53 protein-coding genes (2 of these 53 only partly in view) are annotated in these 56,747 nt (G+C 72.0%); 20 read left to right on the top strand and 33 right to left on the bottom strand.

What is annotated here, in order from left to right; translation table 11 throughout:
• The 5 genes from ASD16_RS14030 to ASD16_RS14050 all read right to left on the bottom strand — a co-directional run.
• Positions 1-76: the 5' portion of an alpha-N-arabinofuranosidase gene (locus ASD16_RS14030; protein WP_055918624.1), read on the bottom strand. The gene continues 1,460 nt to the left of window position 1, outside the view; 76 of the gene's 1,536 nt are visible here — the first part of the coding sequence; it begins with the start codon at positions 74-76; its stop codon lies off the left edge, out of view.
• A complete protein-coding gene (locus ASD16_RS14035; protein WP_082570885.1) occupies positions 76-1,005 on the bottom strand; it encodes a carbohydrate ABC transporter permease in 930 nt (309 codons plus the stop codon). The genes ASD16_RS14030 and ASD16_RS14035 overlap by 1 nt, the downstream gene beginning before the upstream one ends.
• On the bottom strand, positions 1,005-1,940 hold the full coding sequence (locus ASD16_RS14040; RefSeq protein ID WP_200942960.1) for a carbohydrate ABC transporter permease: 936 nt from the start codon (positions 1,938-1,940) through the stop codon (positions 1,005-1,007). Before ASD16_RS14040 ends, ASD16_RS14035 begins: the two co-directional genes overlap by 1 nt.
• A gap of 16 nt (positions 1,941-1,956) precedes the next feature.
• The gene (locus ASD16_RS14045; protein ID WP_082570887.1) at positions 1,957-3,324 is read right to left on the bottom strand and encodes an extracellular solute-binding protein; all 1,368 of its coding nucleotides are present in this window, start codon (positions 3,322-3,324) and stop codon (positions 1,957-1,959) included.
• Positions 3,325-3,478: 154 nt separating this feature from the next.
• Positions 3,479-4,483, bottom strand: a complete 1,005-nt coding sequence (locus ASD16_RS14050; RefSeq protein ID WP_055920463.1) for a LacI family DNA-binding transcriptional regulator — start codon at positions 4,481-4,483, stop codon at positions 3,479-3,481.
• 95 nt (positions 4,484-4,578) lie between these two features.
• Between ASD16_RS14050 and ASD16_RS14055 the strand changes: the two genes are divergently transcribed.
• Both ASD16_RS14055 and ASD16_RS14060 read left to right on the top strand, forming a co-directional pair.
• Positions 4,579-5,346 (top strand): VTT domain-containing protein, encoded by a 768-nt coding sequence (locus ASD16_RS14055; RefSeq protein ID WP_055918627.1) that lies wholly within the window; start codon positions 4,579-4,581, stop codon positions 5,344-5,346.
• A 41-nt stretch (positions 5,347-5,387) separates the two neighbouring features.
• The gene (locus ASD16_RS14060; RefSeq protein ID WP_055920466.1) at positions 5,388-6,128 is read left to right on the top strand and encodes an HAD-IIA family hydrolase; all 741 of its coding nucleotides are present in this window, start codon (positions 5,388-5,390) and stop codon (positions 6,126-6,128) included.
• Here the strand turns inward: ASD16_RS14060 and ASD16_RS14065 are convergent.
• The 6 genes from ASD16_RS14065 to ASD16_RS14090 all read right to left on the bottom strand — a co-directional run bounded on the left by ASD16_RS14065 (position 6,125) and on the right by ASD16_RS14090 (position 10,218).
• Complete coding sequence (locus ASD16_RS14065) at positions 6,125-6,616, bottom strand: PH domain-containing protein (protein ID WP_055918629.1); 492 nt, start codon at positions 6,614-6,616, stop codon at positions 6,125-6,127. The genes ASD16_RS14060 and ASD16_RS14065 overlap by 4 nt on opposite strands.
• A gap of 79 nt (positions 6,617-6,695) precedes the next feature.
• Positions 6,696-7,265 (bottom strand): LemA family protein, encoded by a 570-nt coding sequence (locus tag ASD16_RS14070; RefSeq protein WP_055918632.1) that lies wholly within the window; start codon positions 7,263-7,265, stop codon positions 6,696-6,698.
• Between the two features lie 57 nt (positions 7,266-7,322).
• Positions 7,323-8,033: a DUF3137 domain-containing protein gene (locus ASD16_RS14075; protein WP_055918635.1), complete on the bottom strand. Its 711-nt coding sequence runs from the start codon at positions 8,031-8,033 to the stop codon at positions 7,323-7,325.
• 8 nt (positions 8,034-8,041) lie between these two features.
• Positions 8,042-8,617, bottom strand: a complete 576-nt coding sequence (gene pyrE / locus ASD16_RS14080) for an orotate phosphoribosyltransferase (protein ID WP_055918638.1) — start codon at positions 8,615-8,617, stop codon at positions 8,042-8,044.
• A gap of 5 nt (positions 8,618-8,622) precedes the next feature.
• Complete coding sequence (locus ASD16_RS14085) at positions 8,623-9,369, bottom strand: DUF3137 domain-containing protein (RefSeq protein WP_157453950.1); 747 nt, start codon at positions 9,367-9,369, stop codon at positions 8,623-8,625.
• 54 nt (positions 9,370-9,423) lie between these two features.
• Positions 9,424-10,218: an SDR family oxidoreductase gene (locus ASD16_RS14090; RefSeq protein WP_055920469.1), complete on the bottom strand. Its 795-nt coding sequence runs from the start codon at positions 10,216-10,218 to the stop codon at positions 9,424-9,426.
• Positions 10,219-10,399: 181 nt separating this feature from the next.
• Between ASD16_RS14090 and recQ the strand changes: the two genes are divergently transcribed.
• On the top strand, positions 10,400-12,460 hold the full coding sequence (gene recQ, locus ASD16_RS14095) for a DNA helicase RecQ (protein ID WP_082570888.1): 2,061 nt from the start codon (positions 10,400-10,402) through the stop codon (positions 12,458-12,460).
• Between the two features lie 175 nt (positions 12,461-12,635).
• Here recQ and ASD16_RS14100 read toward each other — a convergent pair whose 3' ends face one another.
• From ASD16_RS14100 to ASD16_RS14110, 3 genes are read right to left on the bottom strand one after another with little or no spacing between them, the layout of a single operon-like run.
• On the bottom strand, positions 12,636-13,118 hold the full coding sequence (locus ASD16_RS14100; protein WP_055918644.1) for a nucleoside deaminase: 483 nt from the start codon (positions 13,116-13,118) through the stop codon (positions 12,636-12,638).
• Entirely contained in the window at positions 13,115-14,104 is a 990-nt protein-coding gene (locus ASD16_RS14105; protein ID WP_055918647.1) for a phosphotransferase enzyme family protein, read from the bottom strand. Before ASD16_RS14105 ends, ASD16_RS14100 begins: the two co-directional genes overlap by 4 nt.
• Before the next feature lie 50 nt (positions 14,105-14,154).
• Positions 14,155-15,159: a LacI family DNA-binding transcriptional regulator gene (locus ASD16_RS14110; RefSeq protein WP_055918650.1), complete on the bottom strand. Its 1,005-nt coding sequence runs from the start codon at positions 15,157-15,159 to the stop codon at positions 14,155-14,157.
• A gap of 204 nt (positions 15,160-15,363) precedes the next feature.
• Here ASD16_RS14110 and manD point away from each other — a divergent pair, with 204 nt between their 5' ends.
• Together manD and ASD16_RS14120 are read left to right on the top strand one after the other, a co-directional pair.
• On the top strand, positions 15,364-16,647 hold the full coding sequence (gene manD, locus ASD16_RS14115) for a D-mannonate dehydratase ManD (RefSeq protein ID WP_082570889.1): 1,284 nt from the start codon (positions 15,364-15,366) through the stop codon (positions 16,645-16,647).
• A complete protein-coding gene (locus ASD16_RS14120; protein WP_369817985.1) occupies positions 16,644-18,785 on the top strand; it encodes an alpha-glucuronidase in 2,142 nt (713 codons plus the stop codon). The genes manD and ASD16_RS14120 overlap by 4 nt, the downstream gene beginning before the upstream one ends.
• On the opposite strand, the gene ASD16_RS14125 is transcribed toward ASD16_RS14120, so the two are convergent.
• A complete protein-coding gene (locus ASD16_RS14125; RefSeq protein ID WP_055918654.1) occupies positions 18,779-19,297 on the bottom strand; it encodes a DUF3592 domain-containing protein in 519 nt (172 codons plus the stop codon). The two genes, ASD16_RS14120 and ASD16_RS14125, sit on opposite strands and share 7 nt — an antisense overlap.
• A gap of 57 nt (positions 19,298-19,354) precedes the next feature.
• Between ASD16_RS14125 and ASD16_RS14130 the strand changes: the two genes are divergently transcribed.
• A complete protein-coding gene (locus ASD16_RS14130) occupies positions 19,355-20,377 on the top strand; it encodes an NADP-dependent oxidoreductase (protein ID WP_055918656.1) in 1,023 nt (340 codons plus the stop codon).
• A gap of 30 nt (positions 20,378-20,407) precedes the next feature.
• On the opposite strand, the gene ASD16_RS14135 is transcribed toward ASD16_RS14130, so the two are convergent.
• The 8 genes from ASD16_RS14135 to ASD16_RS14170 all read right to left on the bottom strand — a co-directional run bounded on the left by ASD16_RS14135 (position 20,408) and on the right by ASD16_RS14170 (position 31,218).
• Positions 20,408-20,932, bottom strand: a complete 525-nt coding sequence (locus ASD16_RS14135) for a GNAT family N-acetyltransferase (RefSeq protein ID WP_055918659.1) — start codon at positions 20,930-20,932, stop codon at positions 20,408-20,410.
• 64 nt (positions 20,933-20,996) lie between these two features.
• Positions 20,997-21,683, bottom strand: a complete 687-nt coding sequence (locus tag ASD16_RS14140) for a DUF624 domain-containing protein (RefSeq protein ID WP_157453951.1) — start codon at positions 21,681-21,683, stop codon at positions 20,997-20,999.
• Positions 21,680-23,191 carry a xylan 1,4-beta-xylosidase gene (locus ASD16_RS14145; protein ID WP_055918662.1) on the bottom strand — a complete coding sequence of 504 codons (1,512 nt, stop codon included), beginning with the start codon at positions 23,189-23,191 and terminating at the stop codon, positions 21,680-21,682. The genes ASD16_RS14140 and ASD16_RS14145 overlap by 4 nt, the downstream gene beginning before the upstream one ends.
• A complete protein-coding gene (locus ASD16_RS14150; protein ID WP_055918664.1) occupies positions 23,188-25,200 on the bottom strand; it encodes a beta-galactosidase in 2,013 nt (670 codons plus the stop codon). Before ASD16_RS14150 ends, ASD16_RS14145 begins: the two co-directional genes overlap by 4 nt.
• A 64-nt stretch (positions 25,201-25,264) precedes the next feature.
• A complete protein-coding gene (locus tag ASD16_RS14155; RefSeq protein WP_055918666.1) occupies positions 25,265-26,932 on the bottom strand; it encodes an extracellular solute-binding protein in 1,668 nt (555 codons plus the stop codon).
• Between the two features lie 37 nt (positions 26,933-26,969).
• Positions 26,970-27,878 carry a carbohydrate ABC transporter permease gene (locus tag ASD16_RS14160; protein WP_200942961.1) on the bottom strand — a complete coding sequence of 303 codons (909 nt, stop codon included), beginning with the start codon at positions 27,876-27,878 and terminating at the stop codon, positions 26,970-26,972.
• The gene (locus ASD16_RS14165; RefSeq protein WP_082570891.1) at positions 27,872-28,912 is read right to left on the bottom strand and encodes a sugar ABC transporter permease; all 1,041 of its coding nucleotides are present in this window, start codon (positions 28,910-28,912) and stop codon (positions 27,872-27,874) included. The genes ASD16_RS14160 and ASD16_RS14165 overlap by 7 nt, the downstream gene beginning before the upstream one ends.
• A complete protein-coding gene (locus tag ASD16_RS14170) occupies positions 28,909-31,218 on the bottom strand; it encodes a glycoside hydrolase family 3 N-terminal domain-containing protein (protein WP_055918668.1) in 2,310 nt (769 codons plus the stop codon). Before ASD16_RS14170 ends, ASD16_RS14165 begins: the two co-directional genes overlap by 4 nt.
• A gap of 251 nt (positions 31,219-31,469) precedes the next feature.
• Here ASD16_RS14170 and ASD16_RS14175 point away from each other — a divergent pair, with 251 nt between their 5' ends.
• Together ASD16_RS14175 and ASD16_RS14180 are read left to right on the top strand one after the other, a co-directional pair.
• Entirely contained in the window at positions 31,470-32,549 is a 1,080-nt protein-coding gene (locus ASD16_RS14175; RefSeq protein ID WP_055918670.1) for a LacI family DNA-binding transcriptional regulator, read from the top strand.
• 2 nt (positions 32,550-32,551) lie between these two features.
• Entirely contained in the window at positions 32,552-33,520 is a 969-nt protein-coding gene (locus ASD16_RS14180) for an acetylxylan esterase (RefSeq protein ID WP_055918673.1), read from the top strand.
• Positions 33,521-33,540: 20 nt separating this feature from the next.
• On the opposite strand, the gene mgrA is transcribed toward ASD16_RS14180, so the two are convergent.
• Positions 33,541-34,566 carry an L-glyceraldehyde 3-phosphate reductase gene (gene mgrA, locus ASD16_RS14185; protein ID WP_055918676.1) on the bottom strand — a complete coding sequence of 342 codons (1,026 nt, stop codon included), beginning with the start codon at positions 34,564-34,566 and terminating at the stop codon, positions 33,541-33,543.
• Between the two features lie 28 nt (positions 34,567-34,594).
• Here mgrA and ASD16_RS14190 point away from each other — a divergent pair, with 28 nt between their 5' ends.
• Positions 34,595-35,056, top strand: a complete 462-nt coding sequence (locus ASD16_RS14190; protein ID WP_055918679.1) for a tRNA (cytidine(34)-2'-O)-methyltransferase — start codon at positions 34,595-34,597, stop codon at positions 35,054-35,056.
• Positions 35,057-35,065: 9 nt separating this feature from the next.
• On the opposite strand, the gene ASD16_RS14195 is transcribed toward ASD16_RS14190, so the two are convergent.
• Entirely contained in the window at positions 35,066-36,664 is a 1,599-nt protein-coding gene (locus ASD16_RS14195; RefSeq protein WP_055918683.1) for a beta-1,3-glucanase family protein, read from the bottom strand.
• 186 nt (positions 36,665-36,850) lie between these two features.
• Here ASD16_RS14195 and ASD16_RS14200 point away from each other — a divergent pair, with 186 nt between their 5' ends.
• The 3 genes from ASD16_RS14200 to ASD16_RS14210 all read left to right on the top strand — a co-directional run bounded on the left by ASD16_RS14200 (position 36,851) and on the right by ASD16_RS14210 (position 40,265).
• Positions 36,851-38,578, top strand: a complete 1,728-nt coding sequence (locus ASD16_RS14200) for a gamma-glutamyltransferase family protein (protein ID WP_200942985.1) — start codon at positions 36,851-36,853, stop codon at positions 38,576-38,578.
• Positions 38,579-38,675: 97 nt separating this feature from the next.
• A complete protein-coding gene (locus ASD16_RS14205; protein WP_055918689.1) occupies positions 38,676-39,545 on the top strand; it encodes an amidohydrolase in 870 nt (289 codons plus the stop codon).
• A gap of 24 nt (positions 39,546-39,569) precedes the next feature.
• On the top strand, positions 39,570-40,265 hold the full coding sequence (locus ASD16_RS14210; RefSeq protein WP_055918691.1) for a FadR/GntR family transcriptional regulator: 696 nt from the start codon (positions 39,570-39,572) through the stop codon (positions 40,263-40,265).
• Here ASD16_RS14210 and ASD16_RS14215 read toward each other — a convergent pair.
• A complete protein-coding gene (locus tag ASD16_RS14215) occupies positions 40,262-41,284 on the bottom strand; it encodes a LacI family DNA-binding transcriptional regulator (RefSeq protein ID WP_055918694.1) in 1,023 nt (340 codons plus the stop codon). The two genes, ASD16_RS14210 and ASD16_RS14215, sit on opposite strands and share 4 nt — an antisense overlap.
• A gap of 90 nt (positions 41,285-41,374) precedes the next feature.
• Here ASD16_RS14215 and ASD16_RS14220 point away from each other — a divergent pair, with 90 nt between their 5' ends.
• Complete coding sequence (locus tag ASD16_RS14220; RefSeq protein ID WP_235523315.1) at positions 41,375-42,904, top strand: UxaA family hydrolase; 1,530 nt, start codon at positions 41,375-41,377, stop codon at positions 42,902-42,904.
• Between the two features lie 27 nt (positions 42,905-42,931).
• Here the strand turns inward: ASD16_RS14220 and ASD16_RS14225 are convergent, their stop codons facing one another.
• The 4 genes from ASD16_RS14225 to uxaC form a co-directional block, all read right to left on the bottom strand.
• The gene (locus ASD16_RS14225) at positions 42,932-43,213 is read right to left on the bottom strand and encodes a hypothetical protein (protein WP_055918696.1); all 282 of its coding nucleotides are present in this window, start codon (positions 43,211-43,213) and stop codon (positions 42,932-42,934) included.
• A gap of 186 nt (positions 43,214-43,399) precedes the next feature.
• On the bottom strand, positions 43,400-44,503 hold the full coding sequence (locus tag ASD16_RS14230; RefSeq protein ID WP_055918699.1) for a sugar kinase: 1,104 nt from the start codon (positions 44,501-44,503) through the stop codon (positions 43,400-43,402).
• Between the two features lie 46 nt (positions 44,504-44,549).
• Positions 44,550-45,179: a bifunctional 4-hydroxy-2-oxoglutarate aldolase/2-dehydro-3-deoxy-phosphogluconate aldolase gene (gene eda / locus ASD16_RS14235; protein WP_055918702.1), complete on the bottom strand. Its 630-nt coding sequence runs from the start codon at positions 45,177-45,179 to the stop codon at positions 44,550-44,552.
• Positions 45,176-46,660 carry a glucuronate isomerase gene (gene uxaC, locus ASD16_RS14240; protein ID WP_055918705.1) on the bottom strand — a complete coding sequence of 495 codons (1,485 nt, stop codon included), beginning with the start codon at positions 46,658-46,660 and terminating at the stop codon, positions 45,176-45,178. The genes eda and uxaC overlap by 4 nt, the downstream gene beginning before the upstream one ends.
• Positions 46,661-46,882: 222 nt before the next feature.
• Between uxaC and ASD16_RS14245 the strand changes: the two genes are divergently transcribed.
• The 5 genes from ASD16_RS14245 to ASD16_RS14265 all read left to right on the top strand — a co-directional run bounded on the left by ASD16_RS14245 (position 46,883) and on the right by ASD16_RS14265 (position 52,102).
• Positions 46,883-47,998 (top strand): LacI family DNA-binding transcriptional regulator, encoded by a 1,116-nt coding sequence (locus ASD16_RS14245; RefSeq protein ID WP_055918708.1) that lies wholly within the window; start codon positions 46,883-46,885, stop codon positions 47,996-47,998.
• The gene (locus tag ASD16_RS14250) at positions 47,995-49,509 is read left to right on the top strand and encodes a mannitol dehydrogenase family protein (RefSeq protein WP_055918712.1); all 1,515 of its coding nucleotides are present in this window, start codon (positions 47,995-47,997) and stop codon (positions 49,507-49,509) included. Before ASD16_RS14245 ends, ASD16_RS14250 begins: the two co-directional genes overlap by 4 nt.
• Before the next feature lie 142 nt (positions 49,510-49,651).
• Positions 49,652-50,815: a Gfo/Idh/MocA family protein gene (locus tag ASD16_RS14255; protein ID WP_055918715.1), complete on the top strand. Its 1,164-nt coding sequence runs from the start codon at positions 49,652-49,654 to the stop codon at positions 50,813-50,815.
• Positions 50,812-51,690 (top strand): sugar phosphate isomerase/epimerase, encoded by an 879-nt coding sequence (locus ASD16_RS14260; protein WP_055918718.1) that lies wholly within the window; start codon positions 50,812-50,814, stop codon positions 51,688-51,690. Before ASD16_RS14255 ends, ASD16_RS14260 begins: the two co-directional genes overlap by 4 nt.
• Before the next feature lie 79 nt (positions 51,691-51,769).
• Positions 51,770-52,102, top strand: a complete 333-nt coding sequence (locus ASD16_RS14265) for a hypothetical protein (protein ID WP_055918720.1) — start codon at positions 51,770-51,772, stop codon at positions 52,100-52,102.
• Between the two features lie 24 nt (positions 52,103-52,126).
• Here the strand turns inward: ASD16_RS14265 and ASD16_RS14270 are convergent, their stop codons facing one another.
• Genes ASD16_RS14270 through ASD16_RS14280 form a run of 3 tightly spaced genes read right to left on the bottom strand, consistent with a single transcriptional unit; the run spans position 52,127 to position 56,033 of the window.
• Positions 52,127-53,257 (bottom strand): SGNH/GDSL hydrolase family protein, encoded by a 1,131-nt coding sequence (locus ASD16_RS14270; protein WP_055918722.1) that lies wholly within the window; start codon positions 53,255-53,257, stop codon positions 52,127-52,129.
• The gene (locus ASD16_RS14275; RefSeq protein WP_055918729.1) at positions 53,257-55,275 is read right to left on the bottom strand and encodes an FAD-binding protein; all 2,019 of its coding nucleotides are present in this window, start codon (positions 55,273-55,275) and stop codon (positions 53,257-53,259) included. The genes ASD16_RS14270 and ASD16_RS14275 overlap by 1 nt, the downstream gene beginning before the upstream one ends.
• Complete coding sequence (locus tag ASD16_RS14280; protein WP_055918732.1) at positions 55,275-56,033, bottom strand: 3-ketoacyl-ACP reductase; 759 nt, start codon at positions 56,031-56,033, stop codon at positions 55,275-55,277. Before ASD16_RS14280 ends, ASD16_RS14275 begins: the two co-directional genes overlap by 1 nt.
• A 119-nt stretch (positions 56,034-56,152) precedes the next feature.
• Between ASD16_RS14280 and ASD16_RS21785 the strand changes: the two genes are divergently transcribed.
• Together ASD16_RS21785 and ASD16_RS14285 are read left to right on the top strand one after the other, a co-directional pair.
• Positions 56,153-56,299 carry a hypothetical protein gene (locus ASD16_RS21785; protein ID WP_157453953.1) on the top strand — a complete coding sequence of 49 codons (147 nt, stop codon included), beginning with the start codon at positions 56,153-56,155 and terminating at the stop codon, positions 56,297-56,299.
• A gap of 23 nt (positions 56,300-56,322) precedes the next feature.
• Positions 56,323-56,747: the 5' portion of a hypothetical protein gene (locus ASD16_RS14285; protein WP_055918735.1), read on the top strand. 34 nt of this gene lie beyond the right edge of the window; only the first 425 of its 459 coding nucleotides appear in the window; the start codon lies at positions 56,323-56,325; its stop codon lies off the right edge, out of view.

Raw genomic sequence — 56,747 nt, forward strand, 5'->3', positions numbered from 1 at the left:
CGAACGACCCGAAGATCCGGCGGGGAACCTCCCCGACGACGAAGTCGCGGTCGAGCGTGACGCGTGCGCGAGTCATCACTGACCACCGAACCCGGTCGTCGCGAATCCCTTGATGATCTGGCGCTGGAAGAACAGGAACACGACCACCAGCGGGAGCGCGGCGAGCACGGCCGAGGCCATGACCTGCGCGTACTGCAGGCCGTACGCGCTCTTCACGGTCTGCAGACCGACCGGCAGCGTCATCAGCGACGCGTCGCTCGTCGCGATGAACGGCCACAGGAAGTTGTTCCACGCGAAGACGAACACGAACATCGACACGGCCGCCAGGATCGGACGGGACAGCGGCAGCACGATCGACCAGAACACCCGCAGGCGGCCGGCGCCGTCGATGCGGGCCGCGTCCTCGAGCTCGACGGGCACCTGGTCGAAGAACTTCTTGAGGATGAACACCATGGCGGGGTGGACCACCTGCGGCAGGATGACGGCCCAGTAGGTGTCGACGAGGTTCAGCGTGAGCATCTCGTAGAACAGCGGGACGATGAGCACCTGCGGCGGGATGATGATCGCCGCGATGATCGCCCAGAACAGCCACCGGCGGCCGGTGAAGTCGAGCCGGGAGAAGGCATAGGCGGCCAGCGACGTCACCACGAGGGTGATCAGCGTGATCGCCGTCGCGGTGATCAGGCTGTTCCACGTCCAGAGCGGGATGTTGCCCTCACGCAGCACGTTCGCGTACGCGTCGGTGGTGAACCCGTCCTCCGGGAACCACGTCACGGGCGTCGCCGCCGCGGCGGTCTCGGACTTGAACGACGTCACGACCGCCCAGAAGAACGGCAGCAGCCAGAACACCGCGAGGACGACCAGGGCGACGACCGCGCCGATGCGGCCGGGGCTGGCGAACCGCTCGCCGATGCGCAGACCGGCCTTCTGGGCGAGCCAGCTCTGCTGCCGGACGCCCGCGCCCGCTCCGGGAGCGTTGGGCTGGGGAGCGACGGTGGTGGCCATCAGGCACCCCTCCTCGTGGTCAGGCGCATCTGGCCGATCGAGATGATGACGATGATCGCGAAGAAGATGTAGGCGATCGCCGAGGCGTACCCGAACCGGTAGCCGGTGAAGCCCACCTCGAAGACGTACTGGACGACCGGGCGGGTCACGCCCCCGGGGCCGCCCTGCGTCATGATGTAGATCTGGTCGAAGACCTTCAGCGAGGCCAGGACCTGCAGGATCACGATGAGCACGGTGGTCGGGCCGAGCTGCGGCACGGTGATCGACCGCAGCTGCCGCCACCGGCCTGCGCCGTCGAGCGCGGAGGCCTCGTACTGCTGCTCCGGGATGTTCTGCAGGGCCGTCAGGTAGAGCAGGAAGTTGAAGCCGACGGTCCACCAGAGCGTCATGACGACGACCGCGAGCATCGCCCACTGAGGATCCTGCAGCCAGGCGATCTGCTCGACGCCCACCGCCCCGAGCACGTAGTTCACGAGGCCGAGCTGGGGGTTGTACATCCAGATCCAGAACTGCGCCGCGACGGTCGAGGCCAGCAGGAACGGCATGAAGAACGAGAGCCGCCAGAGCCACTGCCCGGGCAGCCCCTGGTGCACCAGCAGCGCCAGGATCAGCGCCACGATGACCAGCGGGACGGTCGAGAGGACGGTGAACCACAGGGTGTTCAGCAGGGAGCGCCACATGATCGGGTCACGCAGCGCCTCGGCATAGTTGTCGAAGCCGATGAGCTGCCCACCCGCTCCGGTGATGCTCTCCCCCGTGAAGCTGAGGTAGAAGCCGTGCACCAGCGGCCAGACGAGGAACATCACGAAGACGATCACGAACGGTGCCACGAACGCCCAGCCGATGCGGTTGTCGCGGGCGCGGCGTTCGCTCTCGCCGCGCCGGATCTGCTCGGCCGACGTGGTGCGTGGTGGGGCGACGGTTGTAGACGACACGGTCAGCTCCTTCGGGTCACACCGGGTTCGGCTTGGCCAGCTGGACGTTCACCCGGCGGACGAAGGCGGCGAAGCCCTCGGCGGGGTCGGAGCCGTCCAGGTACACGCCCTGCACGGTCTCCAGGAAGTAGTTCTGGAAGTCGCTGCCGGACCCGGTGAACCACGCCTCCGGGTCGTAGTTGAGGATCTCCGCGGCGGCCGCGTAGTGCGCCTGCGGCATGAGCGCCTGGTAGTCGGCGCTCTGCACCACCGGCTGGAACCCGGGGATGTGCCCGGCCTCGGCCCACCCGAGCGAGTTCTGCAGGAGGTCGGCGACGAACTGGTAGCTCGCCCGCCGCTGCTCCGGGTCGGGGCTCGACTGGTGCGGCAGCGTGAACGCGTGCGAGTCGGCGTACGCGGCCGGCGTGCCGAAGAGCGTCGGGATCGGCTGCGCGTCGAACGCCAGCCCCGAGCTCTTGGCGGTCGGCAGCTCCCACACCCCGGTGAAGAACATGCCGCTCTCGCCGGACATGAACTCCGAGACCGCCGTGCCGTAGTCGCCGCTGGGCGTGCAGATGGTGCCGTCGAGGAGCTGCTGGATGAACTCCAGCGACTCCACCGCGGCGTCGTCGTCGACCTTCGCCGTCAGGCCGGACAGGTCGAAGTCGGCGTCGTGCTGCTTGTAGAGCGTGTAGAAGAGCCGCCACATCTGGGCCCCGTCGCCCAGGTACCCGTACGAGAGCCCGTGCTTGCCCGTCACCGCCTGCATCGCCCGGGCGACCTCGAGGAACTGGTCCGGGCTGTCGATCGGTGCGAGCTGGCCGTCCGGACCCAGGACCCCGGCCTGCTCGGCCACGTCGAGGTTGTACATCATGATGAACGGGTGCGAGTCGAGGGCGATCGAGTACTGCTTGCCGTCCAGACCGCCCTTGGCCCAGACGCGTTCGAGGAAGTCGGACTCCTCGACGCCGAACTCGGCCAGCAGGTCCAGGTCCCACGGGTCCAGCAGCCCGCCCGGGGCGTACCCGGCCACCCGTGACGCGTGCATGATCGCGACGTCGGGCGACCGCCCGCCGACGCTCGCCATGGCCAGCTTGGTGTAGTACGGCGCCCCCCAGGCCAGCACGGTCTGGGTCGCCTCGTACCCGTGGTCGAGGGCGTTCACCTTGTCGACCAGCCCCGCCATGGTGATGCCGTCGCCGCCGCTGAGCAGGTGCCAGTAGGCGAGCTCGTGCAGGCCGCTCGCCGACGCCGACGGGGCGCAGCCCGCGAGCGCCGAGGCCGCGGCGACACCTCCGACGGCCGCGAGGGAGCCGACCAGCATCTGGCGTCTGGTGATTCCCGGACCTGGTGGGAGGACCAGGTCGCCGGCGGTGCGCCGGTGCGCGAAGTGGTGCAGTGCCATGCCCTCACTCCTTCGTGAGACGCGCCCGACGTCGTTGTCGGTCACCCGGTGCGGCTTTGCTCGCCGTGTCCGGTTCGCATCATTACATCGTTAGAACGGCCAGGCAACACAGGCGCGCTCACCGCTGTCACACCCCCTCTGACCAGCGGAGACGTCAGCCGGTGCTCGCCCGGACCACGACCCCGTGGGGGTACACCAGCTGCCGCAACGGCCTGCCGGGGTCCGCGATCCGCTCGCTGAGCAGGTCCAGCGCGGCCACCGCGTAGCCCCGCAGGTCGAACGCCACGGTGGTCAGCGGAGGCACCGCGTACCGGGCGGCGGCGACGTCGTCGAACCCCGCCACCGCGACGTCGTCGGGCACCCGCAGCCCGCGCTCCCAGAGCACGCTCAGCACCCCGAGCGCCATCGAGTCCGTGAAGCAGACGAACGCGTCCGGGGCCGCGTGCTGCGCGAGGTGGGCCCGCGTCGCCTCGACCGCCTGCTCCGTCGTCCAGTGCCGCACCGGGATCTCGAGGTCCGGGTCGTGCTCCACCCCCGCCGCCGCGAGCGCCGACCGGTACCCCTCGGTGCGCTGCCGCGCGGCCGCGGTCTCCACGCCGACCGGGGGCGTGCCCACCGCGGCGATGCGGCGCCGGCCCGTGGACAGCACGTGCTCCGTCACGTCACGCGACGCCTGCACGCTGTCGACGCCCACGTGGTCCGCCCGGTCCTGCACGACCTCGCCGATGAGCACCGTCGGCGGCAGCGGCCCGGGGAGCACCGGCACGGCGGAGTCCGCCAGGGAGACCGGGTTGAGCACGAGCCCGTCGACCAGGTGCGACCGCGCCCGGGACAGCAGGTCGCGCTCGCGGCCCGGCTCCGCAGCCGTCTCCTCGATCTGCAAGGACCAGCCGCGCGAGTGCGCCTCCTCGACGAAGTGGTGCGCCAGCTCGGCGGAGTACGCCGTCGACAGGTCGGGCAGCGCCAGGGCGATGAGGCCGTACCGGCCGTTGCGCAGCCCGCGCGCACCCAGGTTGGGCACGTAGTCGAGCTCGGCCAGCGCGCGTTCCACCCGCTCGCGCGTCTCCGGGCGCACGAACACGACCCCGTGGATGACGTTGGAGACGGTCTTCGGCGAGACGCCCGCCCGGGCTGCGACGTCCTTCACGGTGGCCCGCACGGTGCCATTGTTCAGCACCAGCCCGACGCAGTGGCGCACAGGCTCCGCACAACCCGGCCACCGGCCCCTCAACACTCGCCCCGTACTCTGGTCGCATGCTGATGACGACCGCCCTCACGGCCGCCGGACCCGTCGCCGCCCTCGGGCCCGACTTCCTCGACCCGCAGCACCTGATCGACTCGTTCGGGACGTGGGCGCTGATCGGCATCCTCGCCATCATCTTCATCGAGGTCGGGCTCCTGTTCCCGATCCTTCCCGGCGACTCGCTCCTGTTCACCGCCGGTGCGCTGGTGGCTCAGGAAGACCTGAACGTGAACATCAGCATCGGGGCCCTGATCCTGCTGCTGATCGTCACCGCGTACGCGGGCACCCAGACCGGCTACCTGATCGGCCGCACGCTCGGCCCGAAGGTGTTCAGCAAGCCCGACTCGCGCTTCTTCAAGCAGCGGTACATCGACCAGACGTACGCCTACTTCGACAAGTACGGCGGCCGGACCCTGATCGTCGCGCAGTTCATCCCGTTCGTGCGCACGTACGCGTCCGTCGCGGCGGGCGTCGGGCGGATGCCGTACAAGCACTTCGCCTTCTTCAACGCGATCGGCGTGATCCTGTGGGCCGGCGGCGTCACCCTGCTCGGCTACCTGCTGGGGAACATCACCTTCATCAAGGAGAACATCGAGGCCCTCCTGGTCCTCGTGGTCTTCATGTCGGTGGCGCCCGTGATCGTCGAGGTCTGGCGCAAGAACCGCAAGGACAAGAAGCTGCGCGCAGCGGGGCTGCCCGTCGACGAGGCCGGCCGCGACCCGCGCTACGACGAGCAGGCCGAGCGCGACGAGGTCGAGCGCAGGGCGTTCGGCGCGTGACGCACCACGGACCTCGCGAGATCCGCTCGTGGTTGTCCGACATGGACGGCGTCCTCGTGCACGAGGGCACCGCGCTGCCCGGTGCCGCGGAGTTCGTCACGGCGCTGCGCGACGGCGACCGCCCGTTCCTCATCCTGACCAACAACTCGATCTTCACCACGCGGGACCTGCGCGCACGCCTGGCTGCGTCCGGGATCGACGTCCCCGAGGACGCCATCTGGACCTCGGCCCTGGCCACCGCCCAGTTCCTCACCGACCAGATGCCGGGCGGTTCCGCGTACGTCATCGGCGAGGCCGGGCTGACCACCGCGCTGTACGAGGCCGGCTACACCCTGACCGCCGCGCAGCCGGACTTCGTCGTCCTCGGCGAGACGCGCACGTACTCCTTCGAGGCGATCACGCAGGCCATCCGCCTGATCCAGGGCGGCGCCCGGTTCATCGCCACCAACCCGGACGTCACCGGACCCTCCGCCGACGGTGACCTGCCCGCCACCGGCGCGGTCGCCGCGATGATCAGCGCCGCCACCGGACGGCAGCCGTACTTCGTCGGCAAGCCCAACCCGATGATGATCCGCTCCGCGCTCAACCGGATCGACGCCCACTCCGAGACCACCGTCATGGTCGGCGACCGGATGGACACCGACGTCGTCGCCGGCATCGAGGCCGGCCTGCGGACGTTCCTGGTCCTGTCCGGTTCCACGAAGCTGGCCGACGTCGAGGCGTTCCCCTTCCGGCCCACCGAGATCCTGAACTCCGTCCAGGACCTGATCGACCGGGTCTAGCCCTCCTCGGCGACCATCTGGTCGCGCACCGCGAGGAGGCGGGTGCGCGCAGAGTCGAGCCGACCGCCCGGCGCCGTCCGTCCGCCGGGGACCTGCGCGACTACCGGGCCGCTCGTCGTCGTGAACAGAAGTCGGTGGTAGGAGGTGAACCCGGCCTCTGTCACGACCGCGTCAAAGGTGATGTCCACCAGGTTCGCCCACGCCACCCGCCGGTTCCGGAACAGGTTCCGGACGAGCACCCCATCAGGGAACGCGACGATCCCGCGCCGCGACACGTGCACGCCGAGCGATACGAGCAGCGCCGCGACCACGAGTCCGGCGAGGGTGAACAGCCATCCGCCGTCGGGCTCGACCACCGACGGGACCGTCGGGCCGCAGAGCGCGATCGCGGTCAGGACGGCGATGGCGACGGGCACACCACGCATGCGCCCCCGCAGCCGGAAGAGGGCGGTGTCGCTGACCTCTCGGCCCGCGCGATCCGGCACCACGGTCGGTCACCTCGACTCGGGACGAGCCGCGACGTGCAGAGCCGCCGATCGCGGGGCTACCGCGCCGGTGGCGATTGGGTCAGAAGCTGACCTCGGGGGCTGCCCGGACGCTGGGCTCTTCGACCTCGAAGTACTCGGCACGCTCGATGTGGAACATGTTCGCGATGATGTTCGGCGGGAACGTCTCGACCTTGGTGTTCAGCTCGCGGACGTTCGCGTTGTAGAACCGGCGGCCGGCGGCGATGCGGTCCTCGGTGTTGGTCAGCTCGGCCTGGAGCTGCTGGAAGTTCTCGCTGGCCCGCAGCACGGGGTAGGCCTCCGCGACGGCGAACAGCCGGCCGAGCGCCTGGGTCAGCTGGTTCTCCTGGACGGCCTGCTCGGCCGGGCCCGATGCCGGGCCCGCTGCGGCGGCACGGGCGCGGGCGACCTCGTCGAACACGCCGCGCTCGTGGGCCGCGTAGCCCTTGACCGTCTCGACGAGGTTCGGGATCAGGTCGTGGCGGCGGTGCAGCTCGACGTCGATCTGCCGCCACGCCTCCTGCACCAGGTTCCGCAGGCGGACGAAGCCGTTGTAGGTGGTGACGGCCCAGATGAGGGCGATCACGACGATCACGGCGAGGACGATCAGGACGATGACACCGGTGCTCACAGCAGGGCCTCTCGGAGGTCGGGCGGTTCAGGAGATCGTAGCGTCGGGCCTCGGACGTCAGCCCTCCGGCTGACCGATCGTCGTCGGGGTGGGGTCGTACCCGTGGTCCTGCCAGACGTGCCGTGGGATGGACCGGACGACGGCGCAGAGCACGCCGAGCCGGGGCGCCAGGCGGTCGAGGTCGGTGGTCCCGGACCCCCACGACAGGATCCAGGTGCCGTCGATCCGCCACGCGGTGCCGAGGGCGTCACCCTGCAGCAGCCGTTCCATGAGCCGCGGGTGCAGGATCGCGTGCCCGGTCCGCTGGTCCGTCGCCGCCACCCGGTACGCACGGTTGAACGCCTCGGACTCGAACTGGACGTCCTGGGCACCGACCAGCTTGGCCAGCCGGGCGCCGAGCCCTTCGGGGGTCACCTCGACCGTCGGCAGGTACGTCGGCAGTGCCAGCCCGACGATGTGCGCGTGGTGCGTGGTCCGGTTCTTCCCGCTGCCGGTCGTCCACTGGTACGTGAACGACAGCGCCGGCCGGGAGTCGTAGGTGCCGCGCAGGACCTCGGTCGCCCGCCGTGCGCTGCCCTGACCGAACGGCTGCCCGCGCGAGATGTCGACCAGCGACCGCTCCGACTCCGCGTACGTCCACCGGTTGCTCAGCGCCCAGGCCCGGAACCGCTCGTGGCGCTTCTTCTGCACCCAGAACCCGGCGACGAACAGCCCGACCGTGACCACCAGGCCGAGGACGACCAGGACTCCGAACAGACCGTCGCCCATGCTCGGGGTCAGGCCAGACCGAGGTCGGTCAGGCTGAACAGGTAGTGGTACGGGACGCCGAGCGCCTCGATCTTGGCTTGCGCACCGGTCGCGCGGTCGACGATGACGGCAGCACCCAGCACCTCGGCACCCGCCTCGCGCGCCGCCTCGATCGCGGCGATCGGCGAGCCGCCCGTGGTCGACGTGTCCTCCAGGATGACGACCTTGCGCCCGGCGATGTCCGGGCCCTCGACGCGGCGCTGCATGCCGTGCGCCTTCGCCTCCTTGCGGACGACGAACGCATCGAGGTCCTGACCGCGCGAGGCGGCGGCGTGCAGGAGAGCGGTCGCGACGGGGTCGGCACCGAGCGTCAGGCCGCCGACGGCGTCGATCTCCGCGGTGCCGAGCCCGACCTCCTCCAGCCGGTCCAGCAGCAGGTGCCCGATCAGCGGGGCAGCGCGGTGGTGCAGCGTCACGCGGCGCAGGTCCACGTAGTAGTCGGCCTCACGGCCCGACGACAGCGTGACCTTCCCGTGCACGACCGCGAGGGTCTTGATCAGGTCGAGCAGCTGCTCGCGGGGCGTCGGGGAGAGGTCGTGAGTCACGGCGGTCAGGCTACCGGGCGGGTGCCGACGAACGTGGGCAGTGACGCCCGGACGGCGGTGACCACGTCGAGCATCGGCAGGATCTGTTCCACCTTCGTGCCGCCGTCGACCCAGGCGAAGACCCAGCCGTGGTCGATCCGCCAGGACGCGCTCCGGCCCGGCTCGTCGAGCAGCCGCTGCATCAGCCGAGGATGCAGGACGGCGTGCGCGGCGCGGGGGTCGTCGGCGAGGATCCGGAAGGCCCGGTTGAACTCGGCGGACTCGAGCTGGATGTCCTGGCCACCCAGCGCACGGGCGAGCCCTGTCGGCGGACCCTCGGGGGTGACCTGGACCCTTGGGACGATCCTTCCGAGCGGCACGGCCACCACATGGGCGGTGTGCGCCCCGAACCGTTCGCCGCGGGACCGGACGGCGGTCCGCAAGCGGTCGTCCGTCCACTGCCACATGTACGTGAACGAGTAGACAGCGAGGTCCCCGTCGTCCCGGACGAGCAGGTCGCGTACGAGCAACCGGTGCCGGGCTGGTCGCTGGCCGTCCAGCAGGCTCGTCACGAACGCGGTCAGCTCGCCGTCCGCCTGGTCGAACCTCCAGCCGCGCTCGTCGGCCCACGCCCTCAGTCGGCGCCCTCTCGCGGCTCTCCGACGACGGATGAGGACGTCGCCCAGGACGATCGGACCGAAGATCGCAAGGAACGCGACCCAGATGTAGGCCATCTCCCCCGGCGAGAGGGCCATGTGGCTCCTGGTGACCATCGGGCGATGCTAGCCAGGACCACCTCTCCGGTCGGTGGGCCTCACCCGGATGGCTCAGCCGACGGTGGGGGCGTCCGTGTCCTGGCCCTGGTAAGCCCGGCGGTAGCGGCCGAACGCGCGGACGGCGGACCGCGGGGCGATCCGGGCAGCGGCCGACAGCGTCCGGTAGCGCAGGCTCGGGGTCGACAGGACGGCGCCGCGGCGGACGTCGGCCAGGCCGGTGGCCACGACGTCCTCGGCGTTCAGCCACGCGATCTCGGGGTAGGCGGTCATGTCGATCTCGCCGCGCTCGTGGAACTCGGTGTGCACGAAGCCGGGGTTCAGCGAGGTGGCCGTGACACCCGTGCCGCGCAGCTCGACCGCGAGGCTCTCGGTGAACACCCGGACCCACGCCTTGTGCGCGGAGTACGTGCCCGAAGTAAGCAGGGCGGCGACGGACGCGACGTTGAGGATCGCCCCGCGGCCGCGCTGCACCATGGCGCCGGCGGCGGCGTGCGACAGGACCATGACCGCGGTGACCATGAGCGCGAGCGCGGTCTCCTCGCGGGCCAGGTCGCCGGGGACGAAGCGCTGGTTCAGGCCCAGGCCGGCGTTGTTCACCAGCAGCCCGACGGGACGCTCGGTGGCGCGCAGCCGGTCGGCGACGCGCTCGACGTCGGCGCGGACGGACAGGTCGGCGACGAGCACCTCCGCCCGGATGCCCGCGGCGGCCTCGAGCTGGGCCGCGAGGCGGGTCAGCCGCTCCTCGTTGCGGGCGACCAGGACGACGTCGTGCTTGGCCGTGGCCAGCTGCCAGGCGAACTCCAGGCCCAGGCCTGCGGACGCGCCGGTGATGAGTGCGGTTGCCATGGGGAACACCCTACGGAGGCGGTGCGGGGTCGCGCGCGTCGCGGCCGCGGCCTGGCCCGGGTGATCCGCGACAGCCGGTCCGGGGCCGACCATGCCATGAGCGACGCCCCGGCCTGCCCGGACGTCACCGAGGGCTTGGTCGCCACCAGCACCGTGCCCGACGGCGGCCGAGCACCTGTGGATGGAGGGCGGTCCGGCGTCGGCGGTGAGACGTAGGGTGTGCCGCGTGACAGACGGATGGGGTAGCGACGTACCGGACTGGCCGCTCGACGAGGAGCCGCCGTTCGACCCCTTCTACGACGCCGCACCGCCCGAGCACGAGCCGTCGGCCCCGCCTGCCCGAGGAGCCCGGTCCGCTCCCCCGCCACGCCCCGACATCCCGCGCGAGGTCGCCCAGACCCTCGATCCCGAGGCGGCTCTGGCCGCAGCCGCCGAGGTGCTGCACACGGTCTGGGGCTACGACGCCTTCCGCGGTGAGCAGGCCGAGATCATCGACACCGTGGTGCGCGGCGGCGACGCCCTGGTGCTCATGCCGACCGGCGGCGGCAAGTCGCTCTGCTACCAGGTCCCGGCCCTGGTCCGGCAGGGCACCGGGGTCGTCGTGTCCCCGCTGATCGCCCTCATGCAGGACCAGGTCGACGCCCTGTCCGCGCTCGGGGTGCGGGCGGGGTTCCTCAACTCGACCCAGCAGTCGTTCGAGCGCCGGAAGGTCGAGGACGCCTACCTCGCCGGCGAGCTCGACCTGCTGTACCTGGCGCCCGAGCGCCTGCGGGTGCGCGAGACCATCGAGCTGCTCGACCGGGGCACGGTCGCCCTGTTCGCCATCGACGAGGCGCACTGCGTGTCCCAGTGGGGCCACGACTTCCGCCCCGACTACCTGCAGCTGTCGATGCTGCACGAGCGCTGGCCCGAGGTCCCGCGGATCGCGCTGACCGCCACCGCGACCGAGCAGACCCACGCGGAGATCGCGCAGCGGCTGCAGCTCGGGGACGCCAAGCACTTCGTGGCCAGCTTCGACCGCCCCAACATCCAGTACCGGATCGCGCCCAAGGACAAGCCTCGCGACCAGCTGCTCAACCTCCTGCGCACCGAGCACGAGGGCGACGCCGGGATCGTGTACTGCCTCTCGCGCAACTCGGTCGAGCAGACCGCGCAGTTCCTGGTCGACCACGGTGTGCCGGCGCTGCCGTACCACGCAGGGCTCGACCGGCAGGTGCGGGCGCGGAACCAGAGCAGGTTCCTGCGCGAGGACGGGATCGTGATGGTCGCGACCATCGCGTTCGGGATGGGCATCGACAAGCCCGACGTCCGGTTCGTCGCCCACCTGGACCTGCCGAAGTCCGTCGAGGGGTACTACCAGGAGACCGGCCGAGCCGGGCGTGACGGGCTGCCCTCCACGGCATGGCTCGCGTACGGCCTCGCCGACGTGGTGCAGCAGCGGCGGATGATCGACACGTCCGAGGGCGACGCCGCCCACAAGCGTCGGCTGACCGCGCACCTGGACGCGATGCTCGCGCTCTGCGAGACGGTGTCGTGCCGCCGCGTCCAGCTCCTCAACTACTTCGGCCAGCCCTCCGAGCCCTGCGGCAACTGCGACACGTGCCTGACGCCGCCCGAGTCGTGGGACGGCACCGTCGCCGCGCAGAAGCTGCTGTCGACGGTCGTCCGGCTGGAGCAGCGCGGGCAGCGGTACGGCGCGGGCCACCTCGTCGACATCCTGCTCGGCAAGGAGACGCCGCGGGTCACGCAGCTCGGTCATCGGGACCTCAGCACGTTCGGCGTCGGCAAGGACCTGTCCGACGGCGAGTGGCGTGGCGTCGTCCGGCAGCTGCTGGCGATGGAGCTGCTCGGCGTCGACTCCGACGGCTACGGCACCCTGCGGCTCGCGCCCGACAGCGCCGACGTGCTGCGCGGGGCGCGCGAGGTCCGGCTGCGTCGGGAGACCGAGAAGGTCGTCAGGTCGCGCGGGTCGCGAGGCAACCGGGCCACCGCCGCAGCCGACCTCACGGGCGACGACGTCGAGCTGTTCGAGGTCCTGCGCGCGTGGCGCGCTGGTGTCGCCAAGGAGCAGGGGGTCCCTGCGTACGTGGTGTTCCACGACGCGACGCTGCGCGAGGTGGTGACGCAGCGGCCGACGTCGCTGGAGGCGCTCGGCGGGATCAGCGGCGTCGGTGCGACCAAGCTGGAACGGCACGGGCCGGGGCTGCTGGCCGCGCTGAACGGCGTGTCGGAACCGGCCTGACGGTCGGCATCGGCGCAGCGGCGGGCCGGACAGCCCTGACGCGGCGCCGCGCTGAGTGGTGGGCCGGACAGACCGACGTGCGGCGTGCTGGCAGTGCTGCGCCGGTAGACGGGCGCTGCCGATAGACGGGCGCTGCCGGTAGACGGCCGCTGCCGGCAGACGGCGGCTGCTCGCGTCAGTCGATGCCGTGGCTGCGTCGGATGAGGTCCTTGACCTCGGCGGCCAGGGAGTCGACGGGTCCCTCGACCGGGATGCCGGGGGCGACGACGGTGATCGGCAGGGGCGCGACCGGACCCGCCGCGATGCGCCAGTCCGCTCGCCAGCCGCTGATCTGCGCCGACGAGGTCGCGTAGACGATCCGGCCCAGACCGACCCACGCGTGGGCCGCGGCGCACATCGGGCAGTGCTCGCCGGACGTGTAGACGGTCGACGCCGCGCGCTCGTCGGGCGTCAGGTGGTTCGCGGACCAGCGCGCGATCTCGAGCTCCGGGTGGCGGGTCTCGTCGCCGTCCTTCACGCGGTTGCGGTCCTCGAACCGGACCTGCCCAGCGGCGTCGACCAGGACGGAGCCGTAGGGCTCGTCGCCGTCGTCGAGCGCCTCGCGGGCGAGCTCGACGGCGCGGGTGAGGTGGGCCAGGTCAGCCTCGGAGAGCGTCATCGGGCCACCGTGGCGGCCAGCACACGGTCGCGCAACCTCTGCCGGTGCGCGACGAGGGACGCCCGCAGGTCGACCGACCACTGCTCCTCGTCGGGCACCGGGTCCGCCTCCAGGTGCGCGATCGCGACCAGCAGCCGCACGGCGACCGCGGCGCTGTGCAGCTCGAGCTCGGCCACCTCGTCGTACGAGAGCGGACGCACCCCGCGATAGCCGGTCAGGAAGGCCGCGAGCAGCGCCGGGCGCTCGACCTGCCCGGGCGTGTCACCGACCAGGTCACGGACCGCGGCGGCGATGTCCTGGAGGTACGGACCGGTCCTCGCCTCGTCGGCGTCGAACGCGACAGGGTGCCCGTCGACCCAGCGCATGTTGTCGAGCTCGAAGTCTCCGTGCAGGGTGCCGCTCGGCAGATCCGCTCGGTCGGCCGCCGCCAGCACCGCCCGGGCGGCGTGCAGCACCGCAGGGTCGTCCCTGCACGCACGCTCGAGCGCTGCCAGGTCGAGCGGCGGCGGCTCCTCGTCGGCGGTCAGAGGTCGCGCGTCGCGGTGCAGCCGCGCGAGCGCCGCACCCCAGTGCGAGGCGAGGGTGGTGGTCAGGTCCACGAGCTCCAGCTCGGCGCCGGGAGCCGCGTGGACCGCGGTGGCGTGCATGTCGCCCAGCACCGTCGGGACCGTCTCGACGAGCCGGCCTTCAGCCGACGGCACCGGTGCGACCGTCCCCCCGTGCCCGGCAGCCCAGGTCGCGAGCAACCGCGCGGGGGTCTCCAGGTCGCGGACCGTGCGCAGCGACGCCGGGACGAAGCGCAGATAGAGGACGCCGCGCGGGTCGACGTCCGGGGGTACGACGAAGACGTGCGTCGCGCTGGACCGACGCCACCGGGCACCGCCGGGGGCGATACCCCAGGCGGCGGCGACCTCGTCAGCCACCGGGCTGCGCCAGTCGGGGTCGACGGTGGCGTCGAGCCGGGCGATCTCGGCGAGGGGGAGCATCCGGGCATCCTCGCGGCGCCGACCCGCGCGGGTCACGGCCTTTCTGACGGTCAGCGGACCACGCGGAGCGGGGCCGTGCCGGTGGAGCCGCGGACCACCAGGTGGGTGGGGAGCTCTACGGTGACCGTGCCGCCGGGGTGGGTGGGATCCAGTCGCCCCAGCAGGAGGTCGGCGGCCGCGTGGCCGGCACGTTCCAGAGGGGCGGCGATCGTGGTCAGGCCGGGGCGGACCAGGTCGGCGCCGAAGACGTCGTCGCAGCCGACGACGCTCATGGCGCCGGGCACGTCGATGCCGCGCTCGGCCAGCCGGTCGAGGATGCCGAAGGCGAGCAGGTCGTCGAACGCCAGGACGGCGGTGACGTCGGCGTGCAGGCAGGCGTCGGCCGCGGCGGCCCCGTCCTCGCGGCGGGGCACGAACGGTCCCAGGAAGACGACGTCGACGCCGAGGCGCTTGGCGGCCGTGCGCAGGACCGCGCGGCGGCGGCGGTCGGACCACGACGCGCGCGGGCCGGCCGCGTAGGCGACGCGACGGTGGCCGAGGGAGGCCAGGTGGGCGAGCGCCTGGCCGGTGCCGCCCGCGGTGTCGACGAGGACCCCCGACTGGTCGGGCACGGGGCGGTTCACCGTGACCATCGGGAACTCGTGCGACCAGGCGGTGAGGCGGTCGTCGTCGAGCCGTGACGCTGCCAGGACGGCGCCGTCGACGGTCGGGCGCAGCGCGCGCAGGGCCCGTTCCTCGGCCTCGACCGACTCCTCGGCGTCGACCAGCACGTGCACGTAGCCGTCGGCACGCAGCCGGGCGGCGGTGCCGCGCACGATGCCGAAGAAGTAGGGGTTGGTGACGTCCGGCACGAGGAGGGCGACCATGCGGGTGCGGCCCGAGCTGAGCGCGCGGCCGGTGGCGCTGGGCGCGTATCCCAGCTGGCGCGCGGCCTCGCGGACGCGGACGGCGGTGCGCTCGTTGACCCGGCCCGGCTTGGTCAGGGCGCGCGACGCGGTCGAGATGGCCACGCCGCTGGCGGCCGCGACGTCGCGGAGGGTGGGTGGCCTGGTCATCGGTCCTCGTCGAGCGATCGGGCGACGGGCCGACCGGCCCGACGGGACCCCATCGTGGCGGTGAACGCGCCGGATGGCAACCATCGGCAAACGTTTGCCCCAGCGGCGGCCGCACGCCTACGGTGGACCCGCGCCCCCGCACGGGCCGGGCGCCCTGAGGGAGCAGAGCAGCGCCGACGACGTCGTCGGCGGGACGGAGCAGGCATGCCGACGGACCACCCCGACACCGCGCCCAGCGACCTGGCCCCTGCGGCGCGCGGGACCGCGATCCGGTCCGCGGAGGTGCTGATCACCAGCCCGGACCGCAACTTCGTCACGCTGCGGATCACGACCGAGGACGGGGTCGTCGGCCTCGGTGACGCCACCCTGAACGGTCGCGAGCTGTCGGTGGCGTCGTACCTGTCCGACCATGTGGTGCCGCTGCTGCTCGGCCGGGACGCGCACCGCATCGAGGACACCTGGCAGTTCCTCTACCGCTCGGCGTACTGGCGGCGCGGGCCGGTGACCATGGCCGCGATCGCCGCGGTGGACGTGGCCCTGTGGGACATCAAGGCGAAGGTCGCCGGGCTGCCGCTGTACCAGCTGCTCGGCGGGGCGAGCCGGACCGGGATCATGGCGTACGGGCACGCGAGCGGCCGGGACCTGCCCGAGCTGTTCGACTCCATCCGCAAGCACCAGGAGCAGGGCTTCCGCTCCATCCGCGTGCAGACCTCCGTCCCGGGCATCGACGCCGTCTACGGGGTGGCTGCGCAGCCGTCCTCGTCGGGCCGCTACGACTACGAGCCCGCCCAGCGCGCTCCGCTGCCGGCCGAGGAGGACTGGGACACCCGCGCGTACCTGCGGCACATCCCCACCGTGTTCGAGGCCGTCCGCAACGAGTTCGGTCCCGAGGTCCCGCTGCTGCACGACGGGCACCACCGGATGACCCCGATCCAGGCGGCGCGCCTGGGCAAGGACCTCGAGCCGTACGACCTGTTCTGGCTCGAGGACTGCACGCCCGCGGAGAACCAGGAGGCGCTGCGGCTGGTGCGGCAGCACACCACCACGCCGCTGGCCATCGGCGAGGTGTTCAACACCGTCTGGGACTACCAGACGCTGGTCCGCGAGCAGCTCATCGACTACGTCCGGTCCGCCGTGACGCACACCGGCGGCATCAGCGCGCTGCGCAAGATCCTCGACTTCGCCGCGCAGTACCAGATCAAGTCCGGCATCCACGGGCCCACCGACATCTCGCCCGTCGGCATGGCCGCCGCGCTGCACCTGGACCTGGCGATCCACAACTTCGGCATCCAGGAGTACATGCAGCACGGTGCCCGGACCGACGAGGTGTTCCGGCAGTCGTTCACGTTCGAGAACGGCTACCTGCACCCGGGCTCGGCGGTCGGCCTCGGTGTCGAGTACGACGACGACGCGGCCGCGCGGTACCCGTACGCGCAGGCGTACCTGCCGTTCAACCGGCTCAAGGACGGCACGGTGCACGACTGGTGACCCGCGTGCACCCGATGTGGCTGCCCGACGAGGCGTTCCGGGCGCTGGGGTCGCGGCGCGTGCTCGTGGCGGTGGGTCCGGACGACGGGCCGGTCGCGGAGACAGTGGTAGCCGAGGTCGCGGCGGCGACGGAGCGGTTCGGCGGGACGCTGGTGACCACCTCTGTCGAGCGACCGGTGACCGTCGACGAGGCCCTGGCCTGCGACGTCGTGCTTGCGATCGTCGGGAGTGCCGGGCAGGTGGGGACGGCGTCGGCCACCCAGCCGCCGCCCCCGGGCTATCCGGCACGGACCGATCCGTACCTGCGCGCCGTCCAGGCGGTGGTCGAGGACTGGCTCGCCCTGGGGAGCAGCGTGCTGAGTCCCGGCATGTTCGGGCTCGGTCGGCACCGCGGCCGTACGGTCGTCGTGGCAGCCGACTCCGCCGGTCTGCTGTACGGGCTGCACGCGCTGGTCCGTGGCGGGGAGACCTCCTGCACCGGACCGGACGACTTCGTGTGGGACCTGCCCGTGAACCCGGTCCGCATGCTCGACCACTGGGACAACACCGTCGTCCACCCCGTCATGGGTCAGGTGGAGCGCGGGTACGCGGGCGGCTCGATCTTCTGGTCCGAGGGACGGGTCCGCGACGACCTCACGCGCGTCGCGCAGTACGCGCGGCTGCTCGGGTCGGTCGGGATCAACGCGGTCGGGCTCAACAACGTCAACGTGCACGCGGCCGAGGCGCGGCTGCTCACGGACCACCTCGACGACGTCGCCCGACTGGCGGACGTCTTCCGGCCGCACGGGATCCGCGTGTACCTGTCGGTGAGCTTCGCCTCCCCCATCAGCCTCGGCGGCCTGCCGACGGCCGACCCGCTGGACCCGGCGGTCCAGGACTGGTGGGCGTCGGCCGTCCGCCGCGTCTACGAGACGATCCCGGACTTCGGCGGGTTCGTCGTCAAGGCCGACTCCGAGGGGCAGCCCGGGCCGTTCGCGTACGGGCGCGACCACGCCGCCGGGGCGAACCTGCTGGCTCGGGCGCTGGCACCGTTCGGTGGCACGGTGTTCTGGCGCGCGTTCGTCTACGACCACCACCAGGACTGGCGCGACCGTTCCACGGACCGCGCGCGGGCGGCGTTCGACCACTTCACACCGCTGGACGGCCGGTTCGACGACAACGTCGTCCTGCAGGTCAAGTACGGCCCGATGGACTTCCAGGCGCGCGAGCCCGTCTCCCCCGTGATCGCTGCGATGCCGCAGACGAGGCTGGCGGTCGAGCTGCAGGTGACACAGGAGTACACCGGGCAGCAGCAGCACGCGGTGTACCTGGGGCCGCAGTGGGCCGAGATCCTGCACTTCCCACTCGCCGAGGACGGGCGGACGGTCGCGTGGATCGCGGCGGGCCTGTCGGAGGATCACGGGCCGGAGCGGCGGGCTGCAGGGCTCGTCGCCGTCTCGAACGTGGGCGACGACGAGTTCTGGACCGGCCACCCCCTGGCGCAGGCGAACCTCTACGCGTTCGCGCGGCTCGCGTGGGGCGAGGAGGACCCGCTCGCGATCCTCGACGAGTGGATCGGGCTCACCTTCCAGGACCCGTCGGTGGCGCCCGCGGTGCACGCGGTGCTCGACGACTCCTGGCGCACCTACGAGAGGTACACCGCCCCGCTCGGCGTCGGGTTCATGGTCCGGCCCGGCCACCACTACGGTCCCGACGTCGACGGCTACGAGTACACCGCCTGGGGCACGTACCACTTCGCCGACCGCGACGGCATCGGCGTCGACCGCACGCGCGCGACCGGCACGGGATTCACGGGCCAGTACCCGCCGCCGTGGCGCGACGTCTACGAGGACGTCGCGACCTGCCCTGACGAGCTGCTCCTGTTCTTCCACCACGTCCCGTACACGCACGTGCTGCACAGCGGCTCGACCGTCATCCAGCACGTCTACGACACGCACGCCGACGGGTACGACGAGGTGGTCCGGATGGCTGCCGCGTGGGCCTCCGTCGAGGGCAGGGTGCCGACCGCGGTCTTCGACCGGGTCACCGAGCGGCTGGCCGAGCAGGAGCGCAGCGCGCGCGAGTGGCGCGACCAGCTCCGCTCGGCGTTCTTCCGCCGCTCGGGCATCCCGGACGCGACCGGTCGCACCATCTACTGACGCGCGGGGTGGTCGGGCTCGTCCGGGAAGAAGCTGCCACCCCACAGTCGGGGTGCGCGGCCCGTCGCTGCTGCGACCGCACCCAGCAGCGCGAGAACCGTCAGGACGCGCGTGACCCACAGGAGCGTGTCGTCGGGACCGGAGTCCAGCCGGGCGAGATCGTCGGGCTCCGCCGGGTTGACCATGAGGTCGACCCGGTCCCCGAGCGCCAGGACCGGGTCCTCGTCGCCCAACGGCACCTCGCCCTCCCGCGCCGAGGTCTCCCCGGGCGCCGTGTACGAGACGACGTAGCCGTCGACGAACTGGACCCGGCCACCGCTGTACGTGAAGGCCACGACCGCGCCTGTCGTCGCGACGCCGTCGCGGCGGAGTGCGGCGTTGTCCGAGGCGTAGCTGAGCGACGCCGCCGCGAACATCACGGCGAGCACGAGGTAGAGCACGATCGCGACGATGCGGACGCGGCCGCGCGCGGTGGCGCGCAGCCCACGGCGCGGAGCGGCGGCCCTGATCACACGCGACAGTGTGCGGCACGGCGCGCGTGGCGCGCGGACGAAGAGCAGACTCGGCGGATGCCCACGAGCGTCAGCACCCAGGTCCAGCTCGTCCGCCGGCCGCAGGGGTGGCCGGTGCCCGAGGACTTCCGCACCGTCACCGTCTACCTGCCCGACCTGGAGCCGGAGCAGGTGCGCGTCGCCAACGAGTTCCTCTCCGTGGACCCGTACATGCGCGGCCGGATGAACGACGCCGAGTCGTACGTCGCGCCGTTCGCGCTGGACGCGACGATGACCGGGGGCGCGGTGGGCCGGGTCGTGGAGTCGACGTCGGCGGACGTGCCCGTCGGCGCCGCCGTCACGCACGACCTCGGGTGGCGGGACGTCGCGCAGGGGGACGCCGCGCAGTTCCGGGTGGTCGACGACGGCGTCCCGCTCTCGGCGTACCTCGGGGTGCTCGGCCTGACCGGGTTCACGGCGCACCTCGGGCTGCTGCAGATCGCGGCGATGCAACCCGGCGAGGCGGTGTTCGTCTCCGGGGCGGCCGGTGCGGTCGGGTCGATCGTCGGGCAGATCGCCCGGCTCAAGGGCGCGTCGCGGGTGGTCGGTTCTGCGGGGTCGCCGCAGAAGGTGGCGCTCGTGCAGGAGCGGTACGGGTTCGACGCCGCCTTCGACTACAGGGACGGTCACCTGTACCGGCAGCTGCGCGCGGTCGCGCCGGACGGGATCGACGTGTACTTCGACAACGTCGGCGGCGCGCACCTCGAGGCAGCGATCGGCATGCTGCGGCGCGACGGGCGGGCCGCCCTGTGCGGGGCGATCTCCGGGTACAACGACGAGCACCCGCAGCCCGGGCCGCGCAACCTCGCGCGGATCATCCAGCAGGGGCTGACGCTGCGCGGGTTCACGGTGCCGTACCACCTGCAGCACTACCCCGCGTTCCTCGCGGACATGCGGGAGTGGTTCGCCGCCGGGCAGATCGCCTACGACGAGACCGTGGTCGACGGCCTCGACCACGCCGTTGACGCGTTCCTGGGGATGATGCGGGGCGAGACGACGGGGAAGACGGTGGTGCGCGTGGTTCGCGAGGTCGACGCCTGAGTGGGGAGCTGTGCAACAAAGCAGCTCCGATCACGACTCTCTGACGGTCAGCAGGCTCTGGCCATGGACCGACGTGCGCTCGACCCGGCCCGTCTCACGGAACCCGAGCTTGGCCAGGACGCGTCGCGACGCAACGTTCCAGTCCCAGACCCCGGCCCACAGCCGGAGGATGCCCGACTCGGTCGCCCAGGCGACGACGGCCCGGCCCGCCTCGGTCGCGTAGCCGGAGCCGTGCGCCGCGCGCAGGAGCTCGTAGGCCAGCTCCGGCTCGTCGGGCGGACCGTCCCCGCGGGCCGTCAGCCCGCAGTACCCGATGACGTCGCCCGAGTCCTTCCGCTCCACCGCGAGCAGTCGGAGACCCGGCCCCTCGGCGCGGATCTGGGCCGCGATCTCGTCCACCGTGGGCCGACCCTGGGCATCGATCCGCCGATGGGCCGGCACCCGCTCGTCCCGCTCGGTCCACAGCCGGCGAAAGATGTCGGCCTCATCGACGCGGCGGTGCCGAAGGACGAGTCGATCGGTCTCCAGGGCATCAGGAGGGCGGATCAACGACATCGCTCGATCATGCACCGGCCCGGTGCCCATGAACGACCTGAGCGCACGCCGCCGCATCGGCCGATCAGGCGGTGAACTGCGCCTCCGCGGCCGCCACGACCGGCGCAGCGGTGCACGCGTACAGGTAGGTCAGCGGCGCGGCGAGCAGGACGACGAGCCAGTCGGAGACGAAGGCGAGCGCCGCGACGAGCACCAGGATCGACACGTAGCCCAGCGTCACCAGGAACTTGCCCGCCACGAAGTACGCACCAAGCCGGGCGACGTCGCGGGTGCGGAACGAGAACAGTGCGCTGAGCACCAGGGCGTGGCCGGCCCAGAGCACGACGAGCAGTGCGACCGCCCCCAGCGCGACCCCGAGGACCGGCGGGAGGCCGGCTGCGCCCAGGTGCGTGACGTTGACGGCGATGATGCCGAGGATCCCGAGGGTCGGGACCCACCACCGCAGCACGTCGAGCACGTCGAGCCGGTAGCCGCGCCAGAAGTGCCGCGCCGGGGACAGGTCACGGTCCCGGCCGAACACCCGCCACGCGAACACGGCCGCCGCCACCGCCGGACCGAACGGCACGCACGCCAGCGCGACGAGCGGCAGGTTGCTGGCGTCCCGGTCGAGCAGCAGCAGGAGCACGAGCCCGGGCGCCGAGGTCAGGACCAGCATCCCCTCGACCGCGAGGAACCAGTAGACGACGGCCGACCAGCGCGAGAGGGCACCGGAACCGAGCTCGTCGTCGGGCTTCGTCGCCATGGTGGTCATCCCACCACGTCCTGCCCGAGCAGCCGCCTGTCGTCCAGCCCCGGGTGCTCGTCGGGGGTCACGGGCAGGAGCTCGACCAGGGTGACCTCGTGCTGGCCGAGAACGAGGTCGAGGTCCACGTGCCCGTCGACCGCGGCGAGCGAGTAGTGCCGGAGGGCGGGCGCGGACGCGTCGCGGAGCAGGTCCAGCACGCGCTCGGACGGGTTCCGCGGCCGGCCGAGCTCACGCCACGCGGTCCAGGCGTTGCCTTCCGTCTCGTTCACGGAGCGTCGGACGACTGCCACGTCCGAAGCGACGGGAAGTCGCAGCCTCACCTCATGGCTCGCGGGCGCGGAGCCATAGGGCCCATCGTCGGAACCCCCCACCGGCTGCCACGCCAGCACCGTCACGCGACCGTCGTCGTCGCGGCACACGAGGTGGTCCTCCCCGCGCGCCAGCACCGAGCGACCCAGGCGGGCCATGAACGCGTACAGGTGGTAGGTCGGCTTGCGGAGCTGGCGGTGGGTGAGCAGACCGAAGCCGCCGTGGAACAGCGAGGTCGGGATGTCGGCCTCCTCGAACACGTCGCAGAAGGTCCAGTAGGAGAACGAGTCGACCAGGTCGCCGCCGCCTGCCAGCACGGGTGCCAGGTAGGCGGCGTTCCACGCGGTGTCGTGCACCGGGTTGTCCGGGCGGTAGGACGTGTTGAACTCGCTGATGTGGACCGGCAGGCCCGCGAGCGCGGTGCCCTCGAGGTGGCGGCGGGGCGCGTCGAACTGGTCGAGCAGCTCCTGGGGCCGCTCGAACGTCTGGTACACGCCGAACGGCACCTTCTGGACGGGTCCCGACGAGTACGCGTGCCGGCTGACGAAGTCGATGGGCACGTCCCGCGCCGCGACGAAGTCGGCGAACGGCGCCCACCACTCGTCGGACCCCGGAGACAGCACCGGGCCGCCCACCTGCAGCGACGCGTCGACGTCCTTGACCGCGCGGGCGGTCACCTCGTACAGCCGGTGGTAGGCGGCCTGGTCGGCGCCCTCCCAGAACACGGTCAGGTTCGGTTCGTTCCACACCTCGATCGGCCAGGTGCGGACCTCCTCCAGTCCGTAGCGGTCGATCAGGTGCCGCAGCACGGCGCGGACCAGCGCGGCCCAGTCGTCGTGCGAGCGCGGCGGTGTCACGTTGCCCTTCCACCAGAACACCGTCTGGTCGCCGGACGCCATCGCCGAGGGCATGAAGCCGAGCTCGAGGAAGGGCTTGAGGCCCACCCGCAACCAGGAGTCGACCACCTGGTCGACGTAGGTGAACGTGTACCGGGTCACGCCCTGCGACTCGCGCAGCACCCCCATGTCGTCGGACAGCAGGCCGTGGCCGCGGATGTAGCGGAACCCGATCTCGCGCTGCACCAGCGCCGCGGACTCCTGGTAGTCGGCGCGCAGGGCGAGGTTGAGGCGCCCCGTGCCGACGCACTCGCGCCACGCGTCGGGGAGCGGTCCGGTCGGCTCGGTGGGGATCTGGACACGGTTCATGAGAGGACGAGCACCTCCGTCGGGGACAGGGTCAGGGTCTGGCCGGGCTCGATGCGTCGGCCGGTGAGCAGGTCGGTGCCGGTGACCTCGGACGTCACCGTCACCGGGTCGGCGCCGTGGTGCAGGACGAAGCGGTGCAGGACACCCTCCGGGGAGACGCGGTCCGCGATCTCGACGCCCTCGGTGTCGGCGTGCGGGCCGACGAGCCCGTGCCGGTCGACCACCCGCCGGACCACGTCCGCGACACCGGCGTCGTCGAGCGCGGTCGCGACGTACCAGGCCTCACCGCTCCCCCGCGTCGCACGGGTGACGGCCGGGGACCCCGCGTAGAAGTCGGCGCCGTACCTCGCGACGACCTCGGTGGAGGAGTCAGGGACGACGATCTCGAACACGTGCCGCGCCTCGTGGACCGAGCCGTCGAGCGCCACCGGGTTGACCACCGAGGGCTGCTGCGCGTCGGTCTCCTCGACCCGCAGGCCCAGCAGGTCCCGCAGCGGACCGGGTGCGTCGGTGAGGAACGCGTTGTCGTCCTCGTCGACCCGCGCGGACAGGAACGTGGCCAGGAGCGTGCCGCCGCGCTCGACCAGCGATGTCAGCCGAGCCGGCAGGTCGCCCTTGACCAGGTGCAGCAGGGGCGCGACGACGACGTCGTACCCGCCGAGGTCGGCGGTCACCGGGACGACGTCGAGGGCGACGTTCAGGTTCCACAGCGCGCGGTGGTAGCTGGTCAGCACGTCGAGGTAGCGGACGTTCCGGTTGGGCCCGTCGGACATCTCGACCGCCCACCAGGAGTCCCAGTCGAGCAGCAGCGCGACGCGCGCGGGCGTCCGGGCGCCGAGCGTGGCGTCCCCCAGGCCTGCCAGCTGAGCGCCCAGTGCGGCGACCTCGCGGAACACCCGGGTGTCCGTCCGGCCGGCGTGGTCGAGGACCGCGCCGTGGTACTTCTCGCAGGCGCCGCGCGACTGCCGCAGCTGGAAGAACAGGGTCGCGTCGGCACCGTGCGCCACGGCCTGCCAGGTCCACAGCCCGAGGACGCCCGGGCGCTTCACCGCGTTGACGTCGCGGCTCGCGGTGGTCGACGGGGTCTGCTCCATCACCCAGAACGGTGCGCCGCCGCGCAGCCCCCGCATCGCGCCGTGCGCGAGCGCCATCCGGGCGGCCGTGCGGATCGGCGAGGGGTCCTCGGGCGGGTAGTTGTCCCACGTCGCCAGGTCCAGGTGCTCGGCCCAGCGGTGGTAGTCGACCGGCTGGTACAGGCCCATGAGGTTCGTGGTCACGGGGGTGTGCGGGACGTGCGCGCGGATCGCCGACTTCTCGGCCAGGAAGCCGCCGAGCAGCGCGTCGGACATGAAGCGGCGGTAGTCGAGGGTGATGCCCTGGAACGCGGTGTGGTTCGGTCCGCGCCAGTGCTCGGACAGGGCGGTCGGCGGCTGCACCTGGTCCCAGTCCGTGAAGGTGTGCGACCAGAACGTGGTGTTCCACGCGTCATTGAGCCGCTCCAGCGTCGCGTACCGCTCGCGGAGCCAGACGCGGAACGCCGCCGCGCAGAGGTCGCAGTAGCAGGCGCCGCCGAACTCGTTGCCGACGTGCCACGCGACGATCGCGGGGTTGTCCCCGTACCGCTGCGCCAGCCGGCCGGCGAGCGCCACGGACAGCCGCGCGAACGCCGTCGACGACGGGCAGTGGTTGTGGCGCTGGCCGTACACGTGCCGGCGACCCTCGAAGTCGACCCGGCACGCGTCCGGGTGCGCCCGCGCGAGCCACGGCGGCATCGCGCCGCTCGGCGTCGCCAGCACGATCGAGCGGCCCTGCGCGGTGGCCCGCTCGACGATCGCGTCGAGCCGGGAGAAGTCGTACCGGTCCTCGGCGGGCTGCAGGTGCGCCCACGCGAACACCCCGAGCGTGACCGTGGTGATCCCGGCGAGGTCGAACGCGGCGTAGTCCTCGTCCCAGACCTCGGGGGCCCACTGCTCGGGGTTGTAGTCGCCGCCGTAGTGGATCTGGCTCATCACTCTCCATGGCCTCCGTGGCAGAGACCGGCCCCGCGCAGCACGCGGGGCCGGCCGGTGGTGCTCAGCCCTTGGCGGCGAGCGCCTGGTTGAACGTGTCGACGTACTGGTCGACGTTCAGCCCCTTGAGCTCGGTCTGCCAGTCCTCCCACTCGGACATCGGGCGCTGGCCGAGGATGAACGCGGCCGTGTTCTGGTTGACCGAGTCGTTGAGCGCAGCCTGCCAGAGCGTGATCTGCTCCTGCTGCATCTCGTCCAGGGGTGCGCTCGGGACCAGCGGCAGCTCGGTCTTGTCCGCCATGACGTCGATGAACTCGTTCGTCGCGTCGCTGTTCAGGCTCCGGATCAGCTCGTCCGTCGTGCCGTTGGCCAGCATCCACACGCCGTTGCTGAACCCGAAGTCGGCGTTGAGCTTCTTCGTGCCGGTGGGGTTGACCCCGTTCCAGTCGACGTCGGCCGCGAGCGCCCGGGTGTCGCCGTCCTTGGTGAACGTGGTCCCCTCCACGCCGTACTTGGCGAACTCCAGACCGCTGTCGGAGTAGTACAGCCAGTCCGCGAACTGCAGGAGCGCGAGGAAGTAGGGCTTCTCGGCGGCCTTCGACGAGATCATGAAGCCCGACGCGGCCCGGCCGCCGGCCGCGACGTTGTCCCCGGCGGGGCCCTCGGGCACCCGCATCAGGTGCACCTTGGCCTCGGTGTTGCCGGCGTCGGTGAACGTCTTGGCGTAGCTGGTGATCTCCTGGGTGTTCCCCGAGATGGCGAGCGACTGACCGCTGCCGAACTTCGCCTTGGCGGTGTCGTCGTCCTGCGTGACGGACTCCGGGTCGAGCAGGCCGTCCTTGACCAGGGAGGCGAAGTAGGAGACGAGCTCCTTGTAGCCGTCACCCGAGGCCGCGTAGGAGAACGTCTCGGAGTCCTCGTCGTACACCAGGCCGTTGCCGAAGCCCCAGCCGGCTACCGTGCCGAAGTTCGGTGCCGCGATGTTGAGCGTGGCACCGAGCGGGGTGTTGTTGTTCGTGGACCAGCGGTCCGACATCGGCCACACGCCGGGGTTCGCGTCCTTGATCGTCTCCAGGTCGTCGCGCAGGTCGTCCCAGCTCGCCGGGTCCTCGGTGATCCCCGCCTTCTCCCACACGTCCTGGCGGATCGCGATGGAGTACTGCGGCTGCGGCGACTCGTACAGGCCGGGGAGCATGTAGTACTTGCCGTCGGCCTGCTTGAGGTTGTCGACGTAGGGCTGCAGGTCCCAGTCCTCGATCCGCTGCTGGAAGTTCGGCATGTACTGCACGTAGTCGCTGATGGGCAGCAGCGCACCACCGGACACGAACTGCGTCTCCTGGCCGGGGTAGGTCACGGGGATGAGGTCCGGGGCGTCGCCCGCGCTGATGACGAGCGACTTCTTGGCGTCCCAGTCCGACAGCGGTGCGCTGGTCAGGTCGACGCTCACCTTGGTGTTCTTCTCGAGCTCGGAGAAGAACAGCCAGTCCTCGTTCAGCGGGTAGTTCGGGTGGTCGCGGTACATCACGCCGAACGTGACCGGCTCCGTCGCCTCGAACTGGGTGCCGACGGCGAAGTCGTCCATGGCTCCGACGCGCTGGGCGTCGGGGATGCCGCTGGCGCTGGCCGACGGCTCGTCCGTCGACCCGCCGCCCGACGAGCATGCCGCGGTGAGCGTGAGCGCGAGCACCGCGACGGACGCCGCCGCCCCGACGCGCTTCCTGGTGGTCCTCATGGGTTCTCCTCGTTGAGAAAGATGTGGAGGGGTGGGATTACTGCTTCACCGCGCCGAGCATCACGCCCGACACGAAGTACCTCTGGAGGAACGGGTAGAGGCAGATGATGGGCAGGACCGTGAGGAGCATCGTCACGGACTGCACGTTGGCGCCGATCTGGGTGAGGTTGTCCGTGCCGCCGCCCTGGATCGAGGTGCCGCCGGTGACGCCCGCCATGAGGTTGCGCAGGTAGACGGTCACCGGGTAGAGGTTCGGGTCGTCCATGTACAGGAACGCGCCGAACCAGCCGTTCCAGAACGAGACCGCGTAGAACAGCAGCATCGTCGCCACCACGGCCTTGCTCAGCGGGAGCACGACCTTGAAGAACACGCCGTAGGTGCTCATGCCGTCGATCGAGGCGGCCTCCTCGAGCTCGCTCGGGAAGTTCTCGAAGAACGACTTCATGACCAGCAGGTTGAAGATGCTGATGGCGTTGGGCAGGACGATCGCCCAGAGCGTGTTCCGGAACCCGAGCTGGCTGATGAGGATGTAGTTCGGGATGAGGCCGCCGTTGAAGAACATGGTGGCCACGGCGACGCCGATGAAGAACTTGCGCCCCTTGAGGTGGTGCTTGGACAGCGCGTACGCGTACGTGGTGGTCAGGGCCATCGCGATGGCCGTGGCGATCACCGTGTACTCGAGGGTGTTGCGGTAGTTGCGCCAGAACATCGAGTCCCCCAACACCACCTGGAACGTGGTGAGGTTGAACCCGCGCGGGATCAGGTTGACCTGTCCCGAGTTGATGTAGCCCTCGGAGCTGAACGCCTGGGCGACGATGTTGACGAACGGGTACAGGACGAGGGCCGCGACGATGATCAGGACCGCAGCGTTGACCCAGCGGAAGGTGCGGTAGCCGGCGCCGTCCTTGACTCCGGTGCTCTTCGGGAGGGCAAGGTCGGTCACCACAGGCTCGCCCCCACGGTCTTCCGGGAGATCGCGTTGGCCGACAGGATCAGCGTCACGCCGATGATGGCCTCGAACAGGCCGATCGCCGTGGCGTAGCTGATGGAGTTGGACACGATCCCGACGCGGTACAGGTACGTGGAGATGACGTCGGCCGTCGAGTAGATCAGCGGGTTGGACAGCAGCAGGATCTTCTCGAAGCCCACCGCCATGAACGTCCCGATGTTGAGGATGAGCAGCACGATCATGGTCGGGCGGATGCCCGGCAGGGTGATGTGCCACGTCTGCTGCCACCGGTTCGCGCCGTCGATCCGGGCCGCCTCGTAGAGCTGCTCGTCGATCGTCGTGAGCGCCGCGAGGTAGAGGATCGTGCCCCAGCCGACCGTCTGCCAGACCTCGGACGTCAGGTAGATCGTCCGGAACCACGACGGCTCCTGCATGAAGGTGATCGCCTGCCCGCCGGCCGCCTCGATGATCTGGTTGACCGTGCCGTTGACGCTGGTGAGCTGGAAGACGATGCCCGCGACGATGACGACGGACATGAAGTGCGGCAGGTAGGAGATGGTCTGGACGCTGCGCTTGAACCGGCGCGACCGGACCTCGTTGAGCATGAGCGCCAGGACGATCGGCAGCGGGAAGACCACCAGGAGCGTGAGGAACCCGAGGACCACCGTGTTGGTGAACGCGTGCCAGAACTGCTGGTCGTTGATGAACATCCGGACGTAGTAGAGGCCCACCCACTCGTCGCCGAACATGCTGCCGCCGGGGCGGAACCGGCGGAACGCGACGACGTTCCCGAGGATCGGCACGTACCGGAAGATCAGCAGGAAGAGCAGCGGCAGGACCAGGAACGAGTACAGCCGCCAGTCCTTGCGCAGCGCGGTCCGCCAGGTCTGGTGCGCGGCGGGGATGACCGAGCCGTCGTGCGCGACCCAGGTCTGCTTGCGGGGCTTCCGCTTCTTCGTCGGCCTCGTCGGGTCGAGGGCCGGCGCGACGGGCGCCAGCGGCTCGGCCACCGCGGGTTCTGTGAGGCTCATGCGCGCGTCACCTCCAGGGCGTGCAGCGGCACGACGGACACCGCCGTGGTCAGCCGGCGCGTGTGGTCGACGGTCCGGAGGTCGCCGACGAGGCGCAGCGCGAGAACGTCGCTGTCGTCGACGCTGGACCGCGCGACCCGGAGCTCGACGTCGCCCGGCTCGACGATCCGCTCACCCGACCTGCCGGTGAACGCGGTGACGTCGGCGGGGACGGCGAACGTGACGAGTGCCGACTGCCCGGGCTCGAGCTCCACGCGGGCATAGCCGACGAGGCGCACGACGGGCCGGGTCACCTGGGCGACCGGGTCGTGCAGGTACAGCTGCACGACGTCGGCGCCGGCCCGGTCCCCCGTGTTGGTGACGAGGACCTCGACCTCGGCGTCACCGTCGACCGCCCACTCGTCGCTGGTGGCGCGGGCCGACCAGGAGAACGACGTGTAGGACAGGCCGTGGCCGAACGGGAACGCCGCCGTCGGGTCCACCGACGAGACCCCCGAGCGCCGGCCCAGCGGAACCGACAGGTACGTGCCGGGCTGGCCGGAGGCGTCCGCGGGGATGCTGACCGGCAGGCGGCCCGACGGCGACACCGCACCCGTGAGCACCTCCGCGAGCGCCTGCCCGCCGAGCTGGCCGGGGAAGAACGCCTGCACGACCGCGGCGGCGTCGTCGGCGAGCGGCCCGATCGCGTACGGACGCCCGGTGAGCAGCACGAGGACGACCGGTGTCCCCGTGTCGAGCAGCGCCCGGACCAGGTCGGCCTGGACACCCGGCAGGTGCAGGTCGGTGGCGTCGCAGCCCTCGCCCGACGTGCCGCGGCCGAACAGCCCGGCCCGGTCGCCGACGGCCACGACGCACACGTCGGCGTCCCGGGCGGCGGCGACGGCCGCGTCGAACCCCGTGCGGTCGGGGTCGGTGACGTCGCAGCCGCGGGCGTAGGTGACGTTCTCGAGCGCCCCGCGCAACGCGTCGAGGACCGTCGGGATCTCGATGCCGAGCCCGTGCTCCGGGTGGTGCACGCCCACGTGCGCGGGGAACGAGTAGCAGCCGAGCATCGCCATCGGGTCGTCGGCGAGCGGGCCGACGAGGGCGACCCGCGCATCGGGCCGCAGCGGGAGGGCCCGGCTCGGGTTGGTCAGCAGGACGATCGCCTCGCGGGCCAGACGGAGCGCCACGTCGCGGCTCTCCTCGTCGTCGAGGACGGGGTTCGCGTCCGCCAGGGGTGACCAGTCGGCGTCGAGCAGGCCGAGCTCGGCCTTCTGCGTCAGGACGCGCCGGAGCGCCCGGTCCACCAGCGCCTCGTCGACGTCTCCTCGGGCCACCGCGTCCCGCAGCGGCTCGCCGTAGCAGTGCACGCTGGGCAGCTCCACGTCGACGCCCGCCGCGAGCGCCAGCGCCGCGGCCTCCCCCTCGGACCCCGCCACGCCGTGCAGCGTCTGCAGGAACCGGATGCCGAAGTAGTCCGCGACGACCGTCCCTGTGAACCCCCACCGGTCGCGCAGGACGGTGGTGAGCAAGGTGCTGTCCGCCGCGGACGGGACCCCGTCGAGCTCGGCGTAGGAGTGCATGACGGACCGCGCGCCGCCGTCGCGGACCGCCATCTCGAACGGGGGCAGGATCACGTCGGCCAGCTCGCGCGGACCGATCGAGACGGGTGCCAGGTTGCGTCCCGCGCGGCTGGCCGAGTAGCCCGCGAAGTGCTTCAGCGTGGCGACGACGCCTGCGCCCTCGAGGCCCCGGACGTAGGCGGTGCCGACCGTGCCGACGAGGTACGGGTCCTCACCGATCGTCTCCTCGGTCCGCCCCCAGCGGTAGTCGCGCGTCACGTCGAGGACGGGTGCGAGTCCCTGGTGCACCCCGGCGGCACGCATCGAGGCGCCGATCCGGGCGGCCATCTCCTCCACCAGCCCCGGGTCGAAGCTCGCGCCCCAGGACAGCGGCACCGGGTAGGCGGTGGCGCCGAAGGCCGCGAACCCCGTGAGGCACTCCTCGTGCACGAGGGCGGGGATGCCCCACCGGTTGGCCGCGACGATCTCGGCCTGCGAGGTGGCCAGCGACCGCGCGCCGGCGGCGGGGTCGACCGGTGCGGAGCCGTACGGGCGGGTCAGCTGGCCGAGCCCGTCGCGGATGACCTCGGACCAGCCGAGGCCGTCCTCGGTCATCTCGGACTGGTGCGGGGCGACGCCGGCGCCGCCGGCGTCGGCTCCGACCCACAGGCCGACGAGCTGCGAGAGCTTCTCCTCGAGGGTCATCGTGGCGACCAGGTCGTCGACCCGGGCCTGCCGCTGCGTGGTGTCGTGCGCCGTCATCCGACCTGTCCACCTCCTCGTCTCACAGCCTTGTGAGCGCCGAAAGTATCGACTGCGTTGTCGATATCTGCCGGTGACGGACGTTAGGCGCCCGCACGAGACCCTGGCAATCCGGACGGGAACTTTGGCAAACGTTTCTCATTCGGGCGGCTGCTGGCAGGGGATGAGATCTCCGGACACTGCTGGGCGGAGCACCTGGTCAGTGCTACGTTCGGCCGATAGTTGCGACGAGCAGACCGGGACCACCCACCATGACGACCACCAGCGCCAACGACGCCGACGCCGCTCCCGACGACGAGGTGACCGGTGCCGAGGTCCCTGGGAGCACCGCGACGATCGCCCTGATCGCCGCCGAGGCGGGCGTCTCCATCCCGACGGTGTCCAAGGTGCTCAACGGCCGCACCGACGTCGCCGCGGTCACCCGCGCGCGCGTCGAAGAGGTCATCGACCGCTACCAGTACCGCCGCCGCCGGGGTCGCGCGCAGACCGGACCTGGCCTGCTCGACCTCGTCTTCCACGAGCTCGACGCCGGCTGGTCCGTGCAGATCATCAAGGGCGTCGAGTCCGTCGCCGGACCCGAACGCCTGGGCGTCGTGCTCTCGGAGCTGGGCGGCGCGCACCGGCCCCGCCAGGAGTGGCTCGACGACGTGCTGGCCCGCCGGCCGCGCGGCGTCATCCTCGTCCTGTCCGACCTCGACCCCGCCCAGCGCCGCCAGCTGGAGACCCGCTCGATCCCGTTCGTCGTCGTCGACACCGCCGGCGAGCAGCCCGCGGGCGTCCCGACCGTCGGCTCGGCCAACTGGGCGGGCGGCCTCGCGGCCACCCGTCACCTCCTCGGCCTCGGTCACCGCAAGATCGCCGTCGTGTCCGGCCCGGTGGACGTGCTCTGCAGCCGTGCGCGCATCGACGGGTACCGCACCGCGCTCGACGAGGCCGGCGTCGCGGTGGACCCCGGGCTCGTCCGGTACGGCGACTTCTTCGTCGGCGGCGGCTACACGCACGGCATGGACCTGCTCGACCGGCCCGACCGGCCGACCGCGATCTTCGCCGGCTCCGACTTCCAGGCGCTCGGCGTGCTCCGCGCCGCCCGCGAGCTGGGCCTGCGGGTGCCCCAGGACCTGTCCGTCGTAGGCTACGACGACCTGCCCGTCACCGAGTGGATCGGCCCCCCGCTCACCACCGTCCACCAGCCGCTCTACGAGATGGCTGCCACGGCCACCCGCATGGTGCTCGGCATGGCCCGCGGCGAGGCACCGGCCAACCCGCGCATCGAGCTGGGCACCGAGCTGGTGATCCGCGAGAGCACCGCACCGCCCGCGACGGTGGCCTGACCGTGGCACTGTTCGACCTCCCGCTCGACCAGCTCGAGCGCTACCGGTCCTGCGTCCCCGAGCCCGGCGACTTCGACGCGTTCTGGTCGTCGACCGTCCGTGAGGCGCGCCGGCACGAGGTCCTGGTCGACGTCGTCCCCGTGGCCACCGGGCTCACGCTCGTCGAGACGTGGGACGTGACGTTCGCGGGGTTCGACGGGCACCCCGTGCGCGCCTGGTACACCCGGCCCGCCGGTGTGTCCTCGGACCTGCCCGCCGTCGTCGAGTACCTCGGGTACGGACGGGGTCGTGGGCTGCCGCAGGAGCGGCTGACCTGGCCCTCGGCCGGATACGCGCACCTGCTCATGGACACCCGCGGCCAGGGCGGCCAGTACGGCTCCGGCGGCGACACCCCCGACCCCGTCGGCTCCGACCCGGCCGCCCCCGGCTTCGTCACGCGCGGCATCCTCGACCCCGCGACGTACTACTACCGCCGCGTCCTGGTCGACGCCGTCCGCGCGGTCGACGCCGCCCGCGCCCTGCCCGGCGTCTCGCACGTCGCCGCCGTCGGAAACAGCCAGGGCGGCGGGATCGCGCTCGCCGTCGCAGGGCTGGTCCCCGACCTGGCTGCCGTGATGGTCAGCGCGCCGTTCCTCTGCGACATCCCGCGCGCCCTGGCGATCACCGACGCCGACCCGTACGGCGAGATCGTCCGGTACCTCGCGGTCCACCGCGGCGCCGCCGACCAGGCGATGCGGACGCTGTCGTACGTCGACGGCGTCCACCACGCCCGCCGCGCGACCGCCCCCGCCCTGTTCGCGACGGGCCTGCGCGACACGATCTGCCCGCCGTCGACGGTCTTCGCCGCCCACAACGCGTACGCGGCGGACCGGGAGATCGCGGTCTACCCGTACAACCACCACGAGGGCGGCGAGGCCCACCACACAGCCCGCCAGCTCACGTGGCTGGCGGCCAGGCTCCCCCGCCCCTGACCAGCCCGGTGCGGCTCGGGCTAGCGGCCCGTGCCGTCGACGGCGTGCGGGTCGATCGACGCGATCTCGTCGGCCGTCAGCGGCGCGGCGCTCAGGGCCTTGACGTTGTCCTCGAGCTGCGCCACCGAGCTGGCGCCGACGAGCGCCGAGGTGATGCGGGCGTCGCGCAGCACCCAGGACAGGGCCAGCTGCGCGAGGGACTGCCCACGACCGGCGGCGATCTCGTTGAGTGCTCGCGCGCGGGACAGGTAGGTCTCGGACAGGGCGGTCGGCTTGAGGAAGTGGCCGACGGCCGCGCGGGAGTCGGCGGGCACGTCGCCGGACAGGTACCGCCCGGTGAGCAGACCCTGCGCCAGCGGGGAGAACACGATGGTGCCGATCCCGAGGTCGCCGACCACGTCGAGCAGGCTCTCGGTCTGGCCGTCGGCCACGTTCTCGATGTGCCGGTTGAACATCGAGTAGCTGGGCTGGTGGATGAGCAGCGGGGTACCGAGGTCGGCGAGGACCTGCTGCGCGACCCGCGTCTGCGCCGGCGTGTAGTTGGAGATGCCCGCGTACAAGGCCTTCCCGCTGGTCACGGCGGTGTGCAGGGCACCCATCGTCTCCTCGACCGGCACCGACGGGTCGGGGCGGTGGGAGTAGAAGATGTCGACGTAGTCCACCCCGATGCGCGTCAGGGACTGGTCCAGCGAGGACAGCAGGTACTTGCGCGAGCCGCCGTCGCCGTACGGGCCGGGCCACATGTCGTAGCCGGCCTTGGAGGAGATGACGAGCTCGTCGCGGTACGGGCGCAGGTCGCTGCTGAGGATGCGGCCGAAGTTCTCCTCCGCGGAGCCGTACGGCGGGCCGTAGTTGTTGGCCAGGTCGATGTGCGTGATGCCGAGGTCGAACGCGCGGCGCAGGACGGCACGCTGGGTGTCCAGGGGCGTCGTGTCACCGAAGTTGTGCCAGAGGCCCAGCGACAGGGCCGGCAGGTCGAGCCCGCTGCGGCCGGTCCGGCGGTAGGTCATCGAGTCGTAGCGGGCGTCGTCGGCAGCGAAGGGCATGAGACAACGCTATCCGTAGGATCGCCCCGTGCTGCACGTCGCGTTCTTCGAGCCCCGCATCCCCGGCAACACCGGCAGCGCCATCCGGCTGGCAGCCGGCACCGGCTCGACGCTGCACCTGGTGGAGCCGCTCGGGTTCGACCTGTCGGAGGCCAAGCTGCGGCGCGCCGGGCTGGACTACCACGACCTCGCGCACGTGGTGGTGCACAAGAACCTCGAGGCCCTGCTGGCCGAGGTGCCGGGACGCGTGTACGCCTTCACCACCCACGCGACGCAGCACCACACCGACCTCGCGTACCGCGCGGACGACGTGCTCCTGTTCGGGCCGGAGCCGACGGGGCTGCCCGCCGACGTCCTGGAGCACCCCCGGATCACCGGCCAGGTGCGCATCCCGATGCTCCCGGGCCGGCGGTCCATGAACCTGTCGAACGCCGCAGCTGTCGCCACGTACGAGGCGTGGCGACAGCTGGGCTTCGAGGGCGGCGTCTAGCTGGTCGTCCTAACCCAGCTTCCACTTCTGGGCGTTGGCGCCGTTGCAGTCCCAGATCTGGACCTGCGTGCCGGGCGTCGTGGAGTGCCCGGGGTTGTCCAGGCACCGGTTCGACGCGGGGTTGTAGTAGCCGCCGTTCTGCGGGATCCAGACCTGCGCGCCGGTGCCGTTGCAGTCGTAGAGCTGGACCTTGGTGCCGTTGGCGGTGCCGCCGCCGGTGATGTCGAGGCACTTGCCCTGGACGCGCAGCGTGGTGCCGGCCTGCACGAAGGTCCACTTCTGGGCGACCGTGCCGTTGCAGCCCCAGATCTGGATCTTGTTGCCGTTGGCGGTGTTCTGCGCGCTGTTGTCCAGGCACATGCCGTTGGCGTTCACCAGCGCGCTGCCGCTACCGGTGGGTGGCGGGTTCGTCGTGCCACCTCCGGTGAACGGCTGGATGATCAGCCCGGCCGCGGACGGGGAGCCGTCGTGCACCAGCGACTCGAAGTTGCCGACGTCGTCGAACGCGAACGCGTACGCCTTCCCGTCGGCCATGTTCGCGTGGATGACCCGCGCGTACTGGTTGGTCGGGTTGCTCTTGTAGAACGCCGACGCGTCCGTGCTCGGCTGGGTGTCGACCGTGCCGAGGGTGCCGCGGTTGAGGGCGGCGCACAGGGTGCGGGCGATGGGGCCGACGACGAGGTCGTTCGGGGCGTGCAGCGCACCGTCGCAACCCCACACGTCCGCGCTGCTGGGCCGGCTGAACGACGCCACCTGCCCGCCGGAGCTGTTGGTGAACGTCATCGTGGTGCCCGAGGTGCGGCCGAAGTACTTGAGGTTGGGCTGGTCGCCGAACGGCACGACCGTGAGCGTCTTGCCGGTGTACGCGTTCCACGCCGACGCGATGTACGGGTCGAGGTAGGTCGCGCTCATCAGACCCGCACCCGCCGCCTTGCCGGGGGCGAGCACCCGCAGGACCGTGCCGTCGGAACGCTTCACGACGGTGTTCGCCCAGCCGGACTGGGCGGCGATCTGGTTGATCGTGCTGTCGCGGCCGTTGGCGACAAGGTCGCCGGACCGCCGGGTGCCCTGCGCACCGGTCACCGTGACGGTGTGCGGCACGGCGAACATGTCGACCTGCGAGCTGTTCAGCCACAGGCCGGCGTCGTTGTACGTGAACTCGCTCCAGTCGAACAGGATCTGGTGGTTGGCGTCCCCGCTCGCCCACGGAGCCGGCTGGACGAGCCCGTCGGGCGTGAGGAAGAACTTCAGCTTCTCCCCGAGCGAGAAGTACACCCGGCCGGACAGTCCGCGCGGCACCTGGATGGTGGTGCTGCCGCCGTTGCCCGGTCCGGCGATGGCCACGTCGGGCGCCGCCGACGGCGGGTTCGAACCCGCCGGCCACGCGGTGAACGTGCCGCCCGCGTTGACGTAGCCGAGCCGGCCGGTGCTCAGGTTGGTGCCGAGCACGTACACGTAGACCGCCTCACCGCGGCCGCTCGAGTTGGTGATGGTCAGCGGCAGCCGGTCGGGGCCGACCGCCTGCGCTCCTGCGGCCGCAGCCACCATCGTCGTCACGGCGACCGCGAGCGCGCTGAGCGCACCGATCACCCGTCTGCTGGTCGTCATTGACCCGCTCCTTCATCCTGTGCCGGCTTGCCCCACCCGTGTTGACACGTATCAACACCAGTCGCAGGACCCTATGACTTCCGTGGACGGAAGCGCAACAGCGTCAGCAGGAACGCGCCTGCCGGTGCCGTGGGGCAAGATCGCAAGGTGTTCACCACCCGCCCCGAGCTCGTCGGAACCTTCGGCATGGTCGCCTCCACGCACTGGCTCGCGTCGTCGGTCGGGATGCGGATGCTGGAGGCGGGCGGGAACGCGTTCGACGCCGCGGTGGCCGCCGGCTTCACGCTGAGCGTCGTCGAACCGCACCTGAACGGCCCCGGCGGCGACGCCCCGATCATCGGCCACCGCGCCGCCGACGGGCACACGTTCGTCATCTGCGGGCAGGGCACCGCGCCCGCCGCCGCGACCATCGACGCCTACCGTGACCTGGGCCTGGACCTCGTCCCCGGCACCGGGCACCTCGCCGCCGTGGTCCCCGGGGCGTTCGGCGCCTGGCTCGACCTGCTCGCCCGGTACGGCACCCTCCCCCTCGCCGACGTGCTCGGCCCGGCCATCGGCTACGCGCGCGACGGCTACCCGCTGGTCCGGGCCGCCTCCCGCACGATCGCGACCGTCGCCCAGCACCTCACCGAGCACTGGCCCACGTCTGCCGCCGTCTACCTCCCGCACGGCGAGGTCCCCGCGGCGGGCGGCCGGTTCAGCAACCCCGCGCTGGCCGACACCTTCGAGCGGCTCCTGGTCGGCAGCGGCTCCCGGGAGGCGCAGATCGAGGCGGCCCGGCACGCGTTCTACGAGGGCTTCGTCGCCGAGGCCGTCGACGCGTTCCAGTCGGGCGTCGCCGTGCAGGACTCGTCGGGCCGGCGCCACACCGGTCTGCTGCGGGCCTCCGACCTGGCCGGCTGGCGGGCGACCGAGGAGCCGACGACGTCGCTGCGGTTCGCCGGCCGGACCGTGCACAAGACCGCCGCCTGGGGTCAAGGACCCGTGCTCCTGCAACAGCTCGCGATGCTGGACGCCCTGGGCGTCGGGGACCTCGTGCGCACCAACGACACCGTCGAGCTCGTGCACACCGTGGTCGAGGTGGCCAAGCTCGCGTTCGCCGACCGTGAGGCCTGGTACGGCGACGTGGACGACGTCCCGCTCGACACCTTGCTCTCCGGCGCGTACGCCGCCGAGCGCGCGCGGCTCGTCGGCGCCGACGCCTCCGAGGGACTCCTGCCGGGCTCCCCCGACGGGCGCGTCCCCCGCGTCGCCGCGACCCTGTGGGCGGCTCGCGCACCGTCCGCGCCCGGCGTCGGCGAACCGACCGTCTCGCCGCTCGGCCTGAGTCCCGGCGACACCTGCCACGTGGACGTCGTCGACCGGTGGGGCAACCGCGTGTCGGCGACGCCGTCGGGCGGTTGGCTGCAGTCGAGCCCGGTCGTCCCGGGCCTCGGGTTCGCGCTGCCGACCCGCGCACAGATGTTCTGGCTCGAGCCGGGGCTGCCGGGCAGCCTGGTCCCCGGCAAGCGCCCTCGGACCACGTTGAGTCCCGCGCTGCTGCTCGACGACGATGGTGCGGGCGTCGCGTTCGGCACTCCCGGCGGCGACCAGCAGGACCAGTGGCCCGTGCCGTTCCTGCTGCGTCACCTCGTCGGCGGCGCCGGCCTGCAGGCGTCGATCGACGCGCCGGCGTGGCACTCCACGCACGTACCCGGCTCGTTCTACCCGCGCACCCACACGCCGCGCGGGCTCGTCGCCGAGTCCCGGCTCGGAGCGGACGTGCTCGACGCGCTCGCCGACCGCGGGCACCAGGTGGAGACCGTCGGACCGTGGGAGCTCGGACGGCTCAGCGCAGCCGGGGTGCGGTCGGACGGGCTGCTCGTCGCGGCGGCGAACCCGCGAGGCATGCAGGGCTACGCCGTCGGCAGGTGAGGCAAGTCCTCCGATGACTTGCCGAGTCGATGAGGGTTCGATGAGGGAACCCGTACTGACGGAGCGCAGACATCGGACCACTGTTAGCGTCCGGTCCATGCCCAATGTCGTGGATGCCCACCTCCAGGTGTGGAACCCGGACACCGTGCACTATCCCTGGATGACCGCGGAGAACGCGGGGGTGCACCACACGTACCGGGTCCCGGACATCGAGGACCAGCTGGCCGACGAGGACGTCGCCTGGGTGGTCCTCGTGCAGGCCGCCGACAACCGCGCGGACTCCGAGCTCATGCTCTTCCAGGCCCTCTCGTCCCCCCGGGTCGCCGGGGTCGTGGCATGGGTCCCCCTCGATGCCCCCGACGACGCCGCGACGCAGCTCGACAAGTGGCGCCGGGAGCCGATCGTCGGCATCGGCCACCGGGGACACGACGGCAGGGATCCCGACTGGCTCCTCGACGCCGCCGTCGACGACAGCCTGACCCTCCTGACCGAGCGACGTCTGACCCTGGACCTCACGGCACACACGCCGACGGCGCTGGCCCACGTCGCGACCCTCGCCGAGAACCACCCCAAACTCACCGTCGTCCTGGACCACCTCGGCGCTCCCCCGCTCGCCGCGCTGCGCGCCGGTGACCGGGACCACTGGACGCGCTGGTCCGCCCTGCTCGGGGCCGTCGCGCAGCTGCCGAACGTCGTCGCCAAGCTCTCGGGGCTGAACACCGCGGCCGGCGCCGGCTGGAACCCGGACCACCTGCGGCCCGCCGTCGACCGCGCGCTGGAGGTGTTCGGCCCCGACCGCCTCATGCTCGGCAGCGACTGGCCGTACGCGCTCCTGGAGGGCGACTCGTACGCCCACGTCTGGCACGGTCTGCGCTCGACCGTGGATCAGCTGAGCGACGACGACCGCGCAGCGGTGCTCGGCGGCACGGCCACCGAGGTGTACGGGCTCCCGTTCGACTCCTTCTGACCGCGCGACCGCTAGGTTCGCTCCGTGTCACGTTCCGATGATGTGGTCGACGGCGTCAAGCAGATGATCCTCGACGGGCAGCTGGAGGCAGGGCAGCGGCTGCCTGCCGAGAAGGAGCTCGCCCTCACCCTCGGCGTCTCCCGCGGCTCGCTGCGCGAGGGCGTCCACGCGCTCGGGACGCTCGGCATCCTCGAGTCGCGGCACGGTGACGGCACCTATGTGACCACCCTCGACCCCGCGCTCCTGCTCGCTCCCGTCGGCTTCGTCGCCGAGCTCCAGGACGACGCGTCGGCCTTCCACACGGTCCGGCGCCTGCTGGAGACGGAGGCCGCGGGGCTCGCGGCCCTGCACATCGACGACGCCTCGCTCGCCCGCCTGCGCGTCGCGCTCGACGAGACGGCGCGAGCACTGGTCGAGGTCCCGCTCGACCACGACCGCCTCGTCGACGCCGACCTGGACTTCCACGAGGAGGTCGCCCGCGCGTCCGGCAACCCCGTCCTCGCGGCGCTCGTCGTGGGCCTCGCCGGGCGGGCGTCCCGGACCCGGCTGTGGCGCGGGCTCTGCGACGAGGGCGCGGAGGACCGGGCGTTCGTCGAGCACGAGGCGATCCTCGCGGCCGTCGCCGCGCGGGACCCCGACCGGGCGCGCCTGAGGATGGCGACCCACCTGCTCGGGCTGGAGGACTCGGCGACGGGCGTCTGGGCGCCCGCGAACGCCTAGATCCCCGGCGTCGAGTCCCGCAGCACCACCTGCGTCGGCACGTGCGTCAGCCGGGGCTCGTCGGACGCGTCCGCGAGCGCGAGCTCGGTCGCGGCGATCCCGATGTCGACCAGTGGGATCCGCACGGTCGTGAGCGCGGGGACCACGTCGCGCAGGGTCGAGATGTCGTCGAACCCCGCGAGCGCCACGTCCTGCGGCACCCGGATCCCCGCCTCGCGGCCCGCAGCGAGTGCGCCCAGCGCCATGACGTCGTTGACCGCGAACACCAGCTCCGGCAGCTCACCGCCGCGCAGCAGGGCGCGCATCGCGTCCTCGCCGCCCTCGTGCGTGAACGCGCTCGTGATCACCGCGTCGTCCGGCACCGGGCTGCCCAGCTCGGCGAGCGCCCCGCGGAAGGCGTCGCGCCGCTCGCACGCCGTCAGGTGGTCGGCGGGACCGGCCAGGATCGCGAACCGGCGGTAGCCGCGACCGTGCAGGGCCTTGGCCAGGTCCCCGGCGCCCTGCGCGTTGTCGACCACGATGCTGTCGACGCCCAGGATCGGCTGCCCGATGAGCGCGACGGACCCCCCGACCGAGCGGTAGTCCGCCAGGGCCGCGCGGAGCTCGTCGTTGGTGGCCTCGTCGTCCAGGCGACCACCGGCGATGACGATCGCGCGCGCCCGCTGCCGCTTGAGCAGGTCGACCAGCCCGCTCTCGCGGCTCGGGTCGTGCTGGGTGCTCGCCAGGGTCACCTGCAGGCCGGCGCGGTCGGCAGCGCGGGCGACCCCTGCGGCGATGGAGGAGAAGTACGGGTCCGCGATGTCGTGCACCACGAGGCCCAGCGACGTCGTGCGGCCGCGTGCCATCGCCTGAGCGTTCGCGTCCGGGGTGTACCGGAGCCGGGTCGCCGCGGCGAGCACCCGGTCGCGCAGGTCGGCGCGCACCGTGCGGTTGGCGCTGCCGTTGATCGCCCGGGAGGCGGTGGCGAGGGAGACGCCAGCCTCACGTGCGACGTCGCTGAGGGTCACGGATGCGGCCATGCTCAGGAGGGTAGGCGCTTGCCGGAGGTCGGTGGTCCGTTCGGGGGCGGCACGCCGGTGCATTGGTCGGGAAAGCGGTATCCTGACACCGTGACGACGACGCTCAGGCTGGCCGACTGCGTTCTCGTGCTGCGTCCCGACGACGACGTGGGCGTCGCGACCCGGGACCTGCAGTCCGGCACCGAGCTCGACACGCTCGTCGTCACGCAGAGTGTGCCGCGCGGGCACAAGCTCGCCGTGCGTGCCGTGGCCGCAGGGTCGCCCGTGCACAAGTACGGGCAGTCCATCGGCCGCGCCACGCGCGACATCGCCGTCGGCGACCACGTGCACTCCCACAACCTGGGCATGGACGACGACGAGCGCGCCTACGAGTTCGGCACCGCCCGCGTCGCCCTGCCACCACCCCCGGGCCCCGTCCGCACCTTCGACGGGTACGCGCGCAGCGACGGCCGCTGGGGCACCCGCAACTACGTCGGCATCGTCACCTCCGTGAACTGCTCCGCGTCGACCGCCCGGCTCATCGCCGACCAGTTCCGCGGCCGCGTCCTGGACGCCTACCCGCACGTCGACGGCGTCGTCGCCCTGACCCACGACACCGGCTGCGGCCTCGTCCCCACCAGCGAGGGCGCCCAGATCACCCGGCGCACCCTGCGCGGCTACGCCGACCACCCCAACATCGCCGGCCTGCTCGTCCTGGGCCTCGGCTGCGAGATGCTCCCCGCCGAGTCGCTCCTGGACGGCCTCGACCTCCCCGCCGACAAACCCGTCAGCACCCTGGTCATCCAGGAGACCGGCGGCATCCGGGCCACGGTGCGCGCCGGGGTTTCCGCCATCGAGGCGATGCTGCCGTCCATCGACGCGCTGCAGCGCACCCCCGCACCCGTCTCCGAGCTCGTGCTCGGCCTCAACTGCGGCGGGTCCGACGGGTACTCCGGCATCACCGCCAACCCCGCGCTCGGGCACGCGTCCGACCAGCTCGTCGCCCGCGGCGGCACCTCGATCCTCGCCGAGACCCCCGAGGTGTTCGGCGCCGAGCACCTCCTCCTGCGCCGTGCGGTCTCCCGTTCAGTGGGCCAGAAGCTGCTCGACCGCCTCGACTGGTGGAAGGGCTACACCGCGGCCGGCGGCGGCACCCTGGACAACAACCCCTCCCCCGGCAACAAGGCCGGCGGGCTGACCACCATCCTCGAGAAGTCCCTCGGCGCCGTCGCCAAAGGGGGCACCGCCGAGCTGGTCGAGGTCTACGAGTACGCCGAACCCGTCACCGCCCGCGGGTTCACCTTCATGGACACCCCCGGCTACGACCCCGTCTCGGTGACCGGCCTCGTCGCCGGCGGCGCCACCGTCGTCGTGTTCACCACCGGCCGCGGGTCCGTCCTCGGCTGCAAGCCGACACCGTCCATCAAGGTCGCGACGAACACCGCCACCTACCTGCGGATGACCGAGGACATGGACCTCAACGCCGGACGCATCGTCGACGGCACCGCGACCGTCGCGTCCGTCGGCGACGAGCTGTTCGAGCTGATCATCGCCGTCGCCTCCGGCAAGCAGACCGTTTCCGAGGAGCTCGACCTCGGCTCCGACGAGTTCGTCCCCTGGCAGCTCGGCGCCGTCACCTGAGCCGTCCCGGCGGGACCGGCCATCGCGTCAGTCGTCGAGCCAGCGCAGGACGGTCTTTCCGAAGACCCCCACCAGGGCGAGGCGTGACGTCACGCCGCACGACCGGCACACGAGGGCGTGGTTGACCCACGGCATGCCGTCGACCTGGTCGGTCCGTGCGACGTCCAGAGTCAGCGCCCGGCATCTCGGGCAGTGCAGCTGTCCCTCGGGGTCCAGCTCGAGTGACGCTCCAGGCATCGCGGTCGGCAACATCGAGTGGGTCACGGCGGGTACCTCCGGGGTGGTGCAGTCGGTGCGGGTGCTGGCCAAGTGCACCACGTCAAGGGTGGGCTCCGCCTGTCAGACCAGCGCGCGACCTGCACGCGCCGGCCCTCGTGGCCGGTCGTCGGTCACGACCGGCGCATCTCGCGATCCGGCGCATCTCGCGGTCCGGCGACGGGCGGCCGTCGTGGTCGGACCATGCTGCTTCCCGCGATGAACAGGGTCGCCCGGCGGTCAGCGGTCGACGCGGGCGCCGCCGCCGCCGGCCAGCTTGAGCACCTCGGCCTTGCTGACCATGGTCGTGTCTCCGGGGGTCGTCATGGCGAGGGCACCGTGCGCGGCGCCGTACTCGACGGCGGTCTGCAGGTCCTCGCCCGCGAGCAGACCGTAGGCGAGACCGGAGGCGAACGAGTCGCCGCCGCCGACGCGGTCGAGTATCTCCAGGCGCTCCCGGTGGGTGGCGCTGACCAGCCCGGTGCTCTTGGACCAGGCGATCGCGCCCCAGTCGTTGACCGTCGCGGAGTGCACGGTCCGCAGTGTCGTGGCGATGACCTGGAAGTTCGGGTAGGTCTCCGCCACGCGGTCGATCATGGCGGCGAACGACGAGAGGTCCAGGGCCGACAGGTTCTCGTCGACGCCTTCCACCTCGAAGCCGAGCGAGGCGGTGAAGTCCTCCTCGTTGCCGATCATCACGTCGATGTGCGGCGCGATCGCCCGGTTGACCTCCTGCGCACGCGCCTGGCCGCCCACGGCCTTCCAGAGGCTCGGCCGGTAGTTCAGGTCGTAGCTGACGATCGTTCCGTGCTTGCGCGCGATCGTGACGGCCTCGATCACGGTCTCCGCGGCCGTGTCCGACAGCGCCGCGTAGATGCCGCCCGTGTGGAACCAGCGCACCCCGAGCTCGCCGAACAGGTGCTCCCAGTCGACGTCCCCCGGGGCCAGCTGCGACGCGGCGGTGTGGCCACGGTCGCTCACACCGACCGCGCCACGGACCCCGAATCCGCGCTCGGTGAAGTTGAGCCCGTTGCGGACCTGGCGACCGATGCCGTCGTAGGGCACCCACTGGATGAACGAGGTGTCCAGCCCGCCGGTCAGGATGAGGTCCTCGACCAGCCGCCCGACCTCGTTGTCCGCGAGAGCGGTGACGATCGCGGTCCGCAGCCCGAACGCGCGCCGCAGCCCGCGGGACACGTTGTACTCACCGCCGCCCTCCCAGGCGCGGAACGATCGCGCCGTGCGGATGCGACCCTCGCCGGGGTCGAGGCGCAGCATGACCTCGCCGAGGGAGACAGCGTCGTAGCGTGTCTCGCCCGCGGGGCGGATGACCAGGTCGGACATGGGCGGGTGTTCCTTCGCGATCGAGGTCGGAGGTGAGCGACCGAGGTCAGGGGTGGGCGACGAGGCTGACGGCTTCGGCCGTGAGGTCCCGGACGGCGTCGAGGTCGCCGCCGCGGATGAGGTCCCGGGGAACCATCCACGAGCCGCCGACGGCCCGGACGGAGGGAAGCGCCAGGTACTCGGCCAGGTTGCTCGGCCCGATTCCTCCCGTCGGCACGAACCCGACGTCGCCGAACGGCGCGGCGAGCGCGGCGACGGCCTTGGCGCCGCCGGAGGTGCCGGCGGGGAAGAACTTCACCGTGGTCAGGCCGAGCTCGAGCGCCGCCTGCACCTCCGTGGCCGTGACCGCGCCGGGCAGGGCGAGGATGCCGTGCTCCTGGCAGCGCTCGACGACCGCGCGGCTGGTGCCCGGCGACACGACGTAGGACGCACCCGCGGCCACCGCGTCGTCGACCTGCCCCGGGGTCAGCACCGTGCCCGCACCCACGAGGACGTCGCCGCGGGCTGCGATGGCCCGGATCGCGTCGGCGGCGGCCGCGGTCCGGAACGTGACCTCGGCGACGGGAAGCCCCCCGTCGACGAGGGCCTGCGCCAGCGCGTCGGCGTGGGAGGCGTCGTCGATCACGACGACGGGGACCAGGCGGTGCGCCGCGAGGCGCTCCAGGATGTCGCTCACTTGTGCTCCTTCGCACCGTGCTCGGGCCCGCTCGACTGCGGGAAAGCGTTTGCCGTCTTCGGTGGAGCATACGCCTGACGCGGGATCCGGTACGCGAGATCCACCGCGGTCTCGATCGCCTCGTCAGCGTCGAGCCGGTGCTCTGCGACGAGCCGGGCGAGGAAGCCGGCGTCGATGCGCCGGGCCAGGTCGTGCCGCGCGGGGATCGAGCAGAAGGCGCGCGTGTCGTCGACGAACCCCGTGGTGTTGGCGAACCCCGCCGAGTCGGTCACTGCCTCCCGGAAGCGCCGCATGCCGTCCGGCGTGTCCAGGAACCACCATGGCGCGCCCAGTCGCACCGCCGGGTACACGCCCGCGATCGGGGCCAGCTCACGGCTGAACGTGTCCTCGTCCACCGTGAACAGGACCAGTCGCAGACCGGGGTGGTGCCCGAACGCCTCCAGGACCGGGCGCAGGGCGCGCACGTACTCGGTGCTGACCGGGATGTCGTAGCCGACATCGGGACCGCGCAGGTCCGCGACCGCCCGGTCGTGGTCACGCAGGACGCCCGGGTGGAGCTGCATCACCAGGCCGTCCTCGGCCGACATGCGGGCCATCTCGAACAGCATGTGCCCCGAGAACGCCTGCGCATCTGCCGCGTCGACCTCACCGCGCAGGGCCGCCGACACGATCCGCTCGGCCTCGGCCACGCTCAGCGGGGTCGTGTCCGCGGAGAGATGCCCGTGGTCCGTGGCGCGCGCACCGGCCACGACGAACGCGCGACGACGCTCCTCGAGCGCGTGCACCAGGTCGCGGTACCCGCTGATCGCGACACCCGAGCGCTCCTCGAGCAGCGCGACGTCCGCCTGCCAGCCGGGCCGGTCGACGTGCAGCAGCGCGTCGGGGCGGAACGTCGGCACGATCCGGTCGCCCCAGCCGCGGTCCGCCAGGTCCGCGTGGTCGGCGAGCGTCGCGGTCGCCGCGTCGGTCGTGGCCAGGATCTCGATGCCGAACTCGTCGAAGAGCGCCAGCGGCCGGAACGCCGGCTTCTCCAGGCGCTCCGAGAGGAGGTCGAAGAGCCGGTCGGCGGAGTCCGCCGAGGGCCGTTCGTCCAGCCCGAACACCTCGACGAAGACGTGCTCGAGCCAGTAGCGCGTGGGCGTCCCGCGGAACAGTGGCCAGTGCGTCGCGAAGGTCCGCCAGACCTCGCGCGGGTCCGCGACGACGCCCGGCCGGTCCCGACGCGGAACCCCGAGGGCGTCGTGCGGCACACCCTGGGACACCAGCATGCGGACCAGGTAGTGGTCGGGCGTGACCAGCAGCGACGCAGGGTCCGTGAACGGCTCGTCATGCGCCAGCAGCCCCGCGTCGACGTGGCCGTGCATGGAGACGATCGGCAGGGTCGCGGTCGCCGCGAGGATCTCCCGGGCGATCGGACGCACGACGGGGTCGCTGGGCAACGCCCGGTCGGGGTGCAACGACCACCCGGTCTCGCTCACCATCGAATCCTCCTCGGACACCTGTCTGGACTGCTGGCGCACGTCGCCGAGAAGGACCTCGATGACGCTCGGTGCAAACGCATTCATCGCACCCAACCAGGTGAACGGGCTGGCCACAAGCCCTGCGCCGCAGACATCCCGGATGTCGGGACGACACTTGCGACGCGCGGACGCGGCGTGCTGAAATCGCATTCATTCATCCAGGGGTCGAGGCAAGGAGGGACTGTGGTGGTCACGTTGCGCGATGTCGCGCGAGCCGCGGGCGTCTCGCCGGCGACGGCCTCCCGCGCGCTCAGCGCCCCTGATCTCGTCGCCCCGGCGCGCCGGGAGCACGTCCAGCAGGTCGCCCGCGATCTCGGCTACCGGCCGAACCGGGCCGCGCGGGAGCTCATCACGGGGCGCACCGGGAACCTCTGCCTGGTGGTGCCGGACCTCGAGAACCCGTTCTTCGCCGCCGTCGCCAAGGGCGTCCAGGCGCGTGCGCGTGCTCTCGGGTTCGCGCTGCTCGTCGCGGACGCCGAGGAGGACCCGCGCCTGGAGAGCGAGCTGGTCGGGCACCTCGGCGCCCAGGTGGACGGCGTCATCCTCTGCTCCCCGCGGATGACCGACCTCGAGCTCGACCGGCTCGGTCGGGACGTGCTCGACGACGACGTCCCGCTGCTGCTCGTCAACCGGCTGCACGGCGGGCTGCCGTCCGTCGTGATCGACAACGCGGACGGCGTCCGACAGGCCGTGACCCACCTCTACGCGCTCGGCCACCGCCGCATCGGCTACGCCGGCGGCCCGGTCGGCTCGTGGTCCGACGCGCAGCGCCGGCGCGGGCTCGAGCACGCGTCGCACGGCCTGCGCAGCATCGACGTCGTCGACCTGGGGCACTTCCCTCCCCTGTTCGGCGGCGGGGTCGCGGCCGGCGACCTGGTCGCGGCGAGCGGTGTCACGGCCGTCCTCGCGCACAACGACCTGCTCGCGCTCGGCATCCTGAGCAGGCTGCGGGCCCGTGGTGTGCGCGTCCCCGAGGACGTCTCCGTCGTGGGGTACGACGACATCCCGGCGGCGACCCTGGTCTCGCCGACGCTCACCACCGTCACCGTCCCGCTGGCCAGGCTGGGCCGGGCGGCGGTGGACCTGCTCATCGAGACCGGCTCCGTCCCGACGGCGACGGAGTCCGCACTGGCCGCCGCCGTGACGGCAGCCGAGCGGACGCGGCACGCGACACCGGCGATCACGATCGGTTCCGAGGGCGCCGCGGACGTCCCGGCGTCGGTGCTCATCGGCGTCGAGCTGGTCGTCCGGGCGTCCACCGGCGTGGCGTCCGCGCACTCGTCGGCGGCCGGCGAATGACCGACACCGCCGCCGTGCCGCGGCTCTCGCGCGCGACCCTCAGCGCCTCCCGGCTGCCGTCCGGGGTGCAGCCGCCAGCCGTCGACCCGGCGGACCTGAGCATCGGGCTGGTCCACCTCGGGCTGGGCGCGTTCCACCGGGCGCACCAGGCCGTGTTCACCGAGGACGCGGCCGCGGCCACGGGCGAGAACCGATGGGGCATCCTCGGCGTCACGCAGCGCAGCGCCCGCGTCAAGGAGCAGCTCGCGCCGCAGGACGGTCTCTACGGCGTCCTGACCAAGGGCACCGCCGAGACGTCGCTGCGGCTGGTCGGATCGTTGCGCGACGTGGCGTTCCCGGGGACCGACACCCCCCACGTGCTCAGCACGGTCGCCGCGCCGACCACGCACGTCGTCACCCTGACCGTGACGGAGAAGGGGTACCGACGGGCATCCGACGGCCGACCGGACCTGGCCGACCCCGACCTCGCGGCGGACCTCGGCGCGCTGGCGTCGGAGCTGCGCGGAGGCCGGCCGGACGCGCCGGCCCGCTCACCTCTCGGGATGCTCCTGCGCGGGCTCGCCCTGCGGGCGAGGCACGACGCCGGGAACCTCACCGTGGTCTGCTGCGACAACCTCGCCGACAACGGCGCCGTGCTGGCCACGCTGGTCGGCGCCACCCTGGACGCCGTGCCACACGGTGACCGGCTCCGGGAGTGGATCGAGGACTCGGTGCGCTTCCCGGGGACGATGGTCGACCGGATCGTGCCCGCGACGACCGACGCGCACCGCGCCGAGGCGCAGTCGCTCCTCGGGCTGAGCGATGCCGGCCTGGTGATCGGCGAACCGTTCACGCAGTGGGTCATCCAGGACACGTTCGCCGGGCCACGCCCCGCCTGGGAGCGCGCTGGAGCGACGCTCACCGAGGACGTCGCGCCGTACGAGCGCGCCAAGCTGCGCGTGCTGAACGCCAGCCACTCGACGCTCGCCTACCTGGGAGCGCTGCGAGGTCACACGACGATCGCGCAGGCGGTCGCCGACCCGGCGCTGGAGGCCACAGCCCGGTCGCTCGTGGACGACGACGTGCTGCCGACCCTGGTCGCACCCGACGGCATGGACCTCGCGCAGTACCGGGACGACGTCCTGGCGCGGTTCGCCAACCCGAATACCGGGCACACCACCGTGCAGGTCGCCATGGACGGGTCGCAGAAGCTGCCGCAGCGGCTGCTCGGCACGGTCCGCGACCGGCTCGACAGCGGGTCCGTCCCGACCGCCGCGGCCGGAGCCGTCGCCGCCTGGATCGCCTACGTGCGGGCGACCTCGCAGGGCGAGCTCGAGGTCGAGGGCCGTCGGATCGGGCTCGACGACCCGTTGGCACCGACCCTCGCCGCGGCCGCCGCCGGGCCGCTCGACTCGCTGGCCGACCGGATGCTCGACGTGCAGGCCGTGTTCGGCGACGACCTGGCGGGGTCGGACGCGTTCCGCTCGGCCGTCCGTGGTGCCGTCGCAGACCTGGTGAGCATCCGGGCGTAGCCGGGGGGCGACCGTGCGTGCCGGTTGCGGGCGCATAGAGAACAGCTCCGAAGCCTTGACGGGACCGCGCTGCCGTAGGCTACGCTGGAAAGCGCATTCCACACTCCGACCGACATCGCGGTCCAGAACACTCGGAGCACTCATGACGACCCGCACCCTGCGCATCGGGATGAACGGCATCACCGGCCGGATGGGCTACCGCCAGCACCTCGTCCGCTCGATCCTGTCGATCCGCGACCAGGGCGGCGTCACGCTCGAGGACGGCACGCGCGTGCAGGTGGAGCCGATCCTCGTCGGCCGCAACGCCGACAGGGTCCGCGAGCTGGCGGAGCTGCACGGGGTCGAGCACTGGACGACGGACGCGGACGCGGTCATCAACGACCCCACGGTCGACATCTACTTCGACGCCCAGGTGACCAGCCGCCGGTACTCGGCGCTCACGGCCGCGATGAAGGCCGGCAAGCACATCTTCACGGAGAAGCCGACGGCCGAGACGCTGGCGGAGGCGATCGACCTCGCCCGCCTGCGCGAGAGCACGGGCGTCACGGCAGGCGTGGTGCACGACAAGCTGTACCTGCCGGGTCTGGTCAAGCTGCGCCGCCTGGTGGACGAGGGCTTCTTCGGCCGGATCCTGTCGCTGCGCGGCGAGTTCGGCTACTGGGTGTTCGAGGGCGACGGCCAGGAGGCCCAGCGCCCCAGCTGGAACTACCGCAAGGAGGACGGCGGCGGCATCGTCGTCGACATGTTCTGCCACTGGAACTACGTGCTGGAAGGCATCCTCGGCACGGTCAGGACGGTGAACGCGCAGACCGCGACGCACATCCCGACGCGCTGGGACGAGCAGGGCACGGCGTACGACGCCACCGCCGACGACGCCGCGTACGGCATCTTCGAGATCGAGACGCCGGGCGGCGACCCGGTGGTCGCGCAGATCAACTCCTCGTGGGCCGTGCGCGTGTACCGCGACGAGCTGGTCGAGTTCCAGATCGACGGCACGCACGGCTCGGCGGTCGCAGGGCTGAACAAGTGCGTCGCCCAGCAGCGCGCGCACACGCCGAAGCCGGTGTGGAACCCGGACCTGCCCGTCACGGAGTCGTTCCGCGACCAGTGGCTCGAGGTGCCGGCCAACGGTGACCTGGACAACGGCTTCAAGCTGCAGTGGGAGGAGTTCCTGCGCGACGTCGTCGCCGGGCGCACCCACCGGTTCGACCTGCTGTCGGCCGCGCGCGGTGTGCAGCTCGCCGAGCTGGGCCTGCAGTCGTCGGCGGAGGGCCGGCGTCTCGACGTCCCCACCATCGAGCTGTGACCGGCGACGTCAGCCGGCTGTCGCTGAACACGGCGACGACCAAGCGCTGGACCCTGCGGGAGGCTGTCGACGGAGCCGTCCGTGCCGGGCTCCCCGCGATCGGCGTCTGGCGCGACCGCGTCCAGGAGGCCGGTGTCGGCGAGTCCGCCAAGATCATCGCGGATGCCGGTCTGCGGGTCTCGTCGCTGTGCCGCGGCGGGTTCCTGACCGCCGACGACGACGCGGCCGCGACGGCTGCGCTCGACGACAACCGTCGCGCGATCGTCGAGGCGGCGACGCTCGGCACGCGCGAGCTGATCATGGTCGTCGGCGGTCTGCCCGCCGCGAGCGCACCCGGCGGCCCGGCACTGCCCGGGACGGCCGGGCGCGACATCGTCGGCGCACGCCAGCGGGTCGCCGACCGCATCGGGGAGCTCGCGCCGTTCGCGGCCGGGCACGGCGTCCGGCTGGTCCTGGAGCCGCTGCACCCGATCTTCGCGGCGGACCGCGCGGTCATCTCGACGCTCGGCCAGGCGCTCGACATCGCGGAGCCGTACCCGGCGGACGTCGTCGGCGTCGTGATCGACACGTACCACGTGTGGTGGGACCCGGACCTGCAGCGGCAGGTCGCCCGCGCAGGCTCGTCGGGACGGATCGCGAGCTACCAGGTCTGCGACTGGACCCTGCCGCTGGCGGCCGACGCGCTGCTGTCACGCGGGCACGTGGGCGACGGGTACATCGACTTCGCGACGATCACGCGGTGGGTCGCCGAGACCGGCTACACCGGGGACGTCGAGGTCGAGATCTTCAACCAGTCCATCTGGGACACCCCCGGCGACGAGACGGTCGCGACGCTCGCGGACCGTTACGTGCGGCTGGTCCTGCCGTACCTCTGAGCGAGGTGCAGCGCCAGGCCTCGGGTGTGTCCGCAGGCAGACTCGGCCGGTCACCGACGACGCATGGGACCCTCTGATCGTGGCTGACGACGAGGCTCTGCCGGACGGGATCGACCCCGAGATCTGGTTCGAGTGCATCCATCATCCGGGGTCTCGGGACTACCTCGTCAGCGAACCGTGGCAGACCTCTCCCGGACGGATGCAGGCGTGGTGCGAGACGCGGCACGTGTGGTTCCGCGTGTCGAAGAGCAGCCTGCCGGAACACCTCCCGCTCCCCACGCGCTATTGGGTCCAGGGGTTCTTGGTGGGCAACGTTCCTCGTCAGCCCGACGATGACGATGACGACGCTGCCGCCGTGAACGAGTGGCGAGCGAGTGCGCATCACTTCATTGCCACCGGCAGATGGCCGTGACAACCGCGCACTCAGTCCGACCCGTCAGGCCGACAGACCTCGCAGCACGGCGCCGAACCGCTTGCCGATCAGGCGGTGTGCGTCCGCGTCCGGGTGCATGAGGTCGCGCATGGGCAGGTCGTCCCAGTCGGGCCAGCCATACAGGGACGAGCCGTCGACGTAGGTCAGTGCGCTGTCCGCGCGGGCGTCGACGACCGCGCGCAGCACGGACCGGATGACCGTCAGGGTCAGCTTGCCGTCGGCGACCTCGGACGCGTGGCCAGTGGTGCGGAAGACGGACGGGTCGGCAGGGTCGAGCGACGTCGGCCCCGGGGTGGTCTCGACGAGGGGGCACAGGAGCGGCGAGACGACCACCAGCGGCGTGGTCGGATGTCCCTCGCGGACGGTGTCGAGGAAGCCGTGCACCGCGGGGGCGAAGGCGCGCAGGTGGATCGCGTCGTGGTTGACCACGTTGATGCCGAGCTTGAGGGTGATGACGTCGGCGGGCTGGTCGCGGATAGCGCGGGCGACGAACGGGTCGAGTACGGCGTTGCCGGAGAACCCGAGGTTGACCAGGTCCAGTCCGGCGATGCGGGCTGCCACCATCGGCCAGGCACCGAGGGCTGAGGCGGCACCGGCGCCGTGGCTGATGGACGAGCCGTGGTGGACCCAGCGAGGGGCGTCCACCGGGCCAGGCGCCGACACGGGCGCGTCGGTGGTCAGAGCGACGAGCCGCGTGGTCTCCCCCGGCGGCAGCCAGATCTCGACCGCCCGCTCGGCGGTGCCGTCGCCGCCGAGGACGAGGTCCACGACCCCCACGGGCCCGGGTCGCTCGACGGTCGTCCCGGCGATCGGTTCGAGAGCGATGACGCCGGCCGCGGACGCGGTCCCCGAGGGCTGCGGGACCACCACCCCGTCGACGAGGACGTCATAGGGCTGCGGTTCGGCGGGCGGTGCGGGATCGACGGCGACGCGAAGGACGGCCACGTCGAGGGAGGCGTGGCGTGCCGCGGACCGGAACCGCAGCCGGACGCCGGACGGCTGGGACTCGACCATGGCCAGGAAGTCGTCGGGAAACTGCGCCCGCGTCCAGGCCGGGAGCCGATGGGGCAGCCCGTCCTCGACCCATGCCGCACCGCGGATCTCGACCCGCGGGTCCGGCAGCTCCAGACGCATCAGTGGATGTTCCCGTGCTCTCGGAACTCCCGCCAGACGTTCTCGAAGAAGTCGTCGTCCTCGGGGATCGGCCGGCGCGGACGCCACCGGAACACCGGCTCSCCGGCGGGGTCGTCGGGGTCGCGGGGAACGACGGGCCGCCAACCAGACGCCGGCACCCAGGACGTCTCCTGCACCTCGTCGTCGAGCGCGCCGCCGTCGAGGGTGAACCGGAACACGGACGGCAGCTCGGTCAGGCCGTGCGGGATGCTCCCCGACGGGTCGGTGTAGAGGACCGAGCCGCGCGACCGGCCGCCGTGCGCGACGTAGTCGGCCATCGCGGACAGGTACACGTACGCGCTGGTCAGGATGTCGCGGACCAGGAACGTGCGGTTGATGGAGCGGCGCGACGACGCATCCGCAGAGACGGTCGACTCGTACGTCGACAGCCACTCGTGGACCTGGACCAGCGCCTCCTGGATCGACTCCGCGGAGCGCACCGGGCCGGCCTTGGCGCTCATGAGGACCTGGACCTCGCGCAGGAGGTCGCCGGTGTTGTCGGGGATGCCGGAGGCGGCTCGGGCAGAGGCCGCCTCGACGAGGGAGATTGCAGCGTCGAGCACCGGACCGGCGGCCTCGTCGAAGGGCGACGGGTCCGCCGTGCGGCGCGCCGCGATGAACTGCGCCGCCCGCGTCGCGCCGACCTGCCCACTGTTCAGCGCGGCGCCGCCGGGGCGGTAGACGCCGTGCGCACCGCCGGCCTCGCCGACCGGGAAGAACCCCGCGATGTTCGACTGCCACCAGGCGTCGACCACGAGCCCGCCGTTGTTGTGCTGAGCACACACGTCGACCTCGAGCATGGTCGTCTCGAGGTCCACGTACGGGTTCTTGCCCAGGTAGAACTGGTACGCAGGCTCGTTCATCCGCCGCAGCCGCTCGATCGGCGTGCCGAACAGGACGCCCGCGCGGTCGAGGTACTCGTACGCCTCGGGGCTCAGGGCAGACGGGTCGAAGTCGGGATGCACCGGGTTCCGACGGAAGTCGAGGAACACCCGACGCCCGCGCAGCACGGTCTCGCGGTAGACGAGCAGGTCGATCAGGGACGAGCCGTCGAGCGCCTTCCGGATGTCGAAGGGCCACTGGTAGCCCTTGAGGAACACCAGCGACATGAGCTGGCCGTAGTCAGGGATGGCCTCGGTCAAGAACTCTCGCGGGTCCTCGCCAGAGGCGTCCGTCGACACGAACGTCGGGATGACCTGCATGTACGTGCCGGACACGTTCCAGCGCGGGTGCGTCGAGGCCAGACCGAACTGCCACTCGGTGAGGTTCTTGCCGTGCACGCCCGCGCGGTACGCGGCGCCGGACGCACCCCACTGGCCGTTGGGGAAGACGCGCGTCGCGTACATCCCGGCGGGGCCGCCGGTCGCGTAGACGATGTTGGTGCAGCGGAACAACAGGAACGGGGACTCGACGCCGTCGTGCGGCACGTCGGTGCGCAGCACGAGCAGCCCGGCGACGGCGCCGTCCTGGACGATCACGTCGACCACGCGGCACTCGTCGTAGATCTGCGTGCCGTTGCGGTGGACCTTCTTCTCCAGCTGCTCCACCATCGACCGGCTGGTGTACGGGCCGACGGACGTCGCGCGACGACGCGGGTCGTGGTCGGTCTTGTAGCCGATGAACTCGCCGTACCGGTTCTGCGGGAAGGGCACGCCCAGGTCGCACAGGCGCAGAAATCCACGAGCAGAGAGGGCGGCTTCCGCCAACGCGTTGTCGCCGTCCATCGCCCCGCCGGAGTAGAGCGTCTCGGCCATCTCCCGCACGGAGTCGCCGTCGCCGCCCGAGAGCGTGAGCTTGTAGTAGGTCTGCTTGTCCGAGCCGGCGTTGCGCGACGAGCCGGCGTTGACCTTGTCGGCGACCATGACGAGGTCGGTCTGGCCGAGCTCCCACAGGCGGTCGGCCGCGCAGAACCCCGCGGAGCCGGTGCCGACGACGACGGTGTTGACGGTGACGACGGGGACGCCTTCGAGGGACGTCATCACAGCACCGGGATGTGCATGCCGCCGTCGACGTGGAACACCTCGCCGGTCGAGTACGGGGTCTGCCCGGACGCCAGGACCGACACCGCGCCGGCGACGTCGGACGGACGGCCCCAGCGGTTGATGGGCGCCAGGCCCTCGGCGATGAGCGCGTCGTACTTCTCGGTGACGCCCGCGGTCATGTCGGTGGCGATCACCCCGGGCCGCACCTCGTAGACGACGATCCCCTCGGGCGCGAGGCGCACCGCGAACAGCTGCGTGGCCATGGCGACGCCGGCCTTGGAGATGCAGTAGTCGCCGCGGTTGGTGGAGACGGTGGTCGCGGAGATGGAGGACACGTTGATCACCGTGGCGCGGGGAAGGCGGTCGGCTCCCAGGGAGATCACTCGGTTCGCGAACGTCTGCGTCAGGAAGTACGGCCCGCGCAGGTTGATGCCCAGCACCCGGTCGAAGCTCTCGGCGCCGGCCTCGAGGAGGTCCGCCCGCACGCTGGGAGCGACCCCGGCGTTGTTCACCAGCAGGTCGAGGCGACCCCAGGCCTCGACCGCGTCGTCGACGAACCGGGCGTGGTCCTCGAGGTCGGCCACCGAGCCGCGCACGTAGCGGACCCGGCCAGGGGCGTCGAGCGACTCCAGGAGCTCGGTCGGCTCCTCGCGGGTGGCGAGGATCGAGACCGCGAAGCCGTCAGCGAGCAGCCGCTGCGTGATTCCGAGGCCGATCCCCCGATTACCCCCGGTGACCAGTGCGACTGCCGGCATCGTTGCCCTACCTCCGTGTGCGGGACGCACGTCTGACCTGCGCGTCGGAACCGATCGTGCCACGCGGACGGGCATCGGGGCAAGCGCTTTCCGTCGCACGCGAGGACTAGCGTGCCGTCATGCTCGGTTCCCACCTGCTGATCCTCGTCCTCGTCTACGTCGCGGTCCCGCTCCTCGTGCTCGCCGCCCTCTACTGGGTGATCCGGCTCGCGGTGCGCGACGGGATCCTGTCCGCCCGCGCCCGCTCGTCCGAGCAGCGACCCTGAGCGAGCGCACCTGGCCTCGACGGATGCACCCGGTCCGCCGCCGCCTCTGGTCGCTGGCGACCGGCGAGCTCGTCAGCATCGTGGTCCTGCCCTGGGTCGCCTACGGCCTCATCGGCCTGCCGCTGTCGCCGGCGAACATGCTCGGCACCGCGCTCGCGCTGGCCATCCTCCTGCAGGGCTCCGTGTACTGGCTGCTCAAGCTCCGCCGCCCGGCGGTCCCGGCGGGGATGCGCGTCTACGCGGTCCTGCGCTGGCTGAACCCCGTCCTGCTCGCGCTCGCCCTGCCGGTGCTCGTCGTGGCGCTGGTGACGGGACCGTTCGACGAGGTCGTCGCCGGCCTGGCGTTCTGGGTGCTCGCGGTCCTGGAACAGGTCAACTACTTCCACACCCAGCTCATGTACGACACCGCCGCGGACCGTCGCCGCCTGCGCACGTCCGGGCTGCAACC

This window comes from Cellulomonas sp. Root485 (genome assembly GCF_001426705.1).
Lineage (GTDB): Bacteria > Actinomycetota > Actinomycetes > Actinomycetales > Cellulomonadaceae > Cellulomonas.

Excerpts from the sequence above, each read along its gene's own strand:
- ASD16_RS14035 (WP_082570885.1), bottom strand. The coding sequence starts at position 1,005 with ATGGCCACCACCGTCGCTCCCCAGCCCAACGCTCCCGGAGCGGGCGCG.
- ASD16_RS14045 (WP_082570887.1), bottom strand. The coding sequence starts at position 3,324 with ATGGCACTGCACCACTTCGCGCACCGGCGCACCGCCGGCGACCTGGTC.
- ASD16_RS14055 (WP_055918627.1), top strand. The coding sequence starts at position 4,579 with ATGCTGATGACGACCGCCCTCACGGCCGCCGGACCCGTCGCCGCCCTC.
- ASD16_RS14060 (WP_055920466.1), top strand. The coding sequence starts at position 5,388 with ATGGACGGCGTCCTCGTGCACGAGGGCACCGCGCTGCCCGGTGCCGCG.
- ASD16_RS14075 (WP_055918635.1), bottom strand. The coding sequence starts at position 8,033 with ATGGGCGACGGTCTGTTCGGAGTCCTGGTCGTCCTCGGCCTGGTGGTC.
- ASD16_RS14085 (WP_157453950.1), bottom strand. The coding sequence starts at position 9,369 with ATGGTCACCAGGAGCCACATGGCCCTCTCGCCGGGGGAGATGGCCTAC.
- ASD16_RS14090 (WP_055920469.1), bottom strand. The coding sequence starts at position 10,218 with ATGGCAACCGCACTCATCACCGGCGCGTCCGCAGGCCTGGGCCTGGAG.
- recQ (WP_082570888.1), top strand. The coding sequence starts at position 10,400 with ATGGAGGGCGGTCCGGCGTCGGCGGTGAGACGTAGGGTGTGCCGCGTG.
- ASD16_RS14100 (WP_055918644.1), bottom strand. The coding sequence starts at position 13,118 with ATGACGCTCTCCGAGGCTGACCTGGCCCACCTCACCCGCGCCGTCGAG.
- ASD16_RS14105 (WP_055918647.1), bottom strand. The coding sequence starts at position 14,104 with ATGCTCCCCCTCGCCGAGATCGCCCGGCTCGACGCCACCGTCGACCCC.
- ASD16_RS14110 (WP_055918650.1), bottom strand. The coding sequence starts at position 15,159 with ATGACCAGGCCACCCACCCTCCGCGACGTCGCGGCCGCCAGCGGCGTG.
- manD (WP_082570889.1), top strand. The coding sequence starts at position 15,364 with ATGCCGACGGACCACCCCGACACCGCGCCCAGCGACCTGGCCCCTGCG.
- ASD16_RS14130 (WP_055918656.1), top strand. The coding sequence starts at position 19,355 with ATGCCCACGAGCGTCAGCACCCAGGTCCAGCTCGTCCGCCGGCCGCAG.
- ASD16_RS14135 (WP_055918659.1), bottom strand. The coding sequence starts at position 20,932 with ATGTCGTTGATCCGCCCTCCTGATGCCCTGGAGACCGATCGACTCGTC.
- ASD16_RS14140 (WP_157453951.1), bottom strand. The coding sequence starts at position 21,683 with ATGACCACCATGGCGACGAAGCCCGACGACGAGCTCGGTTCCGGTGCC.
- ASD16_RS14145 (WP_055918662.1), bottom strand. The coding sequence starts at position 23,191 with ATGAACCGTGTCCAGATCCCCACCGAGCCGACCGGACCGCTCCCCGAC.
- ASD16_RS14150 (WP_055918664.1), bottom strand. The coding sequence starts at position 25,200 with ATGAGCCAGATCCACTACGGCGGCGACTACAACCCCGAGCAGTGGGCC.
- ASD16_RS14155 (WP_055918666.1), bottom strand. The coding sequence starts at position 26,932 with ATGAGGACCACCAGGAAGCGCGTCGGGGCGGCGGCGTCCGTCGCGGTG.
- ASD16_RS14165 (WP_082570891.1), bottom strand. The coding sequence starts at position 28,912 with ATGAGCCTCACAGAACCCGCGGTGGCCGAGCCGCTGGCGCCCGTCGCG.
- ASD16_RS14170 (WP_055918668.1), bottom strand. The coding sequence starts at position 31,218 with ATGACGGCGCACGACACCACGCAGCGGCAGGCCCGGGTCGACGACCTG.
- ASD16_RS14175 (WP_055918670.1), top strand. The coding sequence starts at position 31,470 with ATGACGACCACCAGCGCCAACGACGCCGACGCCGCTCCCGACGACGAG.
- mgrA (WP_055918676.1), bottom strand. The coding sequence starts at position 34,566 with ATGCCCTTCGCTGCCGACGACGCCCGCTACGACTCGATGACCTACCGC.
- ASD16_RS14195 (WP_055918683.1), bottom strand. The coding sequence starts at position 36,664 with ATGACGACCAGCAGACGGGTGATCGGTGCGCTCAGCGCGCTCGCGGTC.
- ASD16_RS14200 (WP_200942985.1), top strand. The coding sequence starts at position 36,851 with ATGGTCGCCTCCACGCACTGGCTCGCGTCGTCGGTCGGGATGCGGATG.
- ASD16_RS14205 (WP_055918689.1), top strand. The coding sequence starts at position 38,676 with ATGCCCAATGTCGTGGATGCCCACCTCCAGGTGTGGAACCCGGACACC.
- ASD16_RS14215 (WP_055918694.1), bottom strand. The coding sequence starts at position 41,284 with ATGGCCGCATCCGTGACCCTCAGCGACGTCGCACGTGAGGCTGGCGTC.
- ASD16_RS14230 (WP_055918699.1), bottom strand. The coding sequence starts at position 44,503 with ATGTCCGACCTGGTCATCCGCCCCGCGGGCGAGACACGCTACGACGCT.
- uxaC (WP_055918705.1), bottom strand. The coding sequence starts at position 46,660 with ATGGTGAGCGAGACCGGGTGGTCGTTGCACCCCGACCGGGCGTTGCCC.
- ASD16_RS14250 (WP_055918712.1), top strand. The coding sequence starts at position 47,995 with ATGACCGACACCGCCGCCGTGCCGCGGCTCTCGCGCGCGACCCTCAGC.
- ASD16_RS14255 (WP_055918715.1), top strand. The coding sequence starts at position 49,652 with ATGACGACCCGCACCCTGCGCATCGGGATGAACGGCATCACCGGCCGG.
- ASD16_RS14270 (WP_055918722.1), bottom strand. The coding sequence starts at position 53,257 with ATGCGTCTGGAGCTGCCGGACCCGCGGGTCGAGATCCGCGGTGCGGCA.
- ASD16_RS14280 (WP_055918732.1), bottom strand. The coding sequence starts at position 56,033 with ATGCCGGCAGTCGCACTGGTCACCGGGGGTAATCGGGGGATCGGCCTC.
- ASD16_RS21785 (WP_157453953.1), top strand. The coding sequence starts at position 56,153 with ATGCTCGGTTCCCACCTGCTGATCCTCGTCCTCGTCTACGTCGCGGTC.